Source organism: Paenibacillus sp. Marseille-Q9583 (assembly GCF_976954365.1).
Genome location: NZ_CDRJTB010000062.1, coordinates 1 through 43,336, shown reverse-complemented (window position 1 = coordinate 43,336; position 43,336 = coordinate 1). Strand labels below are relative to the sequence as shown.

40 protein-coding genes, 12 tRNA genes and 1 rRNA gene are annotated in these 43,336 nt (G+C 43.7%); 47 read left to right on the top strand and 6 right to left on the bottom strand.

The window, feature by feature from the left end:
* Positions 1-33 precede the first annotated feature (33 nt).
* From rrf to ACWNM1_RS23450, 13 genes are all read left to right on the top strand, one after another.
* Positions 34-150, top strand: a 5S ribosomal RNA gene (gene rrf, locus ACWNM1_RS23510).
* 6 nt (positions 151-156) lie between these two features.
* Positions 157-232, top strand: a tRNA-Asn gene (locus ACWNM1_RS23505).
* Between the two features lies 1 nt (position 233).
* Positions 234-309 (top strand) — tRNA-Thr (locus ACWNM1_RS23500).
* An 11-nt stretch (positions 310-320) separates the two neighbouring features.
* Positions 321-395, top strand: a tRNA-Glu gene (locus ACWNM1_RS23495).
* A gap of 40 nt (positions 396-435) precedes the next feature.
* Positions 436-511 (top strand) — tRNA-Val (locus ACWNM1_RS23490).
* A 43-nt stretch (positions 512-554) separates the two neighbouring features.
* A tRNA-Gln gene (locus ACWNM1_RS23485) sits at positions 555-629 on the top strand.
* 5 nt (positions 630-634) lie between these two features.
* Positions 635-707 (top strand) — tRNA-Lys (locus ACWNM1_RS23480).
* A gap of 15 nt (positions 708-722) precedes the next feature.
* Positions 723-806: transfer RNA gene (locus ACWNM1_RS23475), tRNA-Leu, on the top strand.
* 6 nt (positions 807-812) lie between these two features.
* Positions 813-887 (top strand) — tRNA-Gly (locus tag ACWNM1_RS23470).
* Positions 888-895: 8 nt separating this feature from the next.
* A tRNA-Arg gene (locus ACWNM1_RS23465) sits at positions 896-972 on the top strand.
* 30 nt (positions 973-1,002) lie between these two features.
* Positions 1,003-1,076, top strand: a tRNA-Pro gene (locus ACWNM1_RS23460).
* Between the two features lie 11 nt (positions 1,077-1,087).
* Positions 1,088-1,161, top strand: a tRNA-Gly gene (locus ACWNM1_RS23455).
* A 14-nt stretch (positions 1,162-1,175) separates the two neighbouring features.
* Positions 1,176-1,249: transfer RNA gene (locus ACWNM1_RS23450), tRNA-Pro, on the top strand.
* A gap of 101 nt (positions 1,250-1,350) precedes the next feature.
* Here the strand turns inward: ACWNM1_RS23450 and ACWNM1_RS23445 are convergent.
* Together ACWNM1_RS23445 and ACWNM1_RS23440 are read right to left on the bottom strand one after the other, a co-directional pair.
* On the bottom strand, positions 1,351-1,764 hold the full coding sequence (locus ACWNM1_RS23445; RefSeq protein WP_076285600.1) for an ImmA/IrrE family metallo-endopeptidase: 414 nt from the start codon (positions 1,762-1,764) through the stop codon (positions 1,351-1,353).
* 31 nt (positions 1,765-1,795) lie between these two features.
* On the bottom strand, positions 1,796-2,224 hold the full coding sequence (locus tag ACWNM1_RS23440) for a helix-turn-helix domain-containing protein (RefSeq protein WP_449602831.1): 429 nt from the start codon (positions 2,222-2,224) through the stop codon (positions 1,796-1,798).
* 287 nt (positions 2,225-2,511) lie between these two features.
* Between ACWNM1_RS23440 and ACWNM1_RS23435 the strand changes: the two genes are divergently transcribed.
* The 22 genes from ACWNM1_RS23435 (at position 2,512) to ACWNM1_RS23330 (ending at position 18,255) form a co-directional block, all read left to right on the top strand.
* Positions 2,512-3,006 carry an ArpU family phage packaging/lysis transcriptional regulator gene (locus ACWNM1_RS23435; protein WP_042194591.1) on the top strand — a complete coding sequence of 165 codons (495 nt, stop codon included), beginning with the start codon at positions 2,512-2,514 and terminating at the stop codon, positions 3,004-3,006.
* Positions 3,007-3,432: 426 nt separating this feature from the next.
* A complete protein-coding gene (locus ACWNM1_RS23430) occupies positions 3,433-3,846 on the top strand; it encodes a phage tail terminator family protein (RefSeq protein WP_449602830.1) in 414 nt (137 codons plus the stop codon).
* Positions 3,843-4,022, top strand: a complete 180-nt coding sequence (locus ACWNM1_RS23425; protein WP_449602829.1) for a hypothetical protein — start codon at positions 3,843-3,845, stop codon at positions 4,020-4,022. The genes ACWNM1_RS23430 and ACWNM1_RS23425 overlap by 4 nt, the downstream gene beginning before the upstream one ends.
* Complete coding sequence (locus ACWNM1_RS23420; protein ID WP_449602828.1) at positions 4,022-5,344, top strand: phage tail sheath family protein; 1,323 nt, start codon at positions 4,022-4,024, stop codon at positions 5,342-5,344. The genes ACWNM1_RS23425 and ACWNM1_RS23420 overlap by 1 nt, the downstream gene beginning before the upstream one ends.
* Before the next feature lies 1 nt (position 5,345).
* Positions 5,346-5,816: a phage tail tube protein gene (locus ACWNM1_RS23415; RefSeq protein ID WP_449602827.1), complete on the top strand. Its 471-nt coding sequence runs from the start codon at positions 5,346-5,348 to the stop codon at positions 5,814-5,816.
* A 113-nt stretch (positions 5,817-5,929) separates the two neighbouring features.
* Positions 5,930-6,352: a phage tail assembly chaperone gene (locus ACWNM1_RS23410; protein ID WP_042131197.1), complete on the top strand. Its 423-nt coding sequence runs from the start codon at positions 5,930-5,932 to the stop codon at positions 6,350-6,352.
* A 190-nt stretch (positions 6,353-6,542) separates the two neighbouring features.
* Complete coding sequence (locus tag ACWNM1_RS23405; RefSeq protein ID WP_449602826.1) at positions 6,543-8,576, top strand: hypothetical protein; 2,034 nt, start codon at positions 6,543-6,545, stop codon at positions 8,574-8,576.
* Between the two features lies 1 nt (position 8,577).
* Entirely contained in the window at positions 8,578-9,330 is a 753-nt protein-coding gene (locus ACWNM1_RS23400; protein ID WP_449602825.1) for a LysM peptidoglycan-binding domain-containing protein, read from the top strand.
* 9 nt (positions 9,331-9,339) lie between these two features.
* Positions 9,340-10,299, top strand: a complete 960-nt coding sequence (locus ACWNM1_RS23395; protein WP_449602824.1) for an XkdQ/YqbQ family protein — start codon at positions 9,340-9,342, stop codon at positions 10,297-10,299.
* Between the two features lie 5 nt (positions 10,300-10,304).
* The gene (locus tag ACWNM1_RS23390) at positions 10,305-10,601 is read left to right on the top strand and encodes a DUF2577 domain-containing protein (protein ID WP_449602833.1); all 297 of its coding nucleotides are present in this window, start codon (positions 10,305-10,307) and stop codon (positions 10,599-10,601) included.
* Complete coding sequence (locus ACWNM1_RS23385) at positions 10,598-11,029, top strand: DUF2634 domain-containing protein (protein WP_449602823.1); 432 nt, start codon at positions 10,598-10,600, stop codon at positions 11,027-11,029. The genes ACWNM1_RS23390 and ACWNM1_RS23385 overlap by 4 nt, the downstream gene beginning before the upstream one ends.
* The gene (locus ACWNM1_RS23380) at positions 11,022-12,080 is read left to right on the top strand and encodes a baseplate J/gp47 family protein (protein ID WP_405175101.1); all 1,059 of its coding nucleotides are present in this window, start codon (positions 11,022-11,024) and stop codon (positions 12,078-12,080) included. The genes ACWNM1_RS23385 and ACWNM1_RS23380 overlap by 8 nt, the downstream gene beginning before the upstream one ends.
* Before the next feature lies 1 nt (position 12,081).
* A complete protein-coding gene (locus ACWNM1_RS23375) occupies positions 12,082-12,495 on the top strand; it encodes a hypothetical protein (protein ID WP_042192112.1) in 414 nt (137 codons plus the stop codon).
* A gap of 1 nt (position 12,496) precedes the next feature.
* A complete protein-coding gene (locus tag ACWNM1_RS23370) occupies positions 12,497-13,519 on the top strand; it encodes a DUF2793 domain-containing protein (protein WP_449602822.1) in 1,023 nt (340 codons plus the stop codon).
* An 11-nt stretch (positions 13,520-13,530) separates the two neighbouring features.
* On the top strand, positions 13,531-13,866 hold the full coding sequence (locus ACWNM1_RS23365) for a hyaluronate lyase N-terminal domain-containing protein (protein ID WP_234537584.1): 336 nt from the start codon (positions 13,531-13,533) through the stop codon (positions 13,864-13,866).
* A 3-nt stretch (positions 13,867-13,869) separates the two neighbouring features.
* A complete protein-coding gene (locus tag ACWNM1_RS23360; protein WP_449602821.1) occupies positions 13,870-14,481 on the top strand; it encodes a putative phage tail protein in 612 nt (203 codons plus the stop codon).
* An 11-nt stretch (positions 14,482-14,492) separates the two neighbouring features.
* The gene (locus tag ACWNM1_RS23355; protein WP_449602820.1) at positions 14,493-16,139 is read left to right on the top strand and encodes a hypothetical protein; all 1,647 of its coding nucleotides are present in this window, start codon (positions 14,493-14,495) and stop codon (positions 16,137-16,139) included.
* A gap of 15 nt (positions 16,140-16,154) precedes the next feature.
* Positions 16,155-16,586: a hypothetical protein gene (locus tag ACWNM1_RS23350; RefSeq protein ID WP_449602819.1), complete on the top strand. Its 432-nt coding sequence runs from the start codon at positions 16,155-16,157 to the stop codon at positions 16,584-16,586.
* Between the two features lie 45 nt (positions 16,587-16,631).
* Positions 16,632-16,766: a hypothetical protein gene (locus ACWNM1_RS23345; protein ID WP_449602818.1), complete on the top strand. Its 135-nt coding sequence runs from the start codon at positions 16,632-16,634 to the stop codon at positions 16,764-16,766.
* 96 nt (positions 16,767-16,862) lie between these two features.
* Positions 16,863-17,267, top strand: coding sequence for a hypothetical protein (locus ACWNM1_RS23340; RefSeq protein ID WP_094871759.1), 405 nt, complete (start codon positions 16,863-16,865; stop codon positions 17,265-17,267).
* A complete protein-coding gene (locus ACWNM1_RS23335) occupies positions 17,268-17,960 on the top strand; it encodes a M15 family metallopeptidase (protein WP_449602817.1) in 693 nt (230 codons plus the stop codon). It begins immediately after the preceding gene.
* Between the two features lie 13 nt (positions 17,961-17,973).
* Positions 17,974-18,255 carry a holin gene (locus tag ACWNM1_RS23330; RefSeq protein WP_449602816.1) on the top strand — a complete coding sequence of 94 codons (282 nt, stop codon included), beginning with the start codon at positions 17,974-17,976 and terminating at the stop codon, positions 18,253-18,255.
* A 101-nt stretch (positions 18,256-18,356) separates the two neighbouring features.
* Here ACWNM1_RS23330 and ACWNM1_RS23325 read toward each other — a convergent pair whose 3' ends face one another.
* The 4 genes from ACWNM1_RS23325 to ACWNM1_RS23310 form a co-directional block, all read right to left on the bottom strand.
* On the bottom strand, positions 18,357-19,667 hold the full coding sequence (locus ACWNM1_RS23325; RefSeq protein ID WP_449602815.1) for an MBL fold metallo-hydrolase: 1,311 nt from the start codon (positions 19,665-19,667) through the stop codon (positions 18,357-18,359).
* Positions 19,664-21,343, bottom strand: coding sequence for an ABC transporter permease (locus ACWNM1_RS23320; protein ID WP_449602814.1), 1,680 nt, complete (start codon positions 21,341-21,343; stop codon positions 19,664-19,666). The genes ACWNM1_RS23325 and ACWNM1_RS23320 overlap by 4 nt, the downstream gene beginning before the upstream one ends.
* Positions 21,344-21,348: 5 nt before the next feature.
* Entirely contained in the window at positions 21,349-22,428 is a 1,080-nt protein-coding gene (locus ACWNM1_RS23315) for an ABC transporter substrate-binding protein (RefSeq protein ID WP_449602832.1), read from the bottom strand.
* 86 nt (positions 22,429-22,514) lie between these two features.
* On the bottom strand, positions 22,515-23,483 hold the full coding sequence (locus ACWNM1_RS23310; protein WP_234537508.1) for an ABC transporter ATP-binding protein: 969 nt from the start codon (positions 23,481-23,483) through the stop codon (positions 22,515-22,517).
* Between the two features lie 166 nt (positions 23,484-23,649).
* Here ACWNM1_RS23310 and ACWNM1_RS23305 point away from each other — a divergent pair, with 166 nt between their 5' ends.
* From ACWNM1_RS23305 to ACWNM1_RS23250, 12 genes are all read left to right on the top strand, one after another.
* Positions 23,650-24,543 carry a LysR family transcriptional regulator gene (locus ACWNM1_RS23305; protein WP_449602813.1) on the top strand — a complete coding sequence of 298 codons (894 nt, stop codon included), beginning with the start codon at positions 23,650-23,652 and terminating at the stop codon, positions 24,541-24,543.
* Positions 24,544-24,779: 236 nt separating this feature from the next.
* Complete coding sequence (gene ppc, locus ACWNM1_RS23300) at positions 24,780-27,572, top strand: phosphoenolpyruvate carboxylase (protein WP_449602812.1); 2,793 nt, start codon at positions 24,780-24,782, stop codon at positions 27,570-27,572.
* A gap of 1,190 nt (positions 27,573-28,762) precedes the next feature.
* Positions 28,763-29,329 carry an RNA polymerase sigma factor SigW gene (gene sigW, locus ACWNM1_RS23295; protein ID WP_042192081.1) on the top strand — a complete coding sequence of 189 codons (567 nt, stop codon included), beginning with the start codon at positions 28,763-28,765 and terminating at the stop codon, positions 29,327-29,329.
* A gap of 121 nt (positions 29,330-29,450) precedes the next feature.
* On the top strand, positions 29,451-30,065 hold the full coding sequence (locus ACWNM1_RS23290; RefSeq protein ID WP_234537484.1) for a zf-HC2 domain-containing protein: 615 nt from the start codon (positions 29,451-29,453) through the stop codon (positions 30,063-30,065).
* A gap of 218 nt (positions 30,066-30,283) precedes the next feature.
* A complete protein-coding gene (cdaA, locus tag ACWNM1_RS23285; RefSeq protein WP_042192076.1) occupies positions 30,284-31,114 on the top strand; it encodes a diadenylate cyclase CdaA in 831 nt (276 codons plus the stop codon).
* Entirely contained in the window at positions 31,107-32,564 is a 1,458-nt protein-coding gene (locus tag ACWNM1_RS23280) for a CdaR family protein (protein WP_449602811.1), read from the top strand. The genes cdaA and ACWNM1_RS23280 overlap by 8 nt, the downstream gene beginning before the upstream one ends.
* A 111-nt stretch (positions 32,565-32,675) precedes the next feature.
* A complete protein-coding gene (gene glmM / locus ACWNM1_RS23275; RefSeq protein ID WP_449602810.1) occupies positions 32,676-34,016 on the top strand; it encodes a phosphoglucosamine mutase in 1,341 nt (446 codons plus the stop codon).
* Positions 34,017-34,648: 632 nt separating this feature from the next.
* Positions 34,649-36,481: a glutamine--fructose-6-phosphate transaminase (isomerizing) gene (gene glmS, locus ACWNM1_RS23270; RefSeq protein WP_060625810.1), complete on the top strand. Its 1,833-nt coding sequence runs from the start codon at positions 34,649-34,651 to the stop codon at positions 36,479-36,481.
* A gap of 285 nt (positions 36,482-36,766) precedes the next feature.
* Positions 36,767-37,606 carry a TnsA endonuclease N-terminal domain-containing protein gene (locus tag ACWNM1_RS23265; RefSeq protein ID WP_449602809.1) on the top strand — a complete coding sequence of 280 codons (840 nt, stop codon included), beginning with the start codon at positions 36,767-36,769 and terminating at the stop codon, positions 37,604-37,606.
* Positions 37,607-37,623: 17 nt separating this feature from the next.
* Positions 37,624-39,807, top strand: a complete 2,184-nt coding sequence (locus ACWNM1_RS23260) for a Mu transposase C-terminal domain-containing protein (protein WP_449602808.1) — start codon at positions 37,624-37,626, stop codon at positions 39,805-39,807.
* On the top strand, positions 39,800-41,533 hold the full coding sequence (locus tag ACWNM1_RS23255) for an AAA family ATPase (protein WP_449602807.1): 1,734 nt from the start codon (positions 39,800-39,802) through the stop codon (positions 41,531-41,533). The genes ACWNM1_RS23260 and ACWNM1_RS23255 overlap by 8 nt, the downstream gene beginning before the upstream one ends.
* Positions 41,534-41,549: 16 nt before the next feature.
* On the top strand, positions 41,550-43,336 hold a 1,787-nt coding region (locus tag ACWNM1_RS23250), incomplete at its 3' end, for a TnsD family Tn7-like transposition protein (RefSeq protein WP_449602806.1).

Genomic DNA, 43,336 nt, shown 5'->3' with positions numbered 1-43,336 from the left:
ATCAAGCCTGAGCATTTACGCTGTAAATGCCCGTTTGGTGGCGATAGCGGAGGGGTTCCACGCGTACCCATCCCGAACACGACCGTTAAGCCCTCCAGCGCCGATGGTACTTGGACCGAAGGGTCCTGGGAGAGTAGGACGTTGCCAAGCGGATATTCCCTGATAGCTCAGTTGGTAGAGCACTCGACTGTTAATCGAGTTGTCACAGGTTCGAGTCCTGTTCGGGGAGCCATGCTCTCATAGCTCAGCAGGTAGAGTGCTTCCATGGTAAGGAAGAGGTCACCGGTTCGAATCCGGTTGAGAGCTCCACAGATTTGCAAGGCCCGTTGGTCAAGGGGTTAAGACACCTCCCTTTCACGGAGGTAACATGGGTTCGAATCCCATACGGGTCACCAACTTTTACTTGTACTTACCCTTAGAGGGTCCCATAGATATGGAGGCTTAGCTCAGCTGGGAGAGCATCTGCCTTACAAGCAGAGGGTCGGGGGTTCGATCCCCTCAGCCTCCACCATAATCTTCCTGAGAGATTATGGGCAACATAGAGGTACCATCAATGGGGATTAGCCAAGTGGTAAGGCAACGGACTTTGACTCCGTCACTCATAGGTTCGAATCCTATATCCCCAGCCAAGTGCGAGCCATTAGCTCAGTTGGTAGAGCACCTGACTTTTAATCAGGGTGTCGAAGGTTCGAGTCCTTCATGGCTCACTTTTATTATTACATGCGCGTGTGGCGGAATGGCAGACGCACCAGACTTAGGATCTGGCGTTTCACGACGTGGGGGTTCAAGTCCCTTCACGCGCACCACTTATTGCGGACGTGGCTCAGCGGTAGAGCATCGCCTTGCCAAGGCGAGGGTCGCGGGTTCGATTCCCGTCGTCCGCTCCATAATTTTTGCGCCCTTAGCTCAGCTGGATAGAGCGTTTGACTACGAATCAAAAGGCCGGGAGTTCGAATCTCTCAGGGCGCGCCATTTTTTTATTAAGCAATTATAGTATTTTAACGGGATGTAGCTCAGCTTGGTAGAGCACCTGGTTTGGGACCAGGGGGTCGCATGTTCAAATCGTGTCATCCCGATTTTCACCTTTGCGGGTGTAGTTCAATGGTAGAACTTCAGCCTTCCAAGCTGATAGCGTGGGTTCGATTCCCATCACCCGCTCCATAATTTTATAGTAACGGGATGTAGCTCAGCTTGGTAGAGCACCTGGTTTGGGACCAGGGGGTCGCATGTTCAAATCGTGTCATCCCGATACTCAGCTTAATTGCTCTTAGAAAGCTCTTACTTCGGTAAGAGCTTTTTTTGTTATGTATAGAATTAAAACACGCATAAATTCATATAACATATGTTCTATCATTCTTCCAAAAGAAACTGTACTTCTGGCGGAATGCCAATCCGTAGATAATAACTTTTACAGGATTCTTCTTGCTCAGGATTACTGCCTATGGATAGTAGCTTTACAGCAAAGACGTTAGCTTGACGCTCAAGCTTGCCGGGAGAGAAGTAAGAGCTTTCTTCTAGGAAAAAGCGGTTAATCCCCTTGTGAAGGCGATCATGTCCTAATTCATGCGCACAAACGAAGCGCTGCCACTCAACTGGCAACTCATTATGAATGACGATAAATCTTCTTCTTAGTTTTCGGTAATATAATCCCTTTGTGCCTGTCCCAAGGTTCATGAAACGAATGTGAATACCCAGCGCTGAGGCCAGCTCGAACGGACAGTTGGTTTTATATTTTTTAATCAGATTATTGATCAGTTCATCCATATTCTTCACCTGCAGCATGTTAGTGTTGTTATTAAGTGTTGTTGGATTTATTTCTTTTGTTCATCTGTTTGGCTTCCCAGAATAAGCCGGTCAGTACATCTTTTATCCTCTGCTTGTCATCCTTGTCTAATGGAATTCCATCAAACATCAGCTCTCCATCATCCTCCAGCATTTTACGGAAGTCACGTTTATCCTTGTTTGTAGCCCACTCTGGGACAATCTCTTCGCTTGGAAGAGCCTGTTCCTGCAAATACCCCGCTTGATCCATTAGCTCCTCGTACGGGACTCCTGTAGCCTCTGCTATTTTGCGTAATGTAGTTGGCTTAGGAACTCCTCTTAGACCATTTTCAATCCGTGAAATCTGTGATCCGCTAATACCTGCTGCTGCTGCCAATTGATTAATAGTGAGTCCCTTAGTTTCGCGAAGTTGCTTCATATAATCCCCAAAATCCTGTTTCATCTCAACCACTCCTTATAGACTGAAGCTTATGTTATTAATATAAGCCATTTTTGCCAATTGGTAAACAACAAAGCGTATATTATTGCCAAAAGGCAAGATAATGGAGGGAAAGCTATCCTTTTTCGCCCAAAACAGACTCAAACGGGGTTTTACGAGATTGGTAGAGAAGTGGTATATTATAGAAAAATACGAACAGAATACGAACACTTTTATATTTTAGCACATTGCTTAGGAAACTTCCGCAATTTAATCTCATTCTGTTAAAACCTAAAGGAGTGCATAAAATGATGAACTTATCTGCTTTACCGGAGCTAGACCGTCGCCGAACCCAGGTCGCTATAGAGAGCATGTTGGAGAAATACCGTATTTTTAAGACCGTTACATTTGAGGCTAAGGAAGCCAGTACTACTTATTCGTATACAGAAAGATTTCATGGTCCTACGAATACTGTTACTGATCAGACTGCTGCGATAGCTTCTTATAATGTGGATATACCGGCTGCTAGGAGGGCTTTTTGCTCGGCGATAGACTCTGTGGTAGAAAGACTCGATACGAGGGAGCAGCAATTAGTAAGAGAGCGTTATATGAAAAGAGACGAAACGTACGATTATACGATTTACAATCATGTGTTTGATCCACCGGTGAGTAAGGACACTTACGTGAAGATACGTTCGAAGGCTTTTTATAAGATGGCTTTGGCTTTAACGGATCTCGGTCTACTGTCCCTTAACACTTTAATAACAGCACCTAGAGTGAAGAAAGAGAAGATTAGTATTACTTAAGAGAAATAGACGGTTACTAAAAGACTGTGTCGTCCGAGCGGGTGATGCGGTCTTTTTTTATTGATTTTATGATCCTCCGAAAAACCGCTCTATACCATCCCAAAGCTAGCTTAAACCTCGTCGGTATACCGTCTCTGCAAGGCAAATAGGGGTATATATTTATAACATGGCAAATGAAGCAAAAAGAACACCGCAAGAGCATGAATGCTCTGCTAATAGTTCAACCCTAGTGGTGATGAGAACAAATCTAGCGGTGAAAGATTCTTTTGGCATTGGCCTAGTGTAGAAGGGTATTATCCAACATTGGATAGTATCCTTTTTGTTCTTAATTTTAGTAGAGGGGGTGTCTTCTTAAATGTTAATGCAATTGAAGGTTAACACCATCAAAGATCGGCGAACCGCCGCAGTTCAGAAAGGAATGGAGTGATGTCGGTACAACAATTACGAGAACACATTACGAGTGCGCTGGAGAGGTACTTTCCAGATGTGCCTGTATATGTGGAGGGGGAGAAACCTCAGACGGATTATTTTTATCCCGGACTGATCTCAGCGACTCTGGATCGGCAGCGGGAAGGCCGATATTTAGCGGTCTATCGCTTCGGTATCCGTTATGAACAAGGCAGTCTGCTGGAAGCTGAGAGAATGGCAGATAAGCTGAGTGAGGCAATGGCAGGGATGGAGCAAGAGGGTGGCTCCTTTCGTGTAGCTAGGCAAGCCTGGGAAGCTGGGGTAGAGGGGCATGGACCACTTTTTACAACAGACTATATGGTGTATTTGCAAAGTGAGAAGCCTGACCCCATTAAGATGGGACATATGATAGGAGGAGAAAGACTGAAATGAGCACAAAGGTGAGTAATGGAGATCGTTTTGGTAAAGAGCAGATTGTGAATTCACCGCTTTTTACGGCTAAGGAAAAGGATGTGCTGAACGTTATTTTGCAGGATGACAAAAGTTATACGATCGAAGAAGCGAAGCAATCTATGGGATTGTTTATGAATAAGGAGGTTTTGAACTAATGGCAGGCGGAACATGGACAACTCAAAACAAAGTGCGCCCAGGGGTGTACGTAAATGTAGCATCGAATCAAGGTGTCATCGGCAAAATGGGAGAACGTGGGATTACTGCTTTGGCACTTGCCTTATCTTGGGGAGAAGCTGGAGTGATCATGAAGATTACCCCGCAGGACGACGTGAATAAGCTGCTAGGTTATGATTTGGAACACCTAACATTACTGCCAGTACGCGAAGCGCTGAAACGTGCGGGAACATTGCTGCTCTATCGATTGAATGAAGGAGTTAAAGCGGCGGTAACAAATAGCGGCCTCCAGGTAACTGCTAAATACGGTGGTGTACGCGGAAATGATCTTTCTGTTGTTATTGAGAAGAATATTGAGAATAATGCTCTTTTTGATGTAAAGACACTGCTGAATGGAACTGAACTGAATAAGCAAACGGTTGGAACGGCTGAAGAGTTGATCGCTAACGATTATGTACAATTCCAGAAAAATGGCGCAGAAGGCTTGAAGCTAACCGCAGGGATGCCGCTTATTGGCGGAGCTAATGGTACGGTGACAAATGGTGCGCACAGCGATTTCTTGTCTGCTCTTGAGGTGCTTGAGTTCCAAACGGTTGGACTAGTATCGCAGGATAGTACGCTTAAGGCGCTGTATAGCTCTTGGGTAAGACGACTACGGGAAACGGAAGGTAAGAAAGTGCAGGCTGTACTATCGGATTATGCTACTGCGGGTCATGAGGGTGTGATCAGCGTGAAGAATGGGGTAGTACTGAGTGACGGAACTACGATTGATAAGACCAATGCTGTTGCTTGGGTGGCCGGTGCTACGGCTGCTGCTGCGGTGAATCAATCGCTGACTTATCAGGGATATGACGACTCCGTTGACGCTGATGTGCGGCTTAGCCATTCTGAGACGACTGAAGCTTTGCTGCGAGGTGAACTGCTCTTTACTTACAGTGGAGGCCGAGCTGTGGTAGAGCAAGATATTAACACGTTTACGGCATTTTCTCCGGATAAAGGCAAAGCGTTCTCCAAAAATCGTGTGCTGCGCGTGCTGGATGGGATTGCGAATGATCTGAAGCGTATTTTTGAGAACTACTACATTGGTAAGGTAGCCAATAATGAAGATGGACGGGCTCTGTTCTGGTCACAATGTGCGACTTATATGAATGATTTGCAGGATATGGGTGCGATTGAGGGCTTTAACGCGCAGACAGATGTTGTCGTTGTGGCTGGTGCGGATAGTGATAGTATCGTGCTGGATGTGGCTGTGAAACCGGTAGATTCCGTAGAAAAAGTATATATGAAAGTGAAGGTGGTTTAAGATGGCATTTTTAAAAGCTAGTGATACGATTTCCGGCCAGGAGGGCCGTGCGTATACCGTGATTGGCACGCAAGCTGAAGAGATGTTCTATGTGAAGACGCTTGAAGCAACGGTAGAAAAAACAAAGGCGGAAGTGAAGACACTCGGCCGACGTGGTGTTCAGCATAAAGCGACTGGCTGGTCGGGCAGCGGTTCGATGACGATTTTTTATATGACTAGCCGTTTTCGCCAGATGATGCTCGATTATATGAATACAGGGGTCGACCAGTATTTCGATATTGAGGTTACGAACGAAGACCCATCGTCCAGTGTTGGAGCACAACGCATTATTTTAAAAGGCGTGAACCTTGATAGTGTCATCATGGCTTCTCTTGATACAGAATCAGATGCGCTGGAAGAAGAAGTGAGCTTTACCTTTGAAGACGTGCAGATTGTGCAAGCTTTTGGCGCTCCAGCAGGCTCCGGAAACTAATAAAGACAACTAGATAGGAGCAAGTAAGGCCCGGGCGTGCAGGTGAGCGGCGGGTCTCTTCTCTGTCTAGTTAGTAGTACTAGAAGAAACTAAATCATTTTAGGAGGAAGACCATGAGTGAATTAAGTTTGTTTTTTGCGCAAAATGTAGCATGTGACACGACCGAGGAGTTTGTGGTGTCGCAGCGGTTTAAGGATAAGGAAGGGAACGCAGTTGCCTGGAAGCTACGCAGTATGAACGAGGATGAGAATCAGGAATGCCGTAAAGCTGCTACTCGTAAGGTCAAAGGTAAGAACGGAGTGTATACCTCCGAGATTGAACCGAATGATTATATGGCTAAGCTGATGACTTCAAGTGTAGTGCATCCAGATTTGAAAAATGCTGAGCTACAGCGTTCTTATGGTGTTCTTGGTGCCGAAACGCTGCTGCGTAAAATGCTGCTTCCAGGTGAATTTGCCGCGCTGGGTGAACGGGTACAAGCCTTGAATGGCTTCGGTACAGATATGAACGAGCTGGTGGATGAAGTAAAAAACTAATCAACGAGGGCGACAGCGAAGCGAACTTAGCTTACTACGCCCTCCACGAGCTTCATATTTTACCGCATGAGCTAATGAAGCTGTCTTCACGTGAACGAGCCGCAATTTATGCGATGATTGCTGTTCGGGTGGAGAAGGAGAAGCGGGATCAGGCACGGAGTAAGGCGAGGAAGAGATAGGGGGTGAATGAATGGCAGGTATGCAAAACAATATAGCTGGAATCCAGCAAGTCTCCAACCAATGGATCAATGATATAACCAATCAAATTACAACTCAGGTTTCTGCAAATATTTCAAATTCCTTTTCCGCAACTTTAAACCGAATAAGTATGAAAATAGTGAATAAACCCGTGTACAACATTACTAACAATTACAGTGCAGCTTACACCAGAATTCAAGCTTCTATTGGAGGCGCAGTACAGGCTCAGGAGAGACTGAACGATGCGGCAGAACAAGGAGCAGCAGGGGCTGAACAGCAGGCGGGTACATGGGAAAAGATTACCGGTGCTTTTGGGAAAGCCAAGGGTGTGTTGGAAAAAGTTAAAGGAGTTATGGAAAAGGTGCTTGCGCCTGCAGCTGAACAGCAAAAATGGGAGGATCTTTTTAAAGCGAAAACCGGAAATGCTGATGTTGGTGTGGCAATGTTTGATAAGTTCAAGAAGAGGGCACTAGATACCGGGCAGGATGTAAACAAGTCCATGGAAAGTGTCTTGTCGTTTTATCCTAAAACTCAAAATACGGATCAGTTAGATAAGCTTATGGATTATTCCACAAGGCTAAGCATGATGTCTCCGGAGGGTAAAGATATTGGTGATACTTCATCGGCGATTACTTCTGCTTTTGAGGGGGATTCTAGTGATTTAGCATCCATGCTTCAGGTGGATAAAGAGGATCTGGGTGGACTTGATCTAGTGGCCGGAACGGGCAATATGGAAGCCTTTTTGAGTACTTTGGGAGATATTATGACAACGTCAGGGATGACGAGTGATTCGCTACAAACCATGATGGATTCACCCGTTAATCAATGGCAAGCTCTTCTTGGAAACTATAACAACTCTCTGGCTGGTATGGGAGAAGGTGCTCTTGCGGCATTGTCGCCACTATTAGGCATTCTTAACCAGGCATTTTCAGATGGAAGCTTTCAGCCAATTATCGATGGGATAGCGATTGGACTGGCGATACTTGCACAAGTATTCTCGCAGGTCGTACAAGGTGCATTGTATCTCTGGAGTGTTCTTAGCAACCCTGTTGTTTTGCCGATTGTTTTGGGTGTTGTTGCTGGAGTTATTGCCTTAGCAATCGCGATGAATGCCTCAACAATTGCAACTAGAATTTCATCTATTGCTACCGGAATTGCTACCGCAGCCCAAGGCATTTTCAACGCTGTGATGAGTGCTAATCCAATTGCACTTGTAATAGGGCTTATAGTTGCACTTATAGTAGCATTTTTAGGAATTGTGGCAGCCCTTCAGCCTGTGAGGGACTTTTTGGCGAATATGTTCAGGGGACTGGGACAGCTCGTTGCAGAATTTGTGGGCTTTGTTATCGATCTTTGGACCGGATTTGTTAATGGTATTATTGGCGCTGTGAACTTTTTGCTAGATAGTATAAATAAAGTAGTTGGAGCTGTTGGCAAATTTATTGGTATAGAGTCGGAGATCAATCTTCATATTGAAGAGGTTGATAGCAGTCAATTCAAAAAGGATTTGCAAATGGACATTGGGAGTTCTTTTAATGCTGGGGCAGAAAACATCCAAGATTTTGATATCAATAAGTTTAAAGAAAAATTGAATGTAGGTGGAAATAAGAGTAATAACACCACATTAAATCAGTGGAATACTACTCATCCAGGGGATTTGTCAAAGCCTCCGAAAACGCCAACCGTACCTGATATTCCAGTAGTTCCTACGACGCCTGCGTTAAATACGCCTACAGCTGCAGGTTCTTTTCAAAATGCAGGGGTTCCGGGTAATCTAAACACCGTCAACCGTGTAAACGAACTCGGCTCCATCAACGACACCGTAGACATCTCCAGTGATGATTTGAAAATGCTGCGTGAGCTGGCGGAGATTCAGGCGATCCAGAATTTTGTGGAGCTTACGCCGACGGTGCAGGTGACGACCGGGAATATTAATAATGCCGGAGACATTGATTCGATTATCAACAAGATCGGGCAAAAGCTGAACGAGGAGTTTGTCTCTACAGCACAGGGGGTGTATACGTAACGTGGAAGAGTACGGGATTTTTCTTGGTTTTAATAATCAGGCGGAAGCATTCCGGCTGCCAGTCAACCCGGAGACCTTGGAGATCAAGGAGAGCGGGGATGGAAAAAGCTATACTATTATCGATCTGGGTGAGATCAATACGATTGCTTATCCGAAGCTGACAGAGATCACCATTGAAAGTATCTTTCCGGCACAAAGGTATCCGTTCGTATTGGTACAAGAGGACGGGCTGAAGAGACCCTTTGAATATGTGGAGCTTATTAAGAAGTGGATGACGAGTCGCAGGCCTATTCGTTTTGTATTCTCCGGGGTGAGCTATGCGGATGACACGAAAAAAGCTGAGGGGAAGCTAAACGATGCGAAGAAATGGTTAAAGCAATCATCGACTAGTGAGGATAAATCCATAGAGATTGATTTTGGTGTGAATATGGCTATGAGTATCGAAGGCTTCACTTGGAAGCTCAGTGCAGGTACTTCAGGGGATATTGAATATTCGTTGTCTCTCAAAAAGTATGTATTCTATCAGGCTGTAGCTGTAAAGGTTGTCAACGATGAAGTGAAAGTAGAGCAGAAGCGCGCGAATGAAACTCCCAAACCTACTACGTATACCCTGAAATCTGGAGACAACCTATGGAAAGTTGCTAAAGAAAAGCTTGGGGATGGCAGAAGGTGTGGAGAAATCCAGAAACTTAATGGCATTAAAGATAGTGAGCTGAGGAAGCTTCCAATCGGTAAGGTCATTAAGCTGCCGTAGGAGGATGTTATGGAACTACTTGTGAAGAATAAGGAAGGCAATCTATGGGATATTTCTGGCATCGTCTCCGATATTTCTTGGAAAACAGCCCGCTCAGGAAAGCCGGCAACGCTAGAGTTAACACTTGTGGACAGTGGAATCTATCAGCATCCCAAGTTCGGCATTAGCAACGGTGATATTATTCAGTTCAGCAAAGATAATGTGGATGTATTCTACGGGTTTGTGTTCAGTATTGATACAGGCTCGGATCAGGAGATTAAGCTGACTGCCTATGATCAGATGCGTTATTTGCTGGGCAATGGCAGTTATGTTTTGCAGGATGTTACGGCTAGTGATGTGATCAAAAAAATAACACAAGATTACGGACTGCAGACAGGTGAGCTGGAGGATACGGAGTACCGGATTCCCTCTTTAATCGAGGATGACAAAAAGCTGCTGGACATCATTATGGGGGCGATCGGCAGTGAGCTTCAGTATAAGGGGCGGCTGATGGCCTTTTACGATGATTTTGGTAAGCTAACGCTGCGAAAACCGGAGTCTATGCTGCTTAATCTGGTGTTGGGGGCGGGGCATTATCTGTACGACTATTCGCTCAAAAAAAGTATTGATGATACGTACAACACGATTTTTCTGTACAAGGATAATGAGAAGTCTGGTAAGCGAGATTTCTATCCGGTTAGTGATAAGGACAATGTGAAACGCTGGGGTATCCTGCACTTGTATCAGAAGGCCGATGACAAAGCGAATGCTGCACAAATTCAGGAGAAGGCAAATAATCTGCTGAAAATGCACAACCGTGAAAAGCTTAGTCTCTCCGTACAGGCGATTGGTGATATGCGCGTAAGGGCTGGTAATTTCATATATGTCCTGCTTGATGAATTTAAGACTCAGGTGTTTCTGGTGGATCAATGCAGTCATAAGATTTCCGGTGGGGAGCATACGATGTCCCTCGATATAAAGGTGGTGTAGAAATGATGTTGGATATTATAAAAAAAGCAAGCTTAGGAGCCGTGGGAAATACAAATCCCGTGGCTTTTTCTTATGGGACGGTAACGGAGGCAACTCCTTTGCAGATCCAGGTAGATCAACGTTTTATTTTATCGGGGAATGCGCTAGTGCTGCCTGAATCGGTAATGGAATGTAAAGTCGAGATAGAGGGTAGAGAAGTGGTAGTGCGTCGAGGACTTGCCTCTGGTGATCGGGTTCTGATGGTTCGGATGCAGGGTGGACAAAGCTATATTGTTCTGGATCGGCTGGTGAGTCCGATATGATTCCTGCGATTGGAAAATCCGGACCGATAGCTGCCCTTCTTGAAGGCGAAGTCAACCTTGAGCGTGGGGAAAGCCCCAGTCTAACCTACCGAATGGATTGGGACAGAAAAAGGATTACTGGCCAAGCGGATGGACTTGAGGCAGTGCAGCAGGCAGCGGCCAAAATTCTGCGAACCGATAGATTTGAACATCTGATTTACAGTTCGGATTACGGAACAGAGTGGCAGCTGGTTTTGGGTAAGGATCGGCTGTTAGTCAGAGCTGAAATCAGACGTGTCATTAGTGAGGCCTTACTTCAGGATGAACGAATCCTTAGCTTAGAAAATATTGAGGTTTCTTTTAACGGGGAAAATCTAACTTTTGATTGTAAGGTGGTCACACGTTATGGGAATTTTCAGCTGAGAAAGGAGTGGAATGAGGATGTATGAGGATCAGACGTATGAGGCTCTTTTGGAGCGGATGCTGGATCGGGTTCCGTCAGGTTTAGATAAACGCGAGGGCAGCATCATTTATGACGCGCTCGCTCCAGCAGCAGCAGAGCTCGCGCAGATGTACATTGAGCTGGATGTGAATAATAATCTGTATTTTGCAGATACGGCTACCGGTGAGTACTTGGAGCGAAGTATCTCCTGGTCAGGAATTGTAAGGCGTGAAGCGAGCAAGGCGCAGCTAAAAGGAATTTTTTATAAAGCGGATGGGGGATTTGTGGATGTTCCTCTCGGTAGCCGCTTCTCACTCGATATGCTGAATTATATGGCTGTGGAGAAGCTATCTCCTGGAGTGTATCGGTTGGAGAGTGAGACCGCTGGAGAAGAAGGAAACCGATATTTTGGCTCTTTGCTGCCAGTGGATTATATTTCAGACCTCGCGCGCGGAGAAATAGCTTCCCTTCTGATCCCTGGAGAGAACGCCGAAAGTGATGAATCGCTACGCCAGCGTTATTTGGATTCAGCCAGACGCCCAGCTACTAGCGGCAATAAATATCACTATATGGAGTGGGCTATGCAGGTTGTGGGGGTGGGAGGTGCACGTGTTTTTCCGTTATGGAACGGTCCTAAGACGGTGAAGGTAATTGTTGTGGATGCCGAGAAACTTCCTGCTTCTGAGCTACTGGTGACTAAGGTTCAGCATTACATTGATCCGGTCTCTGGAGCGGGTGAGGGGCAAGCCCCCGTAGGTGCTGTTGTAACTGTGGCGTCGGCGAAGGGCAAAAGTATTAGTGTAAGCGCAAAAGTAACCCTTGCTTCAGGTTATGCGCTGCAAGCTGTAAATGAAGAATTTAAGGCGATTCTTGAGAGCTATCGCAAAGAGAAGGCTTTTTCAGCAACCTATATTAGCCAGTCTGTAATCGGTGCCCTATTGCTAGCTACTGAGGGAGTCGCAGATTACAGTGAGCTGAAGCTGAACGGTGGAGCGGGCAACGTAATGTTGAACGAAGAAGAAATTCCATTGTTCGGCAATGTTTTACTGGAGGTGTAGCATGGGTTACCCGGAGAAAGTTGATATTTTTCAAGAAAAGCTTAATAAAAAAGCAAACGGCGGCAGCTATGTTATTGAAGAGAGATTACCGCTTGTAAATGGCATGTATAGTGGTGCGCTTGCGCATGACAACATCAATAATCAGACCATCGCAGTGTACACAGGGTCACAGTATTCCGGGATCGAGCTGCGTAATTTTACGGTGTCTTTTCCGGATGAAGCGCCATGGCGGCGGTTGATTAAGATTTTTGCCGATGTGCCAGAGGTTTATGTGACTTACGAAACCCCCGGCGATACCGTTGAAGCAGAGGATATTAACGGTTTGCAGGAAAGTCTTACTGCTGTTCAAACTGAAATAGAACGTTATAAGAGCAAGGGCCAGATTGACGGGGGATCTTTTAGAAGAGAGGTGTAAAATGGCACAGACCATACAAATAAAGCGGGGAACAAAGGCTGAGCTAACGAGTTATGGCGTGTTGAAGGCGGGTGAGCTTGGTTTTTGCAATGATACTAAGGAAGTTTATATTGGTGACGGCACGTCTAATTCCATGGTCGGAAGGGCGCTGTCAGGGCCAGAAGCTTCGCGTCCGGTTGCAGGGTCCGTTGGCCGTTTGTATTACGTGACTACGGGTTCGAATAGCGGATATTTATATTTTGATGATGGGGCAGCTTGGCGGCGGGTGAATGCGCAGAAGCTTAGCGATCTGACAGGTACAATTGACGATATCGCTGATGGAGCAACCTACGCGAAGGTGCTTAAAGCGGACATTAGTGCGGGACATATCAATAAAGTATCAGATGGCACGAATGTAAAGACTGCCGCTGAGATCAAGACTCACATTGACGATGTGGCCAAGCACCGGACGATCAATGATGCGGGGACTACGATTACAGACTTGTGGTCAGCGCAGAAGATTAAAAATGAAATTGAGCTGGCCAAGCATAACATCGAACCGCAAGCGTCGGTAAAAGATCAGAACCTGCTGGCTCCACCAGCCAGTCCGGTTGAGGGTGATCGATACATTATTCCAGCTGGAGCAACCGGGGCATGGGCGGGGAAAACGAATCAAATCGTGGAGTACCAATCTGCTGCTTGGGTATTTTATGTTCCTGCCGTAGGCTGGACCGCTTACGTCGATGATGAGCAGAAGATTTATAGCTGGAACGGCAGCGCATGGGTTCGTACGGGTGGTGCATTACAGACCATTACAGCTGGAAACGGACTGATTGGTGGTGGTCAGGCCGATGCTGTGACGCTGAATATTGGTGCAGGCAATGGGATCACGGTTACTGCAGACGCGATTGCGGTTACAGCTGGAAAAGGGATCACTGTAGATGGAGCCGGTGTAGCTGTAAGTGTGGATGGAAGTAGCATCATTTATGATGCGGCGAATGGCAATAAACTTACCGTAGCCAGTATTGATGGCGGAACTTTCTAGGGGGCGGGACAATGGCTTTAAAGACATTGATTCAAATACGCCGCGGATTGGAAAGTGCGATTGGAGCACTGGCTATTGGTGAGCTTGGCTACTGCACTGACAGTGGAAAGCTATTTATTGGCTCAGCTACTGGGAATGTCTTGCTAGTTGCGGCGCAAAGTACCGGGGATATGCTGAAAAGCATTTACGATACGAATAACAATGGCAAGGTGGATTTTGCGCAACAAGCGGATAGTGTAGCTTGGGCGGGGGTAGCGGGTAAACCAGCAGTGTTTCCTCCGGCGGCGCATACACATGATTATTTGCCCAAAGGGCCCCTAACCTGGAATCAACTGAAGGGGGTGTAGAGGATGAGTTACGGCAGCTCTTTATACAGCGAATTGCAATATTCCGCAGATAAAGATTCGAGCCATCCGGATGAAGTCGAGGCGCCTGATCTAATGCAGTATTTGCCGGATTATTATAAGGATGTCCGCGAAATGGAGAAGCTTCAGGAGACCATCGGGCTTGAAATTGGTGGGCTGAAGGTAGGCACTGTAGATGTACTGGATCAAGCGTTTGTTGAAACAGCAACGGTGAGCCTTGGACGTTGGGAGGCTGAGCTTGGATTAAATATCGATTCATCCAAGTCATATGCCACACGCCGAGAGATGATTAAGGCGAAGCTGCGTGGAAACGGGACGACAACGCCGGAGATGATCCAGCGGACGGCGTCCGCTTTTTCAGGTGGAGTGGTTGAAGTAAAGGAAGTGCCTGATGAGTACCGTTTTGAGATTCATTTTGTAAGTACACTGGGCATTCCCCCTAACATGGCAGGGTTGATTCAAATCATCGAAGAGATTAAACCTGCGCATTTGGCTTATGAATTTGTGTTCAGCTATACCTGGTGGGACTCCGTTAAGGTTTTGACTTGGGAGAATGCTCACAGTAAAACATGGAACGAATTAAGAACTTATAGATAGGAGAGTGACACATGCAAACCACAGGAAATTTGGGGTTAAAGAAGCCCGAGGGTACAGATATCGTTGATATTGCCGATTTAAATGGGAATATGGATATCTTGGATAATGCCGTTACTAGCAAGGTCGATAAAGTTACTGGCAAGCAGCTGTCTACGAACGATTACACTACGGCGGAGAAAACGAAGCTGGCGGGTGTGACAACAGGAGCAACCAACTATACTCACCCAGCTACCCACCCACCAGCTATTATTGCTCAAGACGCGAGTAATCGGTTTGTTACGGATGCTGAAAAGACGGCGTGGAATGCGAAAGAGACTCCAGCTGGCGCTCAGGCAAAAGCGGACGCAGCGGTCGCAGCGGCAAAAACGGACTATATTCGTCAACCGGGGTATGCTGCCACTAATGGCACAGCTACAGCTTATAGTGCAGTTCTAACCCCAGCGCCTACGACAACACCAGATGGATTCGGGATCACTATCGTTCCACACGTAACCAATGGGGCAAGCCCTACGCTCAGTGTTAACGGACTTGCAGCGGTGCCTCTTAAAGATCAAAAGGGCGTAGCTTATGCAGCTGGGAAGCTCATAGCAGGCAAGCCTTATACGTTCCGGCGTGTGGGTACGGATTTTTTGGCAGATAGCGCGGGTGGCTCTGGTAATGCAGTAGCAGGAGACATTCGCGCAGGGAAAACGGCGGCAACAGATGCAGGGGATATTACGGGTACACTCCCGGTTCAAACGGGCGGTACGGTTACTCCGGGAGCAACGGCAGTTGTCAAGCCAGCAGGGATTTATGATGCGGCGATTACGGTCGCAGCTGTTACGGTGCCTGCTGATAAGGTGCTTGCAGGAACAACGATAGCCGGAACTGCTGGAAATATGGTAAGCAGAGCAAACAATCAATTAGCTCCCCGAACTAATTTCGAGCGAGTCGGACGAGTAGCGATCGGCTTTCCCACTGGCGCGTATGTTACAGATAGCGGCTTTGGCGCGGGTATCGCGTCGGTAGCAGTTGAAAGCCCGGGACTTAATCCTGCTTATGTTAGGTCAGACGTTAACATATTAGGGATGCAAGGCTCTATGCCTGTTATCATCAACGGCGATGATCCAGCGCAGGGAGTTGGCATATGGCCAGATGGATCACTAGCAGTTTATCCGAGGGAGGGATATCGTAAAGGTGGCGCGGGAGCCGGAGAAATTAAGGTAAGTCCGGCATTGCTGCAATCAGTGACTCCCTTACAGCCAACTAATATCAGAGCTGGAACTTCCATATTTGGCATAACTGGCACGCTACAGCCGAAACTATATGCAAATGGTTCCGGAATTGTTGCAAACAATCTAACTGTATATGATTGGTATACTAACAGTGGTTATGGAACGTATTCTTTGACGGTAGCGGGTATAGGCTTCAAGCCAAAAGTCATAAAAGTAACAACAGGGGAAAATACTTGGTCGGTTTCGATGTATGCTAGAGGCATAATACCAACAGCTTTGGGAAGTGATGATGGACTTACTTTTATGTACGTATCTGAATATAAGTTTATAACTGTTTGGACTCCTTATACACCTGGGAGTGTGTGGGTGAATGATTCAGGGTTCAGATTACCTATAGGTGGTAACAGTCCTGGAATACCAGTAGCTTGGGAAGCATGGGGATAAGAAAGGAAAATGATAATGGAAATAGGCAAAAAGATTTATTATGACAAGGTAACAGGTAACGTCCTAGTGGACACCGGAGAACGTTCCGGTAGTGTCGTAGAAACAACGCGTGAACAGGACTTTGAAGCTTACAAGGCGTTAGCCGAGCGCAAGCCTGAAAGTATTGGGCTGATTGAATTAGAATACAGCGAGCATCGGGAGGACTTCGACGCCTGTAACGGGTACCGAGTTGACCCGATTACCGGAGAACTAGAGTTCAGCTATCCCGACCCGAACGAAAAGCCGGATGAGCCACAGGAGCCGCAATACATCGAGCCTTTATCTATCCAAGTCGCCGCGATGAAAAGCCAGAACACTCTACTGAAGGCACAACTTAATGCTCAGTCTGAGCGCTCTGACTTTATTGAGGATGTCATATCCGAACTGGCTACTCAGTTGTATAAATGATCGCGGTTGCTCTACTGGCTGCTGACTTGTGGGGGAGGTGATATCATGGTAGTTATGTTTTTTGCACAACGTGTAATCTTGGGTAAGACAAGTTATGCAGAGGTGCCGTCTACACTCAAAGCTGGAGTGCTGGAGGTTCTGACGGACAGCGGTCTGGAGTTTCTGCCTGAAGATAAATAGAGATTACAGATAGCGCCATATAGTAGGCGTTTTTATTTTGCCCTCGTAGCTGCTACGGGGGCTGTTTTATTTATCACTTTAGAAGGGGGCTGTTATATGACCATTGTGGGAGTGAATTCAGGAGGAGGCGATGCTGAAGCAGCGCCCATTGAGCACCGTTTAGAAGATGTTGAAAATAGACTTGTAGTCATCCAAGACGAGATTTTTAGATTTGGAACGGAACATCTAAGTTTTAGTAATGAGCTTTTAATATTAAAAGAAAAACAATCACGCCATGAGGAAGATGTGAAGCAAATTAAACAATCAACAATAGAAATGAAAATTCAATTTAACGAGATTATGAGGCGTTGGGACACTTTAGACTCACGTGTGTTCCAGCTATTGCAACAATCTCAGACGGACAGTAAGAGCGAACGAAAAGTGTTTGTTGATCTACTTAAATATGTTCTGGCTGGCACTATCTTTGCTATTATTGCCTTTTTATTTAAAGGAGGAGTATAGATGCTCACTTTGTCCCAGATCAAAAATAAATCAAGTAAACATTTAACCAACCTACATCCCGTAGTCCGTTCCGCTGCTACTGCTCTAATCGAACGTTGTTATAAGCTCAATATCCCCATTCTCATTACGCAAGGTCTTCGCACAATTGCCGAGCAAGATGCTCTTTACGCACAAGGTCGCACTAAACCTGGAGCGATTGTTACCAATGCGCGTGGCGGGTATAGCTACCACAATTTTGGACTAGCCGTAGATTTTGCTCTTTTGCTGCCGAATGGATCGAGTGTGTCTTGGGATATGCGCCGGGACGACAATAACAACCAGATCGCAGATTGGCAGGAGGTTGTAAAAGAGGCCAAGGCACTTGGATTCGAATGGGGAGGCGATTGGACGAGCTTTAAGGACTATCCACATTTCCAGATGGTGTTTGGGTTAACACTCACACAGTTACGAGCAGGGGCAAAGCCCTCAACATCCGCAGTGGAGGCAGCGTACAAAATCATCCATCGGAAGGAGGAGGAAGACTTGAAGAGTGATGTTATTGCCGTCGTAAAGGTTAACGGGGTTAAGATTGCAGATGGAGTGCTTGAAAAAGGCATCACCTACGTTCCCGTTCGTATTATTGCAGAAGCGCTAGGTGCACAGGTGGGTTATGATTCCGCCACTCGGACGGTTGAGATTAAAAGTACTCACTAAGGAGGTATCTATCATGGAAACTAGAGAGATTTTAGATGATGTTATGGCGTTTGCTTCTATATTAGCTGTATTTGTACTGGCTCTGGTTCAATTGGTCAAAAATAGTATCAACATCCCGCGTAATGCAGTCCCAATTATCGGACTATTAATAGGTTTGCTCATCGGAGCGGTAGCGTATCCTTTTACCGAACTGGATATCGTTCTTCGTCTTTGGGCTGGAGGGCTTTCGGGTTTATCTGCGACGGGGTTGTTTGAGCTAGCTTTTAAGGATCGCACGGGGACGACGAAAGAGTAAATGGATAGTAGGTACGAATCAAAAAAGGGCTGTTCCAAAACGTCTGAATAGACCTAAGGAAGAGCCCCATTGTTTTTTTTACGAGATTACATAGTTAAGCTTCAGAACGAAAGCGTACTTCCAGGCAGCAAAGAGTACAGCCCTGCAAAACCTTCTCCTTCTAATATAGAAGAGACATGATCAATATGCGATTTGGGAGCATGAACGAGCACCGACCGGCGGCTAGGAACCGTTTGGAGCATTTCTCGAATATCCGGTAAGCCTTGGTGAACTTTATAGCGAATGAATGAGATTGTACATCTCGTGTTGCTAGATTCTTCTCCCAAAGACCCTTTAACGAGACGGTGCCCGAAACTACCTGCCGCCAAATGTCCCGTAAAAATCACATGGTTGTCAGGAGAAGCAGAGAGCTGGTGAAAATACTCTTGTGCTTTTGCCGACTGCATCATTCCGTCATTGGTAAACACGATAGCGATCTTAAGATTCAACAATACCTTTGCACGTTCCTCTGAATTAGATACAATGCACAAGTTCTTTCTATTAAAAAGCTTATCAACGCGCTCAATAGCGCCCTCTTTCAGCCATTCGGTCTTATCGCTCAAACCTCTTAAAGGTGCTATGAGCTCTTCTTCGACGATCAGCTGATCATCTGGGAAACACTCGCTTGCCCATACAATCAATTCCTGGCTTCTACCATGGATAGGCACCGGAAGGAGGATTGAACCCCCTTCTTGCAAAGTGTTACAGATCGCTGACTCTAATTGCTGTAACTTTACAAGCTGCTCATCAGGATCTGCGCCGTAAGCGGCATCGATAATGGATAGATCGACGACATCTTGAGCTCCGGCTTCCATAATCGTAGGTGAATCTGCCATGAGCAGCAGCGACTCCTTCGTATAATCCCCTGAGAAAAATACGACTGTTCCGTCCCATTCGAGGATCAACCAAACCGAACCTGCTAAATGTCCGCTTCGCCCCCATTGTACTCGAAGATTAGGTGCAATCCTCAGCCAAGTCTGAGGGGGGATATGCTCCTCCAAATACATGAACTGAATAGATTGCTTATCTATTTCTCCATAAGGTAGTGATGCGGACTGAGCAGCCACGTATTTATCCCATGCTTCGAAATAATCGGGAAGCTGTTTAACGGTAGCTTTCGTTGTCCATACCTTACCTGAATATCCGTACTTATATAGTAGGGGAAGTGCTATGGAATGATCCTCATGCGCATGGGACAGAAACACTGCCTGCAAATGAGGGATGATGTCTGTATCTAGCAGGGGGTATTCACCTGGGCCTTCTTTTTTGACACCACAATCGAGTAGAATACCAGATTTCCCATCTTTGTTCTGCAAAAGATAGGAGGAACGGCCATGCTCTCCGGCCCCTCCCCAAATCGTTAGTGTGCTCATCGTTGTCTCCGCTTTCTATCTGGGCTTAAATATTCTAATACTAGTAGTAATATAGTGGTAACGCCGACAGAGATTACTGCCATGGCCATCCCCATCGCTACTGCACCTTGTTCAAACTGGGCAAAAATATAGGTTGCCGATGTCTGCATTGAAGGTGGAAGAATGAGTAAGGAGGCTACCAGTTCCCGATTGGAAATGGTGAAGGTCATCATCCATCCAGCCACCATCCCCGGTAGAATGAGTGGGAGCAGGATACGGCGGAACACATAAGGCTTGCTTCCTCCGAATACTTGTCCCGCTTGCATAAGGGAAGAATCGATCTGCCCATAGCTCGCTTTTACATACTGAACAGTATAGGGGATGAATAGTACAACGTAGGTAAGCACAACCATCCAGTAGGTATTATAGAGCGGGATAGGCATCCAGCGAGCATTCCATAGCAGGATTAGCCCTACTACAATTACAATTCCAGGAACTGTATTGGGAAGTAGGCTGAAGAGATCTGTAATTTTCTGCTTAAATGTAGCTCCTTTTCCTACGGTTAAGGCAAACCAAGTCCCAAGAATAACTGCGATACTGGAAGCAACGATGGCTAATGTGAAGCTATTTAATAAGGCCTCAAGACCTTGAGAACCCGGTGATAGCAGCTCTGCATAATGTTTTAAGGTCAAATTGCTCCAAGACACGCCTTCTCCTCGCAGTTTCAATAAGGAGGCTGTTATGATTGAGAAATAAGGAATGCCGATAGATGCTAGAAGTAATAGAACAACATACCCCCAGCTAAGAACCCCTACGATTCCAGTACTTTTATAACGTTTGGTACGAGTCCCTTTTCCGCCTATTAGGCGATAAGAGAAGCGGCTGCTAATAAGAGTCTGAATGTACCACATGACGAGACAAACTCCGAGCAGCAAGGAAGCTAGTGAAGTAGCCTTTCCAAAATCTATTGGCCAACTAGAGATATACTTATGGATCTCAGAGGTCAGAACGTAAAAGCCGATCCTACGACCAAAGGTCGCAGGGGTACCAAATTCAGCAATCGTTTTGACGAAGATGAGAAGAGCTCCAAGCCCATAGCTGGATAATAGCAAAGGAATGATTACTCTTTTAAATCTGTAAAAGAACGGAGCACCATGAACAGAGGCTGCTTCCTCCAAATTGCCCCCGATCTGCAAGAGCGCATTACGCAGCAGTAAATACAGGAAGGGGAATAAATGCAGACTCATGATCAGCACCATCCCTCCATAACTAAAGAAATACGGCGTCAGCACGGAGGTAGCGGGCAGAAACTGTTCCATATACCCACCGGTCTGCATAAATAACATCCAACCCATTGAACCAATGTATGGCGGAGTCATAAAGGGAATTAGTAGCACAACATCCAGCCAATTATGATGCCCTAAGTCCGTTTTAGCCATAATCCAGGCCAGAGGTAGTGCAAATAGCGTAGTTAGTAGAATAACGCTTACCCCGAGCCCGATAGAATTCAGCAGTACCTCAACCAGATCATGACTACTCATAATGGTTCGTAGTGGCGCGGCTATATCCAGCTGCTCATTGGGATAGATACTGGTCCAAAAGATGAGCAGGAGTGGCAGCAGTACGAGCACTGTTAGTATAAATAAAGCAAGTCCGCCGCTCACCCATTTAAATGAACGTAAAGAGTTAATATTCATTACGCTTATTTAAAAATTTGTGTGAAGGTCGAGGAAACTTCATCGCTGTGTTCGTTCATCCATTCCCATTTCACATCAAATGTCTTAATTTCATCGAGATTCGCACGATTCTCTGCTTTCACATCGGTTCTGCCAGGTAATAAGTAAGCTTTGGCTACAAGGGCTTGGGCTTCATCTGATAGAAGATAGTCGATAAATGCCTTGGCATTATCCACATTCGGGCTTGTCTTAATAATCGCAGCCGGGCGTGGGCTGATCACTGTTCCTTCAGCAGGGTAGACAATATCTACAGGCTCTCCGGCAGCTTTTGCCTTATAAGCCATGTAATCTACGCCTGAAGCAACGACGGATTTAGCACCGGTAATCACCGGATCAAGTGCCTCCTGATTGGCGCCCGCCATCGCTACACCATTGCTTTTGTATTGTTTAAAAAGCTCCCAACCGCTGTCCCCTTTAGCACTTAAATATCCAGTGACGAAATCTAAAGCCGAACCAGATAGCGAGGGATCTGGAATATTGACGGTTCCTTTCCATTCCGCTTTAGTGAGATCATCCCATGAAGTCGGAGGTGTGCTTACTTTTTTAGTATTGTAGACAATCCCCAGTGCGGATGCGCTATAGCTAAAATAATTGCCATCTGCTGTGTCTGACCAATCGCTAACGAGCTTATCTGCATTAACCGCCTCTTTATATGGAAGCAATAAACCATCATTCTTCATCCCTTGCATGGACGGAAGGGAGGCAAGAACAACAACATCGACTACTGGATTGGACTTCTCTGCTTCCATACGGGCTAGTATTTTTCCAGTAGTGCCTTGGAACATTTCGACCTTCACACCGGTTTTGGCTTCAAAGCCGTCTTTAATTTTATTGGCTAGACCTTCAGGGCCTGCGCTGTAGACGACAAGACTGCCACTCAGAGCTTTTTCTGTTGGTTGTGGTGCTTCAGTTTGAGCAGTAGTGTTAGCGGTTGAAGTCGGATTGCTTGCGTTAGCAGCAGGAGTGTTAGCAGAGCTGCAGCCGGCTAGACTTGCTCCGATTATAGTTGTTAGAAGAAGTGCGCTAAGTCCTTTAGTGTTATTCATTGATTTCAATGTGAATGCCTCCCTAATATTTTTTGCATCTTGCTGCATGGAACAGCATCATACGAGCTATTCCATGCAGTGGACGCTTAATTCAGATGATGGATCTGGTGCTCAGAAGCGTAGACCTGGATCGTTTCTCCAACAGGTAGACGTTGATCATGATAAGCGGTCCAAGTAGTTCGGTTCTCCATGTCCAGAATGACCTCATAGCGATCACCCATATAGCTCACATGTCGAATCGTCCCTGTAAAAGGAAGAGAGGAAGCATCCTCCTGAGACCAACGTAAATGTTCCGGACGAAGCATTTGCTTGTCGGGAACGATCCAGTTGGATTTTCCAATAAAATGAGCTACAAAAGGATGATTTGGTTTCTGATAAATCTCCTCAGGCGAACCTGTCTGTAAAATAGTTCCACCTTGCATCACGACCACTTCATCTGACATAGACATCGCCTCGGTTTGATCATGGGTGACATATAGAGCGGTAATTCCCATGTTCCTCACCAAGGAGGTTAACTCCAGCCTCATTTCATCTCGCAACACCGCATCCAGTGCACTTAACGGCTCGTCGAACAATACGAGCTGAGGTCTAGTCACTACGGCTCTGGCAAAAGCAACCCGCTGCTGTTGTCCACCGGATAGCTGATGGGGAAAGCGTAGCTCGAGTCCTTCCAGCTTTACGGATCTAAGGGCTTGCTGAACCCTAATCCGTAAATCCTTTTTCTGCTTAGAGGCACGAAGTCCGAAGGCGACATTCTCGAAGACAGTCAGATGCGGCCAGAGCGCGAAATCTTGAAAGACCATGCCAAAGTTGCGGCTATGGATGGGGCGACTAATTTTTTTGTTGCCTGAGAAAATAAATTCGTCATCCATTAGGATTTCTCCAGCATCCGGTGTTTCTAGCCCAGCAATCAGACGGAGTAGTGTCGTCTTTCCACAACCTGAAGGACCGAGTAATGTCGTAAAGCTTCCAGCGGGAATCTTCAGATCTGCAGCCTTCAAGGCATGCACATCTCCGAATTTCTTTTCCAATCTGTGGATTGTAATTTCCTTCATCTCTATCTACCTGCCTGTTCTTAAGCTTGTTCTTAGTGTAAAGGTAAACAATTCCCGCTATATTTGCTGAATGTAACTGTGATATTAACTTTTTTGCCGATTTATTTTAACATTCATAGAATTCTTCTATGTTACCGTTTAGTGAATAGGCGAGGAGTGGATGATAATGAACCTTAATTTAATCAAGCTGGAAATCGTAGAACTGCTAAATAAACATAAGAAAATAACTACAGTAGCCGATAAACTCGGACTGAAGCAGCCCACCGTTACGTACCATTTGAAGAATTTAGAGCAGCAATTGGGGGAGAAGTTATTTGAATCCAGAATGGATAAAATGATTCTTACGGAGAGTGGAAAAGCGTTTCTTCATTATGCGACTAAAATCAATGCACTAGCTGCAGAAGCGGAGCGGGTTGTAAAAGAGTTCAGTCAGGCGGGGCGAGGAACGCTTAAGATTGGTGCCAGTTACGTTCCAGCTACTTATATTCTTCCGAAAATATTGGGACTGTTTGGAGAACAACATCCGGGGATTACGATCTCTTTATCGGTTAAGCCTTCCCCTGTAATCAAAGAAATGCTGGCTAGCCATGAGATTGACCTTGGTATTTTGTCTACAGAATCTTTTTATCTACCTGATCTGCATACTCAAGCCTTGTGTGAGGACGAGCTCGTGCTTGTTTTTTCGCCATCTCATGAATTTGCCTCATTTTCTAATCTAAACCCGGCTATGATTGCTTCAGCGAGTTTTATATTACATGACAAGGAGTCGAGTACACGCCAACTGACGGATAAATGGTTTGAGCGTGAAGGGAATGAACCGAGGACCTATATTCTACTGGATTCACTGGAGGCCATTAAGCAATCGCTTATGAGTGGAAAGTACGTTTCCTTTATATCGCGTCTTGCTGTGGAGGATGAGGTTGCCAGAGGAAGATTGCTAATGCGCACCATTCCAGATTATAATTTTCAAAGACATATTTATTATTCGTATAACCGCGATCGACATTATTCTCCGCTTATTGGCCTGTTCATCGATCAGATTCGAACGCTCCATATTTAAATACACATAATGAAGGTATGCCAGAGCCATTATATATAAGAAAGAATACATAAAATATATGGACTGTATAAATTGAGAAATTGGTGTATAATCTTAGTTACTGTGTCGCTTTACAGCACAAAAAAGTTGGAGATTTTCACGCAGTTTTATTGTATGATATGAGGAAAGCTTTAATAGGCGATTTTTAGACAGACAATAATTAACACATTGATCCGGAAGAGAATGGGGGGAGCAGCATGACCGAACTTACGACTACCGTCAGCAAAAGCAACTCTAACAATCTGCTGCGACGGGACGTACGGTTCTTGGGGAACATTTTAGGAGAGGTCTTGGTTCACCAAGGCGGTAACGAACTACTAGAGATCGTGGAGAAAATTCGCGAAACCAGTAAATCGCTGCGCTCACTATTTTTACCTGAACTGCACAGTGAATTTAAGGAGTTAATCAATTCTTTGGATCCAGAGAACCGCCATCAGGTAATAAGAGCGTTCGCTATTTATTTTCAGCTCGTGAATATTGCCGAACAGAACCATCGGATTCGCCGCAAACGTGACTATGAACGTTCAGCTGGGGAGACAGTCCAACCCGGTTCTATAGAAAGCGCGATTAAAGAGCTTCGTGAACGTGATTTCTCTCATGAGGAAGTTAACGAGATTATTGCAGGATTATCTCTGGAACTTGTAATGACGGCACATCCAACGGAAGCTATGCGCCGTGCGATTCTCGATATTCATAAGCGGATAGCTGATGATGTTATGGGTCTGGATAACCCTACCTTAACCTTCCGGGAGCGTGAACAGCTCCGTGAGAAGCTATTAAATGAAGTGATTACGCTATGGCAAACGGATGAACTGCGTGACCGTAAGCCTACCGTACTCGATGAAGTACGTAATGGGATGTACTATTTCCATGAGACGATCTTCCATGTATTGCCCGATGTTTATCAAGAACTTGAACGTTGTCTCAGTAAATACTACCCAGGGCAGAATTGGCATGTACCAACCTACTTGCGTTTTGGCTCATGGATTGGTGGAGACCGTGACGGTAACCCTTCGGTAACTTCTACAGTTACTTCACAGACCTTGCGCATGCAGCGTAAGCTGGCGATTCGGGAATATCAACGGATTATGCGTGAACTCATGAAATATCTAAGCTTTAGCACAAGTATTGTTAAGGTGACGCCTGAGCTAGCAGAATCCATTGAAGCTGATCGTGAGATCATTAATCTTGGCAAGATGGAAGAATGGCGCAATGATAATGAACCTTACCGTATTAAGCTCAGCTATATGATCTCCAAGACACAAAATGTTCTGGATGATGAGAAAAAAGGTACTCCTGAGCGTTATTCTACACCTGAAGAGTTTATCGATGATTTGAACGTGATTGACCGCAGCTTACGGCATCACTATGCCGATTATGTGGCCGACACTTATATTAAGAAATTGATCCGTCAAGTGGAGCTGTTCGGTTTCCATACGGCGACACTTGATGTGCGACAGCACAGTCAAGAACATGAGAATGCTATGACTGAAATTCTGGCGAAAATGAACATTACGCGGGATTACTCCAAACTGTCTGAAGATGAGAAGATTGAGCTACTGGAGAAGCTGTTGAATGATCCACGTCCAATCACTTCTTCTTATCAGACGTATAGTGAGGGTACAGAGGAATGTCTTGCAGTGTACCGGACGATCTTCGCTTCGCAAGAAGAGTACGGTAAACAATGTATCACTAGTTATCTGATTAGTATGGCAGAAGCGGCAAGCGATATTCTGGAGGTTATGGTCTTCTCCAAAGAGGTAGGACTATTCCGCAAAGACAATGACGGTACAGTCGTATGTACGCTGCAAGCTGTGCCACTTTTTGAAACAATTGATGATTTGCATGAAGCACCACAAATTATGAATAGATTGCTCAACATGCCTATCTACCGCGATGCAGTAAGAGCAATGAATGATTTGCAGGAAATCATGCTTGGCTATTCAGATAGTAACAAAGATGGCGGCGTGGTTACCGCTAACTATGAACTGCGTGTTGCTCTGAAAGAGATTACAGCTACAGCCGATAAGTTCGGAATCAAGCTGAAGTTCTTCCACGGTCGTGGTGGAGCGCTCGGTCGTGGCGGCATGCCGCTTAACCGCAGCATTCTGGCTCAGCCAGCCTCGACGATTGGCGGCGGCATTAAGATCACCGAGCAGGGAGAAGTGATCTCCTCCCGTTATTCGATGCAAGGGATTGCTTACCGCAGTCTAGAGCAAGCGACATCTGCGCTTGTGACTGCAGCGATCAATGCGAGAATTCCACAAGCGGATTTATATGAAGAGAAGTGGGAAGAGATTGTTGCCCGTATCTCTGAAGTTTCGCTTCACAAATATCAGGATTTGATATTCCGTGATCCGGACTTCCTGACTTACTTCAAAGAATCTACACCTCTGCCTGAGGTTGGAGAGCTTAATATTGGTTCACGCCCTTCCAAACGGAAGAACAGTGACCGCTTTGAAGACTTGCGTGCAATTCCGTGGGTATTTGCGTGGACACAAAGCCGTTATTTGCTTCCAGCGTGGTATGCTGCTGGAACCGGACTGCAGAGTTTCTATGAGGGTAAGGAAGAGAATCTGAAGATTATGCAGCATATGTATGAGAACTTCTCATTCTTTACTACACTGATAGATACGCTGCAAATGGCTATCTCAAAAGCGGACTTGAACATTGCTAAGGAATACGCCAGCATGGGTAAGAACGAGGAAGCGCGTCAACGGATCTTCGGCCAGATTGAAGATGAATTCAAACTGACCTCAGAGTTGATCCTGAAGATTACTGGTCAGCAGGATATCTTGGATAACGTCCCTGTGATTCAGGAGTCGATTAGACTCCGCAATCCTTACGTTGACCCACTTAGCTACCTGCAGGTTCAGTTGCTATCCGAGCTTAGAGCGCTCCGTGAAGTTGACGGAGACGATAGCGAATTGCTTCGCGAAGTATTGCTTACCATTAATGGCATTGCCGCTGGTCTTCGGAATACCGGCTGATATAGTCTTAACACAAAAAGTCCGCCCTTTATCGGGGCGGACTTTTTGTGCTTGTATAGGAAATTACGCAGTATCCGGCAGATTCTAAAAGATTACTTTCATGGATTCATGGAAATGCACGGTCATCATCTGACCAATAGTCTTTATTAGAAGCATTCTAGACCGAGTAAAAAGCTATGCGCGGTGGCAAACGCGTTATGGACTTTGCCAGAAATGAGTGCAAAGGACGCACGAAAGGAGCGCCGAGCTCGTGTTTATTTGCTTCTTTATAGGAGTTACTATCTGCTCGCACACATAAACATTTTTAAGGTTCATATTTCTCTACTTCAGGGTCAAAATGCTGAATTAAAGGGAATTATTACCCATAAATCGGTATTTTTAAGTCATTTCGATAAAATATAGGGAATTGTTCCCTTTATATTAGCTGAATTTGGTGTAATTAATTGAAATTGGCCAATATACAAGGAGAAATTCCTTATAACTTGGTCATAAAACAGCTGTGATCTAATTTATAGGGAGGTTTTCCCTATAACTCGTTCCATCAAAATGAAACCCTCAACCTACACTGGAGTTCTTACTCGACAAATCACCGAAAACCCTGCGGAAAGTACAAAAATTTCTACTCCGTATACTTTGAATTTAAACTAACGGAAGCCTATTCACCCTACGGTGTGTTTTTAAACCTAATACGAGCTACTAAGCTCATAAACTAAATATTGTGCTACGATGTGATTCTTTTGTCCTGAAAAATATTGTGGTGCTTTGCCCAATATTGATCTTTCAGGCCCTACTCAAGTAACCGAGATGTAATTGGGGGTAAATGATAAAAATAATGAATTCGGGTGAAAGTGGGCGTGGAGAAGAATTTTGGAACTGTAGGAGCGAATGCGATCGCCCGAAAGCTTTCCGTAGGAAAGCTAGCATCGTAAGCATATGCTATCCTCAGATTTCGACCGCTATATGCGGTTTATAATCAGGAAATCAGAGGATAACAGCGACCGAAAGTCCAACATTCTTAGGAATGCCATTGTATTCACCCTATCTTTTATTCCTAGAAATTAACTCAGTTTACAGAGAAGGTTACAATACAATCCTTGATTTTTACACAAACTTGAATTACGATTTAATTGCTTGTACCGTGGATATTTGAAAATAAATACCAAGGGCGGCAAGTCTGGGGGAGTTAACAGGTGGAGAATTTGGAAGGCAGATTGACAAAGCTCGCCTTAAAAGGCGACCAAAGGGCATTTGCCGAGCTTGTGGAACTATATAAAGACAAAATATATCATTTGGCGTACCGGATGCTGAACAATCGCCATGAGGCGGAGGATATAGTTCAGGAGACCTTTTTGCGTGTGTATAGAAACTTGGATCGGTATGATGATAAACAGAAGTTCTCTACCTGGATTTATCGGATTGGAACGAACCTCTGTATTGATAGATTACGCAAACGGAAACCAACCTATTCGCTCGATGCAGATATGAACGATCAGGAGGGCCTTGACGGCTATTCGTTGATTCCAAGTGATAATGTAACACCTGAGACCGAATTACTGCTCTCTGAGACACAGGGGCTAATCTATGAGGCCATTGACAGTCTGCCTGTGAAATACAGGTCTGTGATGATTCTTAGATACCTGCAGGATTTGTCGCTTCAGGAAATAAGTGATGTGCTCGACATGCCTGTAACCACGATTAAGACGCGTGTACACCGAGGTCGTGAATTTTTACGTAAAAAATTAGGCCCGAAAATGTAAAAATAGATTTTTTTTATGAAACATCTTTGGGAGAGCGACGTATGTAAGTTAAGCAAGTCTTATGTGTCCTGACCCTTTGTCTTAGGATAATTAAATAGCACTCATGAAAGGATTGGCTCCTATGGAATGCAAACTGGCCGTCTCTATGATGCACGACTACTTGGATGACGACTTGCCCGATCAGCAGCAGAGGGAGTTGAAGGAGCATCTTCTATCCTGTCCAGATTGCCGTGCAAAGTTTAAAGAATTAGAACAGACAGATATGTTGATGTTCTCCCTAATGCATCAGAATCCTGTTGCCTCAGATGATCTTGTGAGCCGGATAATGAGTTCATTGCCAAAGACCAAGAAAGAAAATGCTTTTGTTACCTGGATCAAGAGACACCCTGCACTTACAGCGGCATCTCTGTTTCTTGTCGTAATGCTGATGAGTTCCGTAACTTTTTGGAGTCCAGATAGACAACTTGTAGTTAGAGGTACAGATTTGGATCAAGTGGTTATCAAAGGGGATACTGTAATCGTACCTTCCGGCAAAATTATTACCGGTGACCTTACCATAGAGAATGGTAAAGCACAGGTATATGGGGAAGTGAACGGCAACGTAACAGTCATTGACGGTTCTTTGTATCAGGCTTCAACAGCTCATATTTCTGGGCAAGTCAAAAGCATAGACCAAGCGGTAAGTTGGCTCTGGTATAAAGTGACGAACATGTTCTCTGAAGTTGCCTACCGTTAAAGAAAGCGACAGTGGTTACCTTGAGCTGGAATATTATTTTGCGCCTCTTTTTCCGGAAAGATGGCGCTTTTTTGTTGCCTAAATTTAGAAAAATTAGAAAATGGGTGAGTGGCTAAACTTGCAACTGGAGCCCGAACGTTATAACCTAGATATTGATACAGATCTAACAGACATTTTACATAAACCCAGCTAATATGAAATGACGGGGGTTTTAGGCAATGAGTTATTTTACAGACTTAACATGGAAAGATTCCATTAAAGATATTATTGATATACTGATCGTCAGCTACATTATTTATAAAGTGCTTAATATGGTCCGTGGAACTCGAGCGATTCAGCTGCTGAAGGGGATTCTGGTCCTGGTTTTGATTTGGGCTGTGAGTACCATGCTAGACCTCTATACGCTTAAATGGCTAATGAATCAAATGTTTACATTCGGGGTGCTGGCGGTCTTTATCATCTTTCAGCCGGAACTACGAAGGGGACTGGAGCAGCTTGGCCGAGGTAAATTTTTCGGACGGGCTGGGGAAAGTGATGAAGAACTCAGTAAATTAATTGGCGAAGTGATTAAAGCCGTAAATTATTTATCACATAGAAAAATAGGGGCATTAATCGTATTCGAGCGAGAGACAGGTCTTAATGAATATACGGAATCGGGTATCGCCATGCGTTCTTTAGTCAGCTCTGAGTTGCTGATTAACATCTTTATACCTAACACCCCTCTGCATGACGGAGCCCTTATTATGCAGGGGAATCAGATCGCCGCAGCTGCATGTTATTTACCTTTGTCCGAGAACCCTTTTATTAGCAAGGAACTGGGGACGAGACATCGCGCGGCTATCGGGATTAGTGAGGTTGCGGACTCGGTGTCTGTCATTGTCTCGGAGGAGACAGGACAGATTTCTCTGGCCATCAATGGTCAAATTGTAAGGGACATTAAGGAAGAATCAATGATTTCGAAGCTCCATCAAGAGCTGAGTGTAAGTTCATCGCTGAAGGAGAAAGGTTCAACTTTCTGGAAACGGAAGGGGGACAAAAATCATGGATAAGTGGATGAACAATAACAATTTCAATAAGATTCTAGCCCTTGCATTTGGGATCATACTGTTTACTATGGTTCGTATCGACACTGCGCCTGTTGGACAGACCACGGTCGATACTAAATCGAAGATTATTGAGAATGTAAAGATCGAAGAGATCGGTCTAGATAAAGATAAATTTGTACTGGAATACAAGGATGTAGATAGTGTAAGTATGGAGGTTAAGGGGAAGAACTCTGATATTTCTTTTCAGTTCTCGGACGACTATAAAGTGACTCTTGATCTAAGTAAAGTTGAGCCTGGAGATAATACGTTGCCACTCTCTTATTCATTACCTAGAGGTGTAACTCTTGTCAGAATGACTCCTAAAGAGGTCAACGTACATGTAGAGCTGCGAAATACAAAGTCTTTTCCCATAACATTGGTTACCAAGGGAGAACCAGCAGCGGGGTATCAATTAGGTACCCCAGTCTTGCAGCCTACGGATACTGTTGAGGTTACGCTGCCAGATAATGAGTTAAGCAAGGTGGTGAAGGTACAAGGCACTATTGATCTAAATGGTGAGAACGAAACCTTTAAAGAGAAGAAATTGAAGCTGCATGCTTATGATAATGAAGGAAAAGAAGTGAAGGACGCTGTCATTGAGCCCGCTACCGTCTCGGTGGAATTGCCAATTACCTTGCCTTTTAAGAGCTTGCCATTAGATATCGGCTTTACTGGACAACTTCCAGGTACTCTTGTCTTATCGAATGTGACACCTGAGCTGGAATCAGTCGTGGTATATGGTCAAGCCAATGCATTAGCTGCATTATCTACCTATGAAGCAAGTGTCGATCTTAGCGCTATAGATTCTGCAGGTACGAAGCAGCTGAAGGTAGAATTGAAACCTCCGGCAGGAACTGAGAAAGTAATGCCTGAAACCGTGAACGTTTCATTAACGATCTCAGAAATTGCTGAACGGACGGTTGAAGCGGTACCCATCAAGTTACAGGGTGTCGGTGATGAGTTTGAAGGAAGTATTGTTAATCCAACAAGCAAGGATATAGCCCTTACCTTAACAGGTGCACCTACTTTGCTAAATCAACTAAATAAAGACGATATAGGTGTTGTGGCTGATGTGACTGGCCTGACTGCCGGGACTCACGAGGTTTCTTTACGGGTATCCCTGCCTAAATTCATCGCACTGGCTAATTCAAGTGTGCCTCTTACGGTAACTGTACAGTTACTGTCACCTGCAACGCCGGTGCCTACGCCTCATCCAGACACGGGTAGTGTAACTACTCCTGAGCCAAGCTCTGAACCTGTTATAGGCGATGAGGAGGCCACTGAGAAGCCTACCCATAGCGGAGAAGTTGGAGCTACAGCGACGCCTGTCCCCACGGATAGTAGCCCGGAAAATAATGGCACAGCTAACACAAGTACGAATTCAGAAAATCCTGTAGGTACAGGGGGAACGTAACCTTTTATTGAAATACGTCTTTTAGGATATGTCCCAAAGGTACACCAAAATAGTATTCAAATCATAGGATAGAACATTAAGCTAATGTAGCGTATTCAAAGGAGAAAAATAATGGGGAAGTATTTTGGAACTGACGGTGTGCGGGGAGTAGCAAACCGTGAATTAACTGCAGAAATGGCTTATAGCATTGGTCGCTGTGGAGGATATGTACTAGCGGGTAACGTGCATAAACCAAAGGTTGTCATTGGGATGGATACACGTATTTCTGGACCTTTGCTCGAATCGGCTCTTATTGCTGGTTTGCTGTCTATTGGGGCAGATGTAATCCGTATAGGTGTAGTGAGTACACCTGCTGTTGCTTATATTACGAGATTATTAAAGGCAGATGCAGGGGTCATGATTTCGGCATCACATAATCCGGTTGAAGATAATGGCATTAAGTTCTTTGGCGGAGATGGTTTCAAGCTTACGGATGAAACTGAGCTGCGTATTGAAGAACTAATGGATGCTGAAGTAGATGAATTGCCTCGTCCTATCGGCTCTGGTTTAGGTATGGTTACGGTTGATAATGACGCCAAGTACCTCTATCTGGAGTATTTGAAGACAACCATTTCTCAAGATTTCAAGGGAATTAAGGTTGTACTCGACTGTGCTCACGGCGCAGCGTATGAACTTGCACCACGATTGTTCAGAGAGCTGGGCGCTGATGTTATTTCTATTGGTGCTGAGCCTGATGGATTGAATATCAATGCTGGATTTGGTTCAACACATCCAGAGACTTTGCGTGAGGAAGTATTACGTCATGGAGCGGATTTGGGACTTGCTTTTGACGGAGATGCTGACCGATTGATTGCGATCGATAATAAAGGAGATGAAGTTGACGGAGACTTTATTCTTTGTATTTGTGGGGATGCAATGAACCGTGCTGGCAAGCTGAAAGATAGCACGATTGTATCAACGGTTATGAGTAATATCGGATTCTACAAAGCTACCGAGAAATTATCCCTGAACACTGCTAAAACAGCTGTAGGCGACCGGTATGTGATGGAAGAAATGCGCCGTGGTGGCTTTAATCTAGGTGGAGAACAGTCTGGACATGTTATCTTCCTTGATTATAATACAACAGGTGATGGTATTCTGACGGCTATCCAGCTGGTAGATACGCTTAAAGCTTCCGGTAAGCAGCTTAGCGAGGTTAAGAGCATGATGACGAAATACCCACAGGTGCTGGTCAATGTTCGTGTACAGGATAAGACCAATTATCCTAACAACCAGGCTATCGAAGCAGCTATCGCTGAAGTAGAAGGCAAGCTAGGCGACAATGGCCGTGTACTTGTACGTCCGTCGGGTACGGAGTCTCTAATCCGTGTCATGGCAGAAGGCCCTGATAAGGCAGATCTAGATCTTTATGTGAATCAAATTGTAGAAGTTGTTCAACGCGAATTGGTATAATTCATTACTATATCTATATAGCCGGTGTAAAGAGCGATTCGGACTCGTTACACCGGTGTTTATTATTTTTAGATGGATCATCTGAACAGGGATTGTGAAATTTAGGTTGGTGCAGCATTGCCAAAGTAATGTAAGGTGCATATAATAGATTAAGTGTCATTCTAGAAGGAAAGTGGGGATTGTGAGGTTTGCAATAGCAAGCGCCAGAGCTTGGTCGAGCGCGGGGGAGAAGGGAAAGCTGCTACATGGTAATGTAGACAAGGGCTTGAACGGATCACGGCAGACGTAAGCTGACGAGGTGGAGGTGTTCGAAATGTTCGGCGGGGACCTCCCGGTGATGCACCAGAGCCGTAAATGGAGACGGAAAATGGAAGGGCGACCTTTCACACAACGTTTTCATGGGTGCATAAGAAATATAAAATTCATGTGTGCGCGCATCGTAAAGAAACACGGTAGTTCTGCCACGGCAGAGAAGAAGGCTGTGCATTTCATGAACATAAGATGTAAGTGACAGTTTATTTTGTTGATCCAAAAATACAACAGAATATTTGCTTTTTCTCAAAAACATGCCGCACGGCACGTTTCTTTCCTTATGCCGCCACATTACGATAACTCGGACGGGGGAAATAATAATGTGTGGTATTGTAGGATATATTGGTAATCAGAATTCGCAGGGGATCTTGGTTGAAGGATTGAAGAAGCTGGAGTATCGGGGATATGATTCCGCTGGTATAGCTGTATTCACCCATGAAGGACTGCAAGTAGTGAAAGCACAAGGCCGTTTGGCGAATCTGCAGTCGAAGCTGGAAGGCAGCCCACTGGCAGGTAGTGCAGGTATCGGACACACACGCTGGGCAACTCACGGTAAACCATCCGATGAGAACTCCCATCCACATACGGATAACAGCATGAAGTTTTCGGTCGTTCACAACGGTATTGTCGAAAACTATCTGGATCTGAAAGAAGAGCTGATTGCTGGCGGATGCCACTTTGTCTCCGAAACAGATACAGAAGTTATTTCACACCTGATTGCTCGCGAATATGATGGAGATATCGTGAAAGCTGTGCAAAAAGCGATTACCTTCATGCGCGGTGCTTTTGCATTAGGCGTTCTGACTGAATATGAACCAGACAAATTGGTGGCTGTGCGTCAAGCAAGCCCGCTCATTATCGGTCTTGGCGAAGGAGAAAACTTTATCGGGTCAGATATTCCTGCACTACTTGAATATACCCGTAACGTATATATTTTGAACGACGGCGAAATGGCAGTCTTGACAAGAGATGCTGTCGAACTGATGACGATTGAAGGAAACTTTATTTCTCGGGAAATGATTACTGTCGATTGGGATGCAGTTACCGCAGAAAAAGGCGGCTACGAGCATTTCATGTTGAAAGAAATCCATGAGCAGCCTAAGGCTTACCGCGACACTATGCGTGGTCGTATTAATGCTGAAGGCAATAAGGTTATTTTGCCAGAGTTGAACATCACAGAAGAACAAATCAAGAACATCCGTAACATCCAAGTTGTTGCTTGCGGAACAGCATACAACGCTGGTGTGGTAGGACGTACTATGATCGAATCTTTGGTTCGTATTCCAGTAGAGAATGACATTGCTTCGGAATATCGTTACCGTTCACCAATCGTGACCCCGGAAACTCTGGTTATCGTTGTCAGCCAATCTGGTGAGACTGCAGATACATTGGCGGCTCTTCGTGAAGCGCAAGCTAACGGTGCACATGTTCTGGCAATCACAAACGTGGTGGGCAGCTCTATTGCCCGCGAAGCGAATGATGTGTTGGTAACCTTGGCAGGTCCAGAAATTGCAGTAGCCTCGACCAAAGCCTACACTTCACAATTGGTCGCTTTCGGACTGTTTGCTCTTTATTTGGCTGAGGTTCGTGGTACACAAACCGAAGCTCAAGTGGCTAAGATTCTAGCAGCTATGCAAGCTCTACCAGAACAAGTGGAAGAGATCCTAGCTCAAAAAGAAGCGATTAAAGGTTATGCAGAACAAATTTCTGAGCACAAGAACCTGTTCTTCATCGGCCGTGGCGTAGATTACGCTGTTGCTCAAGAAGGTTCCTTGAAGCTGAAAGAAATCTCTTATATTCACTCCGAAGCTTATGCCGCTGGTGAGTTGAAACATGGTACGCTGGCTCTGATCGAGGAAGGCGTTCCGGTTATTGCCCTGGCAACTCAGGAAGCTGTTCTTGAGAAGACTGTCAGCAACATCAAGGAAGTGAAGGCTCGCGGCGCAGACGTGCTTGCAATCACTCATCAAGAGCATTTGACTGACCTGCTTAGATCAGTGGACCAAGTATTTGTGATTCCTAAGACTTTACCAATGCTGACAGCAGCATTATCTGTAGTGCCTCTGCAATTATTGTCTTATTATGCTTCTCTTGCTCTGGGTCATGATGTGGATAAACCACGTAATTTGGCGAAGAGTGTTACTGTGGAGTAGGATTGTTGGGGATAGCCAATGTGTGTTCAGTGACATTAAAGTTTGTGTCTGCGACAATATAGTTTGTGTATTTACAATAAGTTTGTGTTTAGACAATATAGTTTGTGTCTGAGTAGTTTATTAAAAGTTGATCATGGCTAGAATTAATCTTATGACATCTAGAATAGCAAACAACTTATATCTAATGGCTCTGTCCTTTGTTACTAAAGGACGGGGCCATTAGTCGTTTTATGGACGCCTCACTATATGGACATATATGGACAACTTTTTGAATGGAGGAATAGTATGACTAAACGTGCTGATAGAAAAGTAAAGTTACAAAACAATTATCTCAAAAAAGGGAGGGGGCAAGGTGTTGGGGAGAACTATCTTCCGTTTATTCAAGCACATGATAATAAAATTGCCTCAGAGGGGTGGTTAACACGACATAAAGGGTGGAAAACAAAACGAACACATCATACCTTGTCGGAACATGAAAGGAGATATTTGTATTATTGTGAATGGTTAGATGGAGTATCTGATATTCGTGAGCAATGGCCGCTTCTCCCCTTAGAAAAAACAATGGAGATCGCTGAACAACTTGGTATTATACATCCGCATTTAGATGGTAAATCTGTGATAATGACAACGGACTTTATGTTGACACTGCGAACAATATATGGATTTAGAAATGTTGTACGAACCATAAAACCTAAAGAGAATTTAACCGTTCGTACTTTAGAGCTCTTTGAAATTGAAAGGATTTACTTTGCAGAGTTAGGTATTGACTGGTGTATTGTTACGGAAGAAAAAATTCCATATTTCCTTGTGAAAAATGTTGAATGGATGGCACATGCGAAATATTTGGATACACAACAAGTAGTTAATGAAGAGCTTATTGAATTAATAGCAGATGATATATACGAGATTTTTATCAATGATGCTGCTAAAACATCGATCATGAACCTCTGCATTCGAACAGATAAAGCAATTGGACTGACGAAAGGCAGTTGTATGTTTATCCTGCAGCACATGTTAGCGAATAAAAAATGGGAGACTGAAATGAACAAAAAAATTATTAGAGAAAGTGAACCACTGAGAATTTTTAAGAGCGACATTCAGAATAAAATAATTCACCTAGCTTAAAAAGGAGATGGTTATTTGTGCAAATAGTAATTAATTCAATCATTGAGTATCTGAGTGAGGATCTAAAAGTTACTGAGATATTACGTGTATTGTGGATTGATAACAAACAGGAAAATGCTGTTGTCGTAAGCATCGATAACCCCCAGAAATTGTCGTACCCTTATTTCGTGAAGTGTGAAGATATTTTAAGTGATTTAAGCGAGAGGATGTGCAGGTTAACTGAGCTAGAAGTTGATATGAGAATTGTTTCACCTGATGAAGATTACCTAAATAAGTACAAGGAAAATAGAGATCGACGTTGGAACCTTATCAAGGATATTGTACAAAAAGAACCAGATATTTACTTATCTAAAAGTAGAGGGAGATTAATTGAGGAGGCACATTTAGCTTCTGGTAAACCTAAAAAGGTTATAAGGGATAATTTATTGAAATACTGGTTTTACGGTAAGTCAATAAATGGCTTACTTAATAATTATTTTGATTGTGGTATTCCGGGTAAAGAGCGAGTGTACAAGAAAAAAACTGGCCCAAAAACTACAACTAGACCCATGATAACAGAAGCAGATAAAGAAATATTTAAATCGGCTATAAATGTTTTTCACATTCGGTTAGGAATGAATATTACTAAAACGCATGAAAGAATGTGTGAGACGTATTATAAACGTGGTTATTATCGAAAATACGGAGTTAGAGTTCCGATTGTTAATCCAGACGAAAGCCCGAGTTTACGTCAATTTCGTTACTGGTACAACAATGAGTATCCGAAAGCCTCCCAATACAGAAATAAATATGGCAAAAGGCGCGCAACCATGGATACACGACCAATGGTTGAAGATGCATCCGAAAAGGCAATATGCGTTGGTGCAGTGTTTGAGGTAGATGCAACTAAATCAGACATTTTATTAGTGTCTTTTGATCGTAAGACAATACTCGGTAAGCCACTATTATATGTCGTAATGGATGTGTTTAGTAGATTAGTTGCTGGTTTTCATGTGAGTTTATCAGATGCTTCGTGGTTTGAATCTATGGTAGCAGTAGAAAATGCAGCAACTGACAAAGTGGAATTTTGTGCACGTTATGGTATCCAAATTAGTGAAGAAGACTGGCCATGTCACTATTTACCAAGAAATCTAGTTGGTGATCGCGGAGAGTTGAAAGCGCAACTATCAGAAAGGTTTGTCAATATAGGAGTGGATGTCTTAAACGCACCATCCTATCGTGGTGATCTAAAACCTTTTATAGAATCAAACTTCCATATAACTAATGAGACGATTAGACAATTATTATCTGGCTCCACAGAAGCTGGAGCACTTGAACGAGGAGACTATAATCCGGCTAAGGAATCAGCTTGGACTATCGAAGAGTTTAATCACTTTTTAATTGTATATTTTTTAACCTATAACAAAAGTGCTTTGAGTAAGGAGTTCACAGCTACAAAAGATATGTTCACTGATCAAGTTGAGCTTACCCCATTATGTGTTTGGAAGTGGAGTAAAGGGAAGAGATTACTTCATCAACGATCTAAAGATGAGTTGCGTTATAATCTATTGCCCCGTGCTTCAGCGAAAGTATCTCGTCGTGGTATTGAATATAGAGGGCTTAACTATACTTGCAGTAAAGGCATTGAAGAGGGATGGTTTGTGGGGAACGGACTTGGAGTAGGTGGGAAAACTGATATTGAAATCACATATGACCCAAGAAGTTGTAGTAGTATCTTTTTTAAGTATGGAAAAGAATTACTACAGTGTTTACTTACCGGAAAATCCAAGGAATTTGAGGGATTACATTTTGATGAGGTGGACAAAATCATGGAATATCGTGATAACCAAATCAAAGAACAGGAAAAGCAAGAAAAACAACACCGTGCTGAGTTACATGCCTTTACAGCAGAACTTGATAAATCAGCAACGGAGAAGACAAAAGAAGCTACAAAAGACGTAAGTTTCTATTCTAGAAATCAGAACAAACGTGAGACTAGAACAGCAGATAGCAAAGTTTGGGGGGCAATGGGAGCAATGACTAGCGTATCACTGGAACCGGTAAGTGCAGATAAAGATTCTACTACAAATGAGGATAATATCATACAATTCCCAACTTCCAATGACTTGAATGAGAATGCGCTTACCACTGAAGAAGATAGAAAATCACTATATTCAAGAAAGATTCAAGAAAAAAGAAAGAGAGATGCGGCGGATGAATAACGAAGGGGTTTCTGGGCTAAAAGGAACACATGTTATGGCAAAATATAATGAGCAAGTCCATCCAAGAAATCAAGGTAACCCTTTTATTGAAGCTTTACCAGAGCGTATCGAAGAAGATGAATTTATTGATGCGCTCTATTCAACCCCGCCGCTTGCTTCAAAGTATTCAAAATTATGCACTGAAGATCGATTAGAATTCGTACAACAAATCAAACCGGACTTCTGGTTGCCGCTTCCTAATCACTATGAGAAGTATCGCAATCTGTATTCGATGATAAAAATAGGCTATCAGTCAAGAAATCCAATGCACGCGATGTATAATCGTCAGTTTGCTATTGGATGGGATGAAATATATAAAGCTGGGGTAGACGAAACTGGTGCAAATTTAGCTGGAAACATTTCTACAGCACAAAGTCTCGTTGAGATTGCTATTAACGGGTATGGAAAAACTCAATTATACGAGCGAATATTAATGCAACTATTTCCCCAAGTAATTCATCATAGTGAATATCAAGAAAGAATGCTACCAAAGACTCAACTCGTTTGGATAAAAGTGGAATGTCCATTTAATAAATCAGTTAAGACATTTGTAAGAATGTTTTATTCCGAGGTAGATAAAATATTAGGGACTGATTACTATAAAAAATATGCTGAGAAACCTGGAGATGCCGGTAAACTAGCCGAGAGAATGGTAACCACAGTTGCTGAAACGCATCTCGGTGTATTGTTTATTGATGAAATTCAAAAAATACAAACAGCTTACTCTGGTGGTAAAGATAATATGATTGATTTTATTACTCAACTTGTAAATACAATTGGAGTTCCAGTGGTCTTAATCGGCTCATTTAAAGCGCTTTATTTATTCAAAAATTCTTTAGCGAATAGCCGAAAGTGCTTACCAAACGGTGATGCTGAGAATATATCCGGTTATTTACTTGAGGATAGTTGGGACTGGAATCATTTTATTGAAAACCTCTGGGATATTCAATACACAAGAACATATACGGAAATCACACCAGAACTAAAGGCAGCAATGTACTATTTTTCTTTAGGAATTCCCGATATAGCAGTCAAGCTTTTTATTCATGTGCAATCTCGTACCATTGTAAATGGTGGAGATGAACGTATTCGTGTAAGTGTTATTCGTGAGGTAGCAGAAAAAAGTCTTAAATTGGTCCAACAAATTTTTGATAGAATACGATCAGGAGATCCATCCGCATACGCAGACCTAGATGATATTAAACCCGATTGGGCTCCTCTCAACGGATATCTAAAAGAGGTATCTCATAGGATTACCGTTCACGGAAGCTTAGCAGAAGATCATGCACGAATGCTCCAAAAGAGAAAAAAAGAAGAAATATTGATTGAACTGACTAGATTTGCACTGCAATTAGTTCAATCTTCAACAGAAGCAGAATCGATAGCTAATAAAGTCTATGATGCCAGTTCTGGGTTAGCTGATTTAACATTAATGTATAGTCAAATAGCACAACTTGTTATGGAGAATAAAGATATCTTAGAAAATACAAACAGAAAAGATAAGATATCAAACGGGGAAATTCCCAAATCCCAAAAAAGGAAGCCATTAAAACCAGCGATGGCAAAAGATGATATACGTTATGTTGTTCAGATGGGGTATAAACGGGGGCTAACGACAGAAGAGGCGCTTGAAGAAAAAAGATATATAAGAGCAGTGGACGAACTGCTAGATTTGATATCACTATAAAATATTTGATGGAAGGATGATCGAATTGGATAGGATACTTTCGTTCGTGGAGCCTTTTCCTGACGAAGATTTCCGAAGTATAGTCTATAGGTATTATTTGCATTCCGGAGATTCTGAATTTATACATACCCAAAGTAAAATCTTCGGGGTACGTTCTTATAAACAAAAGATATTCCCAAGAGGGCTACAAACAATGTTGAACAATTTACCTATTGGACACAAATTTACGGTAGAAAAGTTTCTCAATGAGCACACATGGTTTGGATTATATAAAGTGTTTCTTACCCAAGAGAGAATTAGTCAAATGTATCAGAATATATTGCATGGGGTCAATAAAGGAAGTGCGAAAGGGCAGCTTCAAATATCTGGGGTACAGGCTATTTTATCATCCGAGATTAAATATTGTCCTACTTGTGTGATAAATGATGAAATTATGTATGGTGAAGTTTATATGCATAGAGAACATCAATTGTCTTTTTTACAAATATGCCCCACTCATCTTGTACCTCTGTATATCAGATGTACCAAGTGTATGAGTAAATACGGTGATAATCAGACAGGCCTTTTACTTAAAGGAACAAGATGTAAATGTGGTAATACCCTTCCATACGAACAAATAGAAATCAACTCTATGCATAAAATGCAAATAAAGTTATTCAATGATATTGCCTTCGTTAGAAATAATAATTTGAAACTGAATGTTGATACAGTTATTTTAAAATTTACTCAGGAACTTTTTGCTCATAATTTTATTACTCCGAAAGGAACAATGAAAAAAAACGAAATTCTAACATTCTATAAAACTAACACAAAATCCTTAGATTTTAAGGAGTTGGGATATGACAAAATGGATATGGATAGTAAATACTTTAAGAATAACTTATTTAATCCGAAACAGATGGTGAATTATATTCTGTTTTACTTTTTGCTAGCTCAATTATTATCAGGTTCTTTTAAACTACTAACAGCGTCTGAGAATAGGTATGCTATAAAAATTCCCTATGGAAATGGACCATGGGCTTGCCAAAATTGCAAATGCCCTTTATATGGTATTGAGAGAGTTAGTCATTGTGTTCGAGATGTGAATGATCGTTCTGGGATATATTCGATCAGGTATTATTGCGATAATTGCAATCATGTGAGTATTATTAAAGGAGATGATATAGATTGTATTAAGAACAAAATTAATAGACATGCTAATAATAGACAAATTGCAGAAATGTGTGCAGCCTATCAAGAAGTGGCAGTGGCACCTAAAGCGAATTTTGAATTCAAGCTAGAAAAGAAGAGAATGAAAATGATTGAATTATTAACTAATCGTACGTGTAGAACACGTAGTGAACTAAAAAAACAATCTGCATATCTTTATGAATGGCTGATGAAATATGACAAGGAATGGTTGGAATCAAGAATACCTTCGAAAAATACCCCTCATAAAAGAAAATTGAATTTTAGTGCAATTGATCGGGACTTACAGTGTAAGATACGTGAAGCAGCAAAGAGTATCTCTTCAGATTATCATTTACCCATCCGTAGAAAAACAATTCTTAAAAAATTAGCACCCTTAGATAGAAATAGGTTCAGACATTATAATCGTGATCAGTTACCTTTAGCTGCATTAGAGATTGATAAGTATGTTGAAACAAAAAAACAATTTTTAATTCGTAGTATACCAAGGTATCATCTTAAAATTTCAGCTAATAACAGTAATGGAATGACAGTAGGTCAATTTAAAAAAAAAGCCTCTGTAAGTTTCTATTTAAATAGTGATGAAGAAGTTGATGAACATATTCGGAAATTTCT

What these genes read in the sequence shown, in the direction of transcription:
- ACWNM1_RS23305 (WP_449602813.1), top strand. Translation starts at nt 23,650, where the DNA reads ATGAACCTTAATTTAATCAAGCTGGAAATCGTAGAACTGCTAAATAAA.
- ACWNM1_RS23440 (WP_449602831.1), bottom strand. Translation starts at nt 2,224, where the DNA reads ATGAAACAGGATTTTGGGGATTATATGAAGCAACTTCGCGAAACTAAG.
- ACWNM1_RS23310 (WP_234537508.1), bottom strand. Translation starts at nt 23,483, where the DNA reads ATGAAGGAAATTACAATCCACAGATTGGAAAAGAAATTCGGAGATGTG.
- ACWNM1_RS23445 (WP_076285600.1), bottom strand. Translation starts at nt 1,764, where the DNA reads ATGGATGAACTGATCAATAATCTGATTAAAAAATATAAAACCAACTGT.
- ACWNM1_RS23435 (WP_042194591.1), top strand. Translation starts at nt 2,512, where the DNA reads ATGAACTTATCTGCTTTACCGGAGCTAGACCGTCGCCGAACCCAGGTC.
- ACWNM1_RS23360 (WP_449602821.1), top strand. Translation starts at nt 13,870, where the DNA reads ATGAGTTACGGCAGCTCTTTATACAGCGAATTGCAATATTCCGCAGAT.
- ACWNM1_RS23425 (WP_449602829.1), top strand. Translation starts at nt 3,843, where the DNA reads ATGAGCACAAAGGTGAGTAATGGAGATCGTTTTGGTAAAGAGCAGATT.
- ACWNM1_RS23355 (WP_449602820.1), top strand. Translation starts at nt 14,493, where the DNA reads ATGCAAACCACAGGAAATTTGGGGTTAAAGAAGCCCGAGGGTACAGAT.
- glmS (WP_060625810.1), top strand. Translation starts at nt 34,649, where the DNA reads ATGTGTGGTATTGTAGGATATATTGGTAATCAGAATTCGCAGGGGATC.
- ACWNM1_RS23365 (WP_234537584.1), top strand. Translation starts at nt 13,531, where the DNA reads ATGGCTTTAAAGACATTGATTCAAATACGCCGCGGATTGGAAAGTGCG.
- ACWNM1_RS23410 (WP_042131197.1), top strand. Translation starts at nt 5,930, where the DNA reads ATGAGTGAATTAAGTTTGTTTTTTGCGCAAAATGTAGCATGTGACACG.
- ACWNM1_RS23430 (WP_449602830.1), top strand. Translation starts at nt 3,433, where the DNA reads ATGTCGGTACAACAATTACGAGAACACATTACGAGTGCGCTGGAGAGG.
- ACWNM1_RS23415 (WP_449602827.1), top strand. Translation starts at nt 5,346, where the DNA reads ATGGCATTTTTAAAAGCTAGTGATACGATTTCCGGCCAGGAGGGCCGT.
- cdaA (WP_042192076.1), top strand. Translation starts at nt 30,284, where the DNA reads ATGAGTTATTTTACAGACTTAACATGGAAAGATTCCATTAAAGATATT.
- ACWNM1_RS23290 (WP_234537484.1), top strand. Translation starts at nt 29,451, where the DNA reads ATGGAATGCAAACTGGCCGTCTCTATGATGCACGACTACTTGGATGAC.
- ACWNM1_RS23420 (WP_449602828.1), top strand. Translation starts at nt 4,022, where the DNA reads ATGGCAGGCGGAACATGGACAACTCAAAACAAAGTGCGCCCAGGGGTG.
- ACWNM1_RS23350 (WP_449602819.1), top strand. Translation starts at nt 16,155, where the DNA reads ATGGAAATAGGCAAAAAGATTTATTATGACAAGGTAACAGGTAACGTC.
- ACWNM1_RS23320 (WP_449602814.1), bottom strand. Translation starts at nt 21,343, where the DNA reads ATGAATATTAACTCTTTACGTTCATTTAAATGGGTGAGCGGCGGACTT.
- ACWNM1_RS23340 (WP_094871759.1), top strand. Translation starts at nt 16,863, where the DNA reads ATGACCATTGTGGGAGTGAATTCAGGAGGAGGCGATGCTGAAGCAGCG.
- ACWNM1_RS23345 (WP_449602818.1), top strand. Translation starts at nt 16,632, where the DNA reads ATGGTAGTTATGTTTTTTGCACAACGTGTAATCTTGGGTAAGACAAGT.
- ACWNM1_RS23325 (WP_449602815.1), bottom strand. Translation starts at nt 19,667, where the DNA reads ATGAGCACACTAACGATTTGGGGAGGGGCCGGAGAGCATGGCCGTTCC.
- ACWNM1_RS23405 (WP_449602826.1), top strand. Translation starts at nt 6,543, where the DNA reads ATGGCAGGTATGCAAAACAATATAGCTGGAATCCAGCAAGTCTCCAAC.
- glmM (WP_449602810.1), top strand. Translation starts at nt 32,676, where the DNA reads ATGGGGAAGTATTTTGGAACTGACGGTGTGCGGGGAGTAGCAAACCGT.
- ACWNM1_RS23375 (WP_042192112.1), top strand. Translation starts at nt 12,082, where the DNA reads ATGGGTTACCCGGAGAAAGTTGATATTTTTCAAGAAAAGCTTAATAAA.
- ACWNM1_RS23335 (WP_449602817.1), top strand. Translation starts at nt 17,268, where the DNA reads ATGCTCACTTTGTCCCAGATCAAAAATAAATCAAGTAAACATTTAACC.
- ppc (WP_449602812.1), top strand. Translation starts at nt 24,780, where the DNA reads ATGACCGAACTTACGACTACCGTCAGCAAAAGCAACTCTAACAATCTG.
- ACWNM1_RS23395 (WP_449602824.1), top strand. Translation starts at nt 9,340, where the DNA reads ATGGAACTACTTGTGAAGAATAAGGAAGGCAATCTATGGGATATTTCT.
- ACWNM1_RS23370 (WP_449602822.1), top strand. Translation starts at nt 12,497, where the DNA reads ATGGCACAGACCATACAAATAAAGCGGGGAACAAAGGCTGAGCTAACG.
- ACWNM1_RS23390 (WP_449602833.1), top strand. Translation starts at nt 10,305, where the DNA reads ATGTTGGATATTATAAAAAAAGCAAGCTTAGGAGCCGTGGGAAATACA.
- ACWNM1_RS23255 (WP_449602807.1), top strand. Translation starts at nt 39,800, where the DNA reads ATGAATAACGAAGGGGTTTCTGGGCTAAAAGGAACACATGTTATGGCA.
- ACWNM1_RS23385 (WP_449602823.1), top strand. Translation starts at nt 10,598, where the DNA reads ATGATTCCTGCGATTGGAAAATCCGGACCGATAGCTGCCCTTCTTGAA.
- ACWNM1_RS23315 (WP_449602832.1), bottom strand. Translation starts at nt 22,428, where the DNA reads ATGAATAACACTAAAGGACTTAGCGCACTTCTTCTAACAACTATAATC.
- ACWNM1_RS23380 (WP_405175101.1), top strand. Translation starts at nt 11,022, where the DNA reads ATGTATGAGGATCAGACGTATGAGGCTCTTTTGGAGCGGATGCTGGAT.
- ACWNM1_RS23265 (WP_449602809.1), top strand. Translation starts at nt 36,767, where the DNA reads ATGACTAAACGTGCTGATAGAAAAGTAAAGTTACAAAACAATTATCTC.
- ACWNM1_RS23330 (WP_449602816.1), top strand. Translation starts at nt 17,974, where the DNA reads ATGGAAACTAGAGAGATTTTAGATGATGTTATGGCGTTTGCTTCTATA.
- ACWNM1_RS23280 (WP_449602811.1), top strand. Translation starts at nt 31,107, where the DNA reads ATGGATAAGTGGATGAACAATAACAATTTCAATAAGATTCTAGCCCTT.